We start from the raw sequence: 57,671 nt of genomic DNA, 5'->3' as shown, positions 1-57,671 counted from the left end.
TCCGGTTACCGGCTCTACACTGCAAAGGACGGACTGTGCAGACACTTTGTTATCCTTTGAGGCTGCTTTACAAAAAGCTTCATTAAATTTACCGTTCGTAGGATCGCAAGAAAATCCAGGTTGATACCCAGAAGAGTACATTCCCTCCACGTACCCTCGAATCCACGACTCATCAACTTTAAAGGACTTTTCAACGTTCGCAAACAGAACTTTTCCTTTAGGGAAGTTTAAACGCCTGGCATGAAAAACAGCGTTCTGAGCAATGACTTTTCCTTTCCTGTACCCTGTGGCCTCCGTGAAATTATTATAAATGGCCATAACTTTCGTGCCGCTACTATGCAATCGTTCAATTTCTAAGACAGTTAATCCTTCCGAAACCTCCGGGACCGTTGATAGGTAGCGTCCCCAGTATTTGGGCTTTCCGTATTTCTTTAGTACACAGTCATATAATTCTTTTGTGGCCTCCTGTGTAGAATCCACACCCCATTGATAAGCCATGTTGTTCTCCTCTCTGTAGCAGAAAAATATTCCAAAATGATCTTTGACCCGCTAATATAGAACCTACATACATACTATTCAAAAGAAGAAAGTAGGTGTTTCACTTGAGTATTTATCTTTTACTATCGTTTCTAGGAGCTGCTGTTATGCTTACGTTGATGCCTGGCCCTGATAATTTATTTGTATTAGCCCAAAGCATGTCTCAAAATAAAAAAGCAGGCATTGCAACAACATTTGGATTATGTACAGGGATACTAGTACACACATTAGCAGCCGCTATTGGAATCACAGCTCTTGTCTATCAGTCTGCGCTTCTGTTCATGATCGTTAAATATGCTGGAGCAGTTTATTTGTTGTATTTAGCATGGCAAGCATTCACAGAAGAAGGAGGGGATCTTGAGGTTGAATCTAAGCAATCACTTGAGTATAAGAAGCTTTATAAAAGAGGTGTGCTTATGAACGTCCTAAACCCAAAAGTTTCTCTCTTCTTCCTTGCTTTATTTCCTCAATTTATTGACCATTCAAAAGGAGCTTGGGAGGTTCCTTATCAAATGGTCGGGCTAGGAGTACTATTTCTAATCCAAGCCTTCATTATCTTCACCACAATCAGTTTCTTTGCTGAGAAGGTAGGAAACTGGATATCAAAAGTCCCTCAAATAGGCAGACGTTTGAATGTTGCAAAAGGAGTATTGCTAGGAATCATCGGAATCAGTCTTGCCCTAGGCGACAAATCCTAGCAAGGTGACTTATTTGAGGCAGTTTGCGCTTTTTGTTTTGGGATGTTCTGATGCTTTGATCGCTAGTCCCGACACTTAGCTCGCTCGTCTGGACGCATGGCGTGAGCGTCCCGTCACTTTGGTGGTGCGTCCTGATGCTTTGATCGCTCGTCCCGACACTTAGCTCGCTCGTCTGGACGCATGGCGTGAGCGTCCCGTCACTTTGGTGGTTCGTCCTGATGCTTCGGTCGCGAGTCCCTACACTTTGGTCGCTAGTCCGGACACATGGCCTGTTCGTCCCGACACATCGGTGGTGCGTCCTGATGCTTTGATCGCTAGTCCCGCCACTTAGCTCGCTCGTCTGGACGCATGGCCTGTTCGTCCCGTCACTTTGGTGGTTCGTCCCGATGCTTCGGTCGCTCGTCCGGACGCATGGCCTGTTCGTCCCGTCACATCGGTGGTTCGTCCTGATGCTTCGGTCGCACGTCCCGACACTTAGCTCGCTCGTCTGGACGCATGGCCTGAGCGTCCCGTCACATCGGTGGTTCGTCCTGATGCTTCGGTCGCGCGTCCCGCCACTTTGGTCGCACGTCCGGACACATGGCCTGTTCGTCCCGACACATCGGTGGTGCGTCCTGATACTTCGGTCGCGCGTCTAGACGCTTGGCCGGTCTTTCCCGACTATAAGAGTCGGGATCTTCAAATCGAGTTCTTCTTATGGTGGGAAGTAGTACAGAGACTTCCTCATAACCTTTTTATTATATGGATGAACAGAGACAAAACCATTTTAAAATAAAAAGAAAACGCTTTCATTTTCTGTCAACATCTCATATGATGTGAATAGAAGGCTTTAGAGGCAAAAAGGGGGACACCATGATGGGGAAGAAAGAACACGGTTTTGAAACGAAAGTGATCCATGGAGGTTATGACTCAAAAGACTTTTTAGGAAGCTTAACGACACCGCTGTTTCAAACGTCGACATTTACATTCGATAGTGCAGAGCAAGGGGAAAATCGGTTCGCTGGCACAGAGGATGGTTATGTCTACTCGAGGTTAGGCAACCCGACTGTAAGGGCACTAGAGGACCGGATTGCTCAGCTTGAAGGGGGAGAAGCGGGACTTGCATTTGGTTCGGGAATGGCGGCTGTCTCGGCTGTTTTAATCGGTCTAACAAAGGCTAACGATCATATCCTTTGTTCTCGTGGGGTGTATGGATGTACATTTGGCTTATTATCCATGATGGAAGACAAATACAATATTACAACTTCTTTTTCTACAATGGATACGGAAGAAGAAATCCGAAATTTAATCCGTCCGGAAACGAGTTGCATTTACGTCGAAACGCCAATTAATCCTACGATGGAATTAATTGATTTAGAGATGGTGGCTAAGGTGGCAAAGGATAAAGGCATCCCAGTTGTAGTCGATAACACGTTTGCCACGCCTTACTTGCAGAAGCCGCTTGAGCTTGGGTGTGACCTTGTTCTTCATAGCGCTACGAAATATATTGGTGGGCATGGCGATGTCGTTGCTGGGCTTCTAATTGGTAAGCAAGACATCATTCAACAATTGGCCATGACGACTCAAAAAGATATTGGGGGCATCATTTCTCCATTCGATGCATGGTTGTTATTAAGAGGGTTGAAGACCCTTCCTGTACGTATGGACCGTCATTGTGCAAATACCGAGAAAGTTGTTGCTCGTTTAAAGGATCATTCCTTAGTGAGTAGTGTCTATTATCCTGGTGACGCTCAACACGAAGACTATGACATTATGAAGAAGCAAATGAAACAAGGAGGAGGACTCATTTCCTTTGAAATAAAAGGGGGGAAAGAAGAAGCCCAAGCATTCTTAAATCACCTTACTTTTATAAAAAAAGCTGTTAGTTTAGGAGATGCCGAATCTCTTATTCAACACCCTGCGACTATGACACATGCTGTCGTACCAGAAGAGATTAGAGAAAAGATGGGCATTACCAACTCTCTAGTCAGACTTTCAGTCGGCCTTGAATCATGGGAAGATATTTGGGAAGACCTTTACCAAGCTCTTAACCAAGTTAGCCAATCCAAAACCATATAAATGATTGAAAAGGACCTTCAATAAAGGTCCTTTTTTAACGTGGTAAAGCGGTGAAGGGTGTCTGGCACGCGTCTTTACGTTAAAGCGACGACGCGTGCCAGACACCCTTTATTGCGTTAAAGTGTATTTCTGGTAATGTTTGGTCTTGCGCTATTTTCTAAAATTGCGTAACATTGGATTTCGTAACCAGGTGTTCAGCGAAAAGAGAGTACATCAGAGAGGGTGGATGCATGTGGTTGCGTCTAGTCACCAGGTAATGGGGATTACTTGGGGGATCGGTGCGATTACGTTATATAATATGTTTGACGTAATCCCTAATAAGATGTTTGCAACAGTTCTGTTCTTTGCAGCTGTTGTAATCGGATCGTTAATTCCAGATATTGATACACCAAAGTCTAAGCTCGGTGGACCGTTTGAAAGATGGGGGTTTATGCTAGTTGTTTGCCTTGTTGGAGTGGAGATCTTAACGCCAGGCTTGAATCAAGCCGTTCAGTTTTTACTGATGATTTTATCTCCGTTGCTGTTCGTATTTTCAGGGCACCGTAAGTTTACCCATTCGATTGCGTTTATAGCCTTAATGGCTTCCTATAGCTATATGCTCCATCTTTACTTAGACATTCCGTTGTTTTACTTAGCTGGATTTTTGACGGGGATTGTATCACATTTATTTGGCGATTTCTTAACGAAAATGGGCATACCGATTCTCTATCCATTTAGTAAACGCTATTATCGGTTCTTTTTAACATTTAAAACAGGGTCGAAAACAGAACAGAGTATTACAGCAGCACTCGTTGTGTTAAATATCATTTTCCTAACGCGTAACGTATTAGGATAAATAAGAGGGTAGCCTTTCTGAAGGCTACCCTCTTTGTCTTAAGCGCGACTCAACATACGATCTAATGCATCCTTGGCATACTCTGCGATATCACGGTCTACCTTGATCAGGTTATGAGGTTCACCTGATTCAATTGCCTCTAGGCACCATGCAAGGTGGGGGAGGTCAATTCGGTTCATCGTTAGGCACGGACACATATTTGGATTAAGGGAAATAATGTTCTTGTCAGGATGCTCCTGAATAATCCTGTTCACCAAATTCATCTCTGTACCAATAGCCCAGGAACTTCCGGATGGAGAGGCTTCAATGGTTTGGATAATATGGTTTGTGGACCCTGCATCATCCGATCTTGCCACAACTTCGCGTCTACACTCTGGGTGAACAATGATCTTCATATCTGGCTTTGTTTCTCTTAGGTGTTCTATGTTTTGAACGGTAAAGTTCTCGTGAACGGAACAATGGCCTTTCCATAATATGACGAGAACGTCTTCTAACTGTCCTTCATATAGTAGTTGTTCTGTAATCGGATCCCATACTGCCATTTGTTCAAGCGGGATTCCTAAGTCAAAGGCGGTATTTCTGCCTAAATGTTGATCAGGTAGAAAGAGGATGCGTTCCTTTTGAGTGAATGCCCATTCCACCATAGATTGTGCATTAGAGGAAGTGACCGTAGCTCCGCCATATTTCCCAACAAACGCTTTAATAGCAGCTGTAGAATTCACGTAGGTAAGAGGTAAGATAGTATCTTTAAACAAATCGCGAAGCTTACTCCAAGCCTTTTCTGTTTGGTTGAGATTAGCCATATCCGCCATTGAGCAGCCAGCCCGCATATCAGGCAGATATACATGTTGATTCGACTCCGTTAAAATATCTGCCGTTTCTGCCATGAAGTGAACTCCACAAAAAACGATCGCTTCTGCATCTTTATTATCAGCTGAAAGTTGAGCCAATTTAAGTGAATCTCCACGCGCATCTGCAAATTGGATCACTTCATCTTTTTGGTAATGGTGCCCCGGTAAATAAAGTCGGTCTCCCATTCGCTTTTTCACATCGCGAACACGGTTCTCAAGCTCTTCTCTTGTCATCTGTTTATACGTATCTGGTAGTAGCGGGTGCTTTTTTTCTACCGCTTCAAAAATATTCATGCTAATGCCTCCTTATGAGTGATTGCATTTACGCTTATATCTAATGAAGAAACAGAATGTGTCAAAAAGCCTAGCGAAATGTAATTAACCCCCGTAGACCGGTAATTAGCCAGATTGTCTAATGTAATGCCTCCTGAAGCTTCGGTTGTGATGGTAGATGGAATGAGCCTTTGTAATTCTCTCACCGAATCAGGGGTCTGGTTATCTAGCATGATGCAATCTACTTGAGCCTTAATGGCTTCTCTTACTTGATCCTCTGTTTCAGCCTCGACTTCGATCTTAATCATATGACCGAGTTGTTGCCTGATTTGCTTTACAGCTGCCGTTATCGAACCTGCAAACGCAATATGATTATCCTTAATCATGACAGCATCATACAAGCCGTTCCGGTGGTTGAAGCCGCCGCCTGTTCGAACTGCATATTTCTCTAGCATTCTAAGTCCAGGTGTCGTTTTGCGTGTGTCGCATATACGAGTGTGAGGGCTATTTAACGTATCGACAGCTAGTGTAGTAAGGGTTGCGATTCCACTCATACGCTGAATAAGATTCAAGATAACACGCTCGCCTTTTAATAAAGCCGCCATATTGCCGCGTGCCGTAGCTAAGGTCTGCCCCTCATGAATCCGCTCTCCATCCTTACAATGAATAGTAACCTCAATAGATGGATCGATTATTTGATAGCCTTCTAGAACAATAGACTGCCCACAAAATACGCCGTTCCCTTTCGATGTAAATTGCACTTCACCAGTAGAATGGCTCCCAAAGAGTGTATCGCTCGTCAAATCTCCGTCCCCGATATCCTCTATGAAAAATTGTTCAAGTAATGGCCGTAGCTTTACTGTATTCATCTGGGTCACCCTTTCTTATTTGCATGTGATGATCGATATGGATTGATTCCCAAGCTTTTTTCTCAAATGGAAAGTCACTTCGATAATGACCACCACGACTCTCTTCTCGTTGAAGCGCCGCGGTGGTAATAAGCCAAGCTGTAGTAAGCATAAACAATCGAGTGATTTGTTCCTTGTTGCAGGAATCTACAGTGTGCTCGAGATGGACCTCAAATCGGAATTCCTCAAGCCACTGCAATAAATCTAGTAACGTTTCTTTCGTTCGAACAATACCTGCTCCTCGCATCATCCGTTGCTGAATGTCTGCAATGGAAGGTAGATCAACAGGTAATACTGGTTGTGGTGTTTTTATTACTGGTTTTCGGATGGGGGAGAGTGGAGTATTCGATAAATGGAAGGCTAACCGTTTCCCGTATACCAGTCCTTCCAACAACGAATTGCTAGCCAAACGATTAGCTCCGTGTACTCCTGTACAAGCCACTTCTCCAATGGCGTATAAACCTTCAACAGATGTAGCACCTACTTCATCGGTACAAATACCGCCCATTAAAAAATGACAGCCAGGAGCCACAGGAATTTTTCCGTCCTCGATTTGTATCCCATGTTTATCACAGAGACTAGTCACCGCAGGAAAACGCTCAGAAAATTGAGGGATGCCGCTAATATCGACATACACATTATGCCCATTCTCAATTTGCTTGTATATCGTCTGGGCCACAATGTGGCGTGGCGCTAAGTCCTTCAAAGGGTGGACATTTTCCATAATCTTTTCCCCGGATTCGTTGATTAAGAGCCCTCCTTCGCCTCGCACGGCTTCTGAGACAAGACCTTTTGTCTCTTCATCCTTGTAAAGGAGGGTGGGGTGAAATTGAACAAACTCCATGTCTGTAAGTTTTGCTCCTGCTTGATAAGCAAGTGCCAGGCCGTCTCCTGTCGCAGAAGCTGCGTTTGATGTGAAAGAATAAAGCTGACCGCATCCCCCTGTTGCAAGAACGGTATGGGAGGCAAGAAATGTATGCGTCGTTCCGTCTGAACCGCGTCCTTTTGCACCACAGCAAGCTCCGTCCTGATCAAGAAGAAGGGAGTAGGCCAACGTATCTTCCTTTATGTTGATATGATCGCCAACATGCTGGCGCAGGCAATCCACAATGGCTTTTCCTGTTTGATCACCTCCACCATGCACGATCCGCTTATGACTGTGAGAGCCTTCCATGCCGAGTAGAAGGTTGTCGTTTTGATCCACATCAAAGTCACAACCTCGATCTACTAAATCTCTTATGATTTCTGGTGCCTCTTTCGTAAGTTTTAAAACAGCATCTGTTCGATTGATAAACCGCCCAGCTTCTAAGGTGTCTGTATAATGAAGAAACGGCGAGTCTTCAGGTGCTAGGGAAGCGGCGATTCCACCTTGGGCATAAGGGGAGTTTCCTTCACCAATGGACGACTTTGTGAGAACAATCACATTCATATCCCTGCTCAAATATGTAGCTAGTTGTAGGGCAGCAATTCCGCTGCCAATAATTAATACATCAGCATATTTCATCGTTTGAGTCCCTCCTGTTTTAACAGGTGTCTTGACACTTATATTTACACAGATTTAAACTAATGACAAGAGTTTTATACGGATTTTGGGAAGGGTGAGAACATTGAAGCGCTATTTTGACTATGCGGCATCTTGTCCAATCGATGAAGAAGCTCTTGAGACTTACATGAGAGCTTCGAGAGAGTATTTCGCAAATAGCACAAGTTTGCACGATGAAGGGACAAAAGCGAGCCAGCTTTTGGAGCACTGCCGAGAAACGCTGGCTCATCTAATAAGGGGAGAAGCAAAAGGATTATATTTTACAAGCGGAGGAAGCGAAGGGAATTTCTTAGCCTTCCAAGCGCTTTTGTCAGCACATCCAGGAAAGCATATCATTCTATCAGAAGGAGAGCATTCCTCTGTCAGAAACACAGCCATGAAATATGAAGCGGAAGGCTATAGGGTTACAAAGCTCCCTCTTAAAGAGTCGGGGGTTGTTGATTTAGAAGTCTTAAAATCCCTTATTACACCCGATACGGCACTTGTTTCCGTTCACCATGTGAATAGTGAAATTGGCACTATTCAACCTTTAAGAGAGATCTCTCGCATTTGTCTGGAGTCAGGGACTTTCCTTCATAGTGACTGTGTCCAGTCATTCGGAAAGATTGATGTGCAACAGATAACTCCTTATGTAGATAGTCTTACAATTTCAAGCCACAAAGTATTTGGACCAAAAGGGGTAGGAGGCCTTTACTTATCAACGGCACATACGTACCGTCCTTTTTTACCAAACGGTGTTCATGAGTCTGGTATGCGTGCCGGTACACTAAACGTACCAGGTATTGCAGCGTTTGCCGTAGCGGCAGAGAAAAGTGTTAAGAATCTTTCTGAGAAGCAGAACAGGATTGAAGAGTGGAAGCGTCTCTTCATGGAGGAGCTTTCAAGCGTATCAGATCGATTGGATTTCGTTAGATCTAATGTAGGAGTGCCTATAGTAGGCATGCTGATCCACCATGTAGAAGGCCAATGGCTCATGTTAGAAGGCAACAGGAATGGATTCCATTTTTCAACGGGTAGTGCTTGTCAGGTTGGGGTACAAGAGCCCTCTTTGACTCTATTATCTATGGGCAAAACAGAAGAAGAGGCAAAAACTTTTATTCGTATCTCATTTGGGCGTGATCATACTACTGAAGACGTGAGGGAGTTAGCCGGGTGGTTGCGTTGTGTCATCGAAGAGAGAACGGCTGCTGTGGTACAATAACGTCAAAGTGAAAAGAAGGAGTAAGCAGATGAGCGAACAACGAAAGATTTTAGGCGAAGAAAGAAGACACCTTCTATTAGATATATTGAGAGAGACAGGGACTCCTATTAAAGGAGGAGAATTGGCAAAGCGTGCCAATGTAAGTCGTCAGGTCATTGTCGGTGATATTTCCCTTTTAAAAGCGAAAAACGAACCGATTATTGCCACGAGCCAAGGGTATCTGTACATGAAAGACGCACCAAGTGAAGTGTTTGAAAGAACGGTAGCGTGCGTGCACTCACCTGAAGAAACGAAAGAAGAGCTAAACATTCTTGTTGACCACGGTGTTGTGATTAAAGATGTTTCGGTTGAGCATCCTGTGTATGGTGATTTGACAGCTACCCTTAGAATCTCCAACCGAAAAGAAGTAGAAGATTTCGTACAAAAAGTAGCTTCAAAAAAAGCTTCTTATTTGTTGGAGTTAACCGGAGGAATCCATATGCACACGATTACCTCCAAAAATGAAGCTCACCTTCAAGAAGCCATTGATGCTCTTGAAGCAAGAGGTTTCTTAGCGCAGTAAGGAAGAGCTGGGCTTTCGTAGATTGGATGGTAATTAAAGTGAGTTGATTTGCTGTTTTATGAGAACTTTAATAGGCAATTACTGGTCGTTGATCGCCTTATTTAACCACAAGCGTACAAAACAGCCGCGTTGCTTTTTTGTGAAGAGCTTGTTACGCTTAAATACTGAATATGTAGTTATGAACGAAATAAAAGGACGTGAACAGTAATGCAGCAAACAGTTGGATTTATTGGTTCCGGTAAGATGGCTCAGGCGATGATTGGCGGTATGGTTGGGTCAGAAGTGATCCCTAAAGATCAGATTATTGCAAGCGCGCTCACTCCCGCTACCCTTGATCATGTCTTTGAGATGTTCGGAATTCAAACGAACAACGATAACCGAGCAATTGCAGAAGTGGCAGATATTCTTATACTTGCTGTGAAGCCGTACTCATACGAGGCTGTTATTCATGAAGTGCGCCATTCTGTGAAAGAGGAAGCGATTGTCATTACCATTGCTCCTGGAATCTCTTCAAGTGATATTGAAGAAGCGTTTGGCCGAGAAGTAAAGGTCATTCAGGCGATGCCAAATACGCCATCTCTTGTTCAAGCAGGAATGACAGCCATCTCCCCTAACAAACAAGTAACGCAAGAAGAACTCTCTATTGTTGTTCAACTTTTAGAAAGCTTTGGAGAGGTGGAGATTTTAAACGAGGGTCAGATGAAAGCTGTTCCTTCTATTAGTGGCTCCTCACCAGCTTATGTATATATGATTATTGAAGCCATGGCAGACGGCGGGGTTCGTCAAGGATTAACCCGTGAGCAGTCATATCGAATGGCATCACAAGCCGTTCTTGGTGCTGCTAAAATGGTACAAGAAACAGGAAAACACCCTGGAGAATTGAAAGATGAAGTCTGTTCACCTGGTGGTTCTACAATAGAAGCGGTTGCTCGTTTAGAAGATGAAGGGTTAAGGGGCGTTCTCCTGGCCGGAATGGAAGCTTGTACGGATAAAGTGAATAAAATGAGTGAATAAGAGCTGCCTTTGGGTAGCTCTTTTTTTATATGAAAAGGGCCGTGGAGATAACAAATATTTGATTAATCTGGTTCTCAATAAAGGTGAGAGTGCCAATTGTATAAATGTGGGATTTTTATCTTGCAAAAGCCTTTACAAATTTCGAGTCTCGAAATATAATTAGAAAATACTTAGGAGGCTAAGTAATGAAACGAGATATTGAGAATTTACTTGGTTATCACATTAATGTTGTCTCACATTTTATACAAAACCAATATAATCAAAAGCTCAGGGAGCATGACCTTACTATGGCTCAATCAAAGGTCTTGTACTTCTTATCTGAACACGGGGAACAAGCACAAGGAGACATGCAGAAACGGCTATATATCAAAGGGTCTTCAATGAATGGTTTAGTGGACTCGTTGTTAAAGAAAGAGTTAATTCATAAGCGTCAAAGTCCGGAAGACCGTCGCACAAAGCTTATTTCTTTAACAGACAAAGGCAGTGAAATAGAAGGTCAATTATGGAGTTTAATTGATGGGATTGAAAAGCAGCTCGGAGAAGGTTTTACAATGGAAGAACAACAAGTCATCATTTCCTGGCTTAAGAAGATGAAACAAAATGTAGAGTCATTTAGTTCAGAGTAGCTTAAAGGAGGAATGGGGGATGAAACAGCAAAGTCAACGTCTTGGCACGGAGCCAATTCCGAAGCTGCTTCTTAATTTGTCAGTACCCGCCATGATCGGTATGTTTGTTATGGCGCTATATAACGTTGTTGATACGTTGTTTATAGCGCGTGGAGTAGGGATTAACGGTATTGCAGGGGTAAGTATTAGTTTTCCGATCATGATGATCATCATGGCCATTGCAGCTGCTGTTGGAATTGGCGGCGCTTCTGTTATATCTAGACGCCTCGGTGAAGACAGGAAAGAAGATGCGAACGAAGTGCTTGGCAACCTCGTAATCATGATCTCTGTTGTAAGTATTATTTCGTTTGTTGGCGCGTTTACGTTCATGGAACCATTGCTTGCTTTATTCGGAGCAACACCAGATATCATGCCGTATGCCAAAGAGTACCTATTCCCCATAATGCTTGGGTCGATCTTTTTTGGATTTGCTTTTGCGTCTAACAATATTATTCGCTCAGAAGGAAATTCAAGGTTTGCGATGATTACGATGATTATTCCAGCTGTTTTAAATACAATTCTCGATCCGATATTTATTTTTGGATTAGACATGGGGGTTCGGGGGGCTTCTATTGCAACGGTTATTTCTCAAGCTTCGGTAACGCTTGTCGTGCTCCGCTATTTCACCTCAGGGAAGAGCTCGCTTGATGTTGGAATAGAATACTTTAAAGCACGATTTGATTTAATGAAAGAAGTCCTAGTAATCGGTTTTCCGGCCTTTATTCGCCAAGTGGGCGGAAGTGCGATGATGATTGCCATTAATGTTATGCTGATTCGTTACGGTGGCTCATTTGAGGTAGGGGTCTTTGGAATTGTCCAAAAGGTTACGATGCTTGCCATTATGCCTATGATCGGAGTTCTTCAAGGCATGCAACCGATTATTGGCTATAACTATGGAGCTAAACAATTCGGGCGTCTCAGGGAAATTATATGGATCGGTTTAAAGGTTTCTACAGGGATCTCCCTCATTGTCTTTGTAGTCATGATGGCGTTCCCTGAAATGTTAATGAAGATCTTTACAGGGGATCCGGCTGTAATTGAATCAGGAGCATTATCGATACGAATTATTTTCGCTCTAGCCATTTTAATTGGAGCTCAAGTGGTCAGTGGAGGGCTTTATCAGGCTCTTGGTATGGCAAAGCCTGCCTTTATCCTATCTGTTGCCCGTCAAGTTATGTTCCTCATTCCGCTTGTGCTTCTATTGCCTAATCTATTTAACCTGGGTGTAATAGGCGTTTGGCTCGCATTTCCTCTTTCAGATTTGCTGGCGTTTGTTCTCTCTATATTCTTCCTTTATAAAGATCGTGAACTCTTCTTCAAGCCAAAAGACGGAGAAGACACAGAGCTATATGAAACAGCACAACCATCCACAACCACCTAAAAAGCGCCCCTCAAGGGCGCTTTTTTGCTTTAAACAAATGAAGGGTGCCAGACACGCTTTAGACAAGTAAAGGGTGTCTGGCACGTCTAGTTGCTTTAAAGCGGTGAAAGGTTAATTTAATAAGGGTTGCTTTCTGAGTTTTTTGACTCTAATTTTCTTCGGACTGTGGCAGGGTTTGTGTTGCTGTATTGCTTCGTATTTTGGCCACCTGTCGTTTGGGCGAGGTATTCTTCAACTTCTTTGTAACTCATCCCCGAATTTGCGTTTTTGGATTTCACATCATTTACATTGGTAGGCTGACTACGTCTTTTAGCCAATTTGCTTCACCTCCTTTAAGGATTAACATAAACAGATACCAGAAGATTTATCCGATGGGCCGATATGTGTGAAGTGGTTCATAATAACTCATAAAATGGGGTATAAGGGCAGTAGAAGAGATATTGGAGGGTTCACATGAGAGATGCTCAAGTAACAATCATAGGTGCAGGACTATCAGGTATTATGGCCGCTAGAACATTGATGGAGAGAGGTGTAGAGGATGTTCAGCTTACTGATAAAGGAAGAAGTGTTGGAGGTCGCCTGGCTACACGAAGGATAGAAGGCGGCAAAGCTGATCATGGGGCTCAATTCTTTACTGTACGCTCGAACGAACTTCAACAGTATGTTGATGACTGGTTAGAAAAAGGGTGGGTCAAACATTGGTTTGGTGATACTTATCCTAGATATACAAGCATAGACGGGATGAACACATTAGCCAAAAGACTCGCAGAAGGTCTCGATCCCGTGCTCGAAACACGTATAACCTCAATAAAAGAATCCATCGGTGGGTTCAAGCTTACTTCAGAGGCTGGTGAAACGTGTACAACTGGAGCTCTTATTATCACCTCCCCTCTGCCTCAAACGATTGCTTTACTTGAAGAAAGTACGGTGTCTGTGAATTCTAATGCCTTCAATCAAGTCAAACAAATAAACGTCGATCCTTCTTTCGTGGGATTATTCGAAATCACATCAAATACCTCTCTACCCCCATCAGGACACAAGGATGAAAACCTCCCACTTGGAGTAGAAAGAATCGTCGACCACTTTAAGAAGGGGATATCAAAAAAGCGGATTATAAGCATGTACATGGATGGAGAGTGGAGTAAGGAACATTTTGAACAAGATGAAAGTGAAATCATTCATCAGATGAAAGAAAAAATAAAGGATCATGTTTCTATAAGCAGCATCCGTTCAGCCCAGGTGAAGAGGTGGCGGTATGCTCAATCAACAAACATTATTCATAAACCATTTTTGAACTTACATGAAGCACTTCCTTTATATATAGCGGGGGATACGTTCTTACATGAAGAGGACGAAGCAAGCCGTACTCGATTTGAAAGTGCATTTCGCTCCGGAATAGCCGCCGGACGACATGTAAGTAGCTTGGTAAAACAGCTATAAGACTTGGGTTCCAAGTCTTTTTTTATGGATTCATCAAGGATAGGGCAGGATTTGTCGGAGTTGAGAAAATGTTTCCGTTTGCTTTAATTAAGTGTAAGGTGGACGTGGAAACCGCTCGCTTTCCTGTAGGGAGCTGGTGAGCCTCTTTACCCGGTAAAACCGGGATCTCACCTAGATTGAAGAGTGCGGGCGTGGTGTCCACGCCCACCTTTCCCTTATTAGGGTGACCGGAAACAAGCCATGTGAGAAGAAACAAAATTACTTGGAGTAATCGCGGGACCACTCATCAAACATAACGGTCCCTTTCAGTTTAGAGTCTAAAATGAAAGCGCTAACAATTTTTGGTGTTTCAAATTGTAAACAAAAGGAAATACAGCTGTAAATAGGGTGGTGATTATATGGAATAAAGAAGAAGTGCTCAATTCTTTTTAAACTATTTCTTCTGAAGAGCTTGCTCAGTATAATGAAAAGATAGAATAAACCGAAAGAACTTTACAGAAATACTTAATTTGGAGTGAAAACCTATGTTAATGGATTTTTTAGGTAACATCAGCACGGCCTTGTGGGGCTATATTTTAATTGCTGTCTTACTTGGGGTTGGACTCTATTTCACAGTCATCACGCGCTTTATTCAGTTTCGCTTGTTCGGTGAGATGTTTCGTGTTTTGTTTGAGAAAGAGTCAATAAAAAATGATGGTCGTGGAACATCTGCCTTTCAATCTTTCACGATCAGTACAGCTTCTCGTGTTGGTACCGGGAACTTAGGTGGTGTAGCCTTAGCGGTATCTGTTGGTGGACCTGGTGCTGTTTTTTGGATGTGGATCATCGCTTTATTAGGATCTGCTACTAGCTTTGTAGAAAGTACTCTTGCTCAAGTTTACAAAGTAAAAGATGAAGAAGGTTATCGCGGTGGCCCGGCTTATTATATGGAGAAAGGGCTAAATAACCGAAAACTTGGTGTTGCTTTTGCCATTATTATTACATTTACGTATGGTCTTGTATTTAGTGCCGTGCAGTCAAATACGATTCGTTTAGCATTTGAAGAGTCATTCTCAGTAAATAAAGTGCTAATAGGTGCTGTTCTGGTAATAGGGGCAGCTGCTGTTATTTTCGGCGGTATTCAACGAATTGCAAAAGTTACACAGATCTTTATTCCAGTTATGGCTATTTTATATTTGATTTTAGCAGGGTATGTGTTAATCACAAATATTGGTGCTATACCAGATATGTTCGTCCTTATTTTCAAGAACGCATTTGGTATTGAAGAAGTCGCAGGGGGTGCCTTTGGTGCTGCCATTCTAAATGGTATTAAGCGTGGTTTATTCTCGAACGAAGCCGGTATGGGTAGTGCACCAAACGCAGCAGCTGCTGCAGAGGTATCTCACCCAGCCAAACAGGGACTTATTCAAACGCTTGGCGTATTTGTTGATACGATTCTAATTTGTTCAGCTACAGCCTTTATTATTATATCTTCAGGAGATCCAGCTTCTTACATGAATCAAGAAAATGCAGTAGGTATTCAAATTACTCAACAGGCATTTGAAACTCATATTGGTTCCTGGGCGAATACATTCGTTGCTATTGCCATCTTGTTCTTTGCCTTTAGCTCGATTATTGGAAACTATTATTACGGCGAGACAAACATGCAATTTATTAAGAACAGTCCAAAACGAATCTTCTGGTATCGCCTTGCAGCTCTAGCGATGGTCTTCTTTGGGGCCATGGCCAAGCTTGACCTTGTATGGCTTCTAGCAGACATCACAATGGGAATTATGGCGCTTATCAACTTATATGCAATTGTCCGACTCTCTGGGGTTGCCAAGGAAGTTCTCCTTGATTACCGTAGCGATCGGAAAAAAGAACATAAAACGAAGTTCTCCAAAGACCAAATTAAAAACAAAGAAGGCATCAGCCTTTGGGAATAATCACACGTGCCAGAAACTCTTTAGTAGGATAAAGGGTGTCTGGCACGCTTTTTTGCTTTAAAGCATAATAAGAGGCTGCTTAGTATTGAATAAGCAGCCTCAAAGGGGGGGGGCGTTCTAGAATCTATTTATGATAAACCAGTCGCTCTATTGAATCTATGTGAAAAGGGGGAGGGCAAGCTTCCCCTTTTATTGGTTTTAGAATGAGATCTTCTCTTTAAGGTCTTTGTTGTTAATGTTAATTTCAGCGTTATTCATAATGTCTGATAGCTCTTCTGGATTTGCTTGTCTGTTTAGAAGCTCCGTTTTTAATTGATCTTTCATCTCATCAAACGTACCAAGAGAAGAGTTGTCTTCTTTCTCACGCTTATCCGTTACTTTAATAATGTGGTAGCCATAATCGGATTGAACAGGCTTACTAATGTTTCCGACTTCAAGATTATAGGCAGCTTGTTCAAATGGATAGACCATGTCACCTGTTGAGAAATAATCAAGTTTGCCACCATTTTCAGCTGAAGAAGAATCGGTGGAATATTCTTTTGCGAGGTTAGCGAAATCTCCGCCATTATTTAGCTTCTCGATTACTTCATTGGCCGTTTCTTCATCTTCCACCAAAATATGCTGAGCTTGTACTTCTTGTTTCATATTCTCGTAGTATTCTTTCACTTCCTCATCGGTAACTTCTACCCCTTGAGTAGTGGCTTTCTCTTTTTGCAGTTGCGTTTTTAGAAAGTCTTTAAATTGAGCTTCATCTTTAAATCCATTTTGCTGTAGAGCAGATTCAAACTGATCACCGTAAGACTCTTTCACTTTATCAATCTCAGCTTGAACTTCCTCCTCAGAAACAGGGTACTCTTCTGAAAGAACAGTATCATAAAGCATTTCCTTTAATACTGCGTCGCCGTATTGGTCGACAAGTTTATTGTAAAATTCGTCTTTAGTAATGTCTCCGTTTGCTGTTTCAGCAACTACATCACCGTCGGCTGAAGCATTGCTGCAGGCCGAGAGCGTGAAAGCTCCCAGCGCAGCTACACAAAATGTGAGTACTTTCTTTTTCATCATCGTAAAACCCCTTTATTATTTAGATAAGGTAATTGTGACCGACTGTTTCGCTCCATCACGATAGAAGGAAAGTTCCATAGAATCGCCAACATCTTTCTCTTCATACATATATTTGCGTAAATCAACTAGATTTGAAATCTCTTCACCATCGGCGCCGACAATCACATCATATTGTTGTAAGTTAGCCTGAGCCGCAGGGGAACCTTGTTCAACATCCGCTACAAGTACGCCGCCCTTAATATCACTAGGAAGCTTTAACGTATTCTCGATGTGATAAGCGGATACAGATGAAAGGTCCATTGTAGATACACCAATGAATGGGCGAGATACTTCACCGTTCTTCTCTAAATCTTCGATAATTGGCTTCGCCGTTTCAGAAGGAATCGCAAAGCCTAAACCTTCTACCTCCTGCTGAGCAATCTTCATAGAGTTAATCCCAATAACTTGGCCAGCACTGTTAATCAATGCCCCGCCACTGTTACCAGGGTTGATCGCTGCATCGGTTTGAAGAACCTCTGTCTGATAATCAGCGCGTCCGTCTTTGTTCAAATCAACTGGCATCGTACGCTCAAGACCACTAATAATTCCTTTTGTCACAGAACCTGCAAATTCTAGGCCCAGTGGGTTACCGATCGCAATCGCTGTTTCCCCAACCTGTAGATTACTAGAAGAACCAAATTCAGCAACTTGCTTTACATGTTCAGCGTCGATCTTCAGTACAGCTAAATCTGTTAAAGAATCACTTCCTAAAAGCTTAGCTTCCACCTTCTCACCATCACTTAATGTCACATCAATAGACTGTGCATTCTCTATAACGTGATGATTCGTTACCACATACGCTTCACCGTTCTCTTTCTTATAAATAACCCCAGAACCAGTACCAGCTTTATTATTCTCAGCAAACAATTGGGACTGTTCATACTTCGTTACACCAACCACAGCATCAGAGGCTTTACTCACCGCCTGGACGACATCTGAAGTATCCCCCTCAGACTTAGACTCCTCAATAGAAATACTCTCCTCGGTACTCTTAGCAGAATCCTGCGCTGCAACATTCGACTCTAGTGGCAACACGTTCAACTTAAACAAAGAAAAAGCCCCACCTACAAGTAAAACCGTCACAATAAAAGCAGTAGAAGCAAATTGAATTAACCAACCATAATAACTACGCTGATCACCCTTACGCCTCTCAACCTGCTCATTATTAAACTGCTCACTCATGCAAGTAACCACCTTTCTATATTGTAAAATGATTTCTTTAAATATCTTGTACTTCATATTCTAACCAACACCTTTGGCAAATCTTCGGAACAAATGTGTAAAAAGTATGTAAGACAAAGAAAAGCGGAGGCGGGGTGCCCAGGGCCGTACGGATAAGCAAGCTACTGTAAGTCTGCATAGCAGACTGAAAGTAGATTGCTTATCGCGCTAGGCCCTCCCCGCCGCAGCTGGACACAAAGAAAAGCGGAGGGCCGCCGCTTAGACCCCACGAAAAGTAAAGGACAAGCCGCCCAGAAAAAGAGGAAGATCCCCTAAAACCGCCACATCAATAACCAACATCCAACGCCCCTACGTCTCTTGGGCTAAATAGCAATATTACAAATAAGGTTAACCTTTTTAAAGAAGCCTAACGCACTCCCCAGTCGCCTCCACTTCTCTAATGTGGCACAATAAAGGGAAAGAGTAGACTGAAGGAGGAATGGGAATGAAGGACGCTATCATTGGAATTGTCGAAGATGACCCTCATATCCGGGAAATTGTGGAAGCCTATTTACACAAGGAAGGATATAAGACCAACAGTGTAGATACAGCCGAGAAGGCCTGGGACTTGTGGCAGGAATCGCCTCCTGATCTGTGGGTGCTGGATATTATGCTTCCCGGGATGAATGGATATGACTTTTGTAGCCGAATTCGCCAAGAATCAGATATTCCAATCATTATCATTTCAGCCAGAGACGAAGAAGTTGATAAGGTGCTTGGTTTAGAGCTTGGAAGTGATGACTACTTAACGAAACCATTCAGCCCTCGTGAACTTGTGGCACGTGTGAATCGAATGGTAAAGCGATGGGAGAAGTATCATGATAAAGATAGTCAGGCAGAGGAAAGCGAGCCTTCATTAAAGAACGGGGATCTCACTCTTTCTATTGAAGAACGGAGGGTGTTTTGGCAGGGTGAAGAAGTAGAGGTGACCGCTAAAGAATTCAGCTTACTACAAATACTAGTTTCTCAAACGAATCGAGCCTTTTCCCGTGAGGAACTTCTTCATAAAGTATGGGGTGACGATTACTTTGGAAGTGATCGCGCTGTTGATGATTTAGTGAAACGGCTTCGTAAAAAGTTCAGTGATGTGCCTATTGAAACCGTTTGGGGTTATGGGTACCGCTTGCGGGAACGCGAGGCGTAAACGATGAAGCTGCTATATCAATTAAATGCTGCCTTTACGGCGCTGTTGATTATTATTATGTCTGTTACGGCCTTTTTCATCTATTCTTTATTGCTTGATATCCTTATTCAAGACCAGCAGGATGAGCTCCAAACCAACGGGAACTTAATTTTAAATTTTTTGTATGAAGACCCATCCGGAAGAGGCAAGCTGAGTCGACTAATCGAAAGTAACGACTATAAGATCTTGATTATGGATCCTGATCAAAACTCTCCGCTGGCAACGAACCTTCCAGAAACAACGGCTAGGAGTTGGGCATCTGAATTTGAGACAAAAGACGAGCAAAAGGGTCTTCGTAAAATGAACGGGGAAAACTATGTAGTGTCAAAGCTCGGCTATCGTTTCCAAGGACAAGAATACTTGCTAATCTTAGCTACTCCTGTAGAAGAGCTGCAAGCTATTCAGTCTATCTTTGCTGTACGCATGATGATAGTCTTCGTAATTGGAATTGCCATAGCTATATTATTTAGTTACTTATTAACGAAGCGACTTGTTACTCCTCTAAGTCGATTGAAGAGGGAAGTAAAAAAGATTGAGAATCGTCAATTCAATGAAATTAAGCCAGTCAACGCAAGTGGTGAAATTGGAGAAGTCGAACAGAGCGTCATGGATATGGCTAAAGAATTGGATCAATACATTCGCTCTCAGAAGCACTTCTTCCAAAATGCTTCTCATGAATTGAAAACACCTCTTATGACCATTCAAGGGTATGCAGAAGGAGTGAAAGACGGGGTTTTTGAAGGGGAAGCGGCAGACCGTAGTTTAGATCTGATAGTTAAAGAAAGTGACCGGTTAAAGAAAATTGTTAATGAAATAATCCTTTTAGCCAAACTCGATAGTGAAGATGGAATTTATAACCCAGTTTATACATCTGTCCCAAAACTCTTTGAAGACACAAAGGAACGAATGTATTTCCTTGCTTCAGAAAAAGGGGTCTCGTTGAACGTTACAGTTAAGGAAGATAGACAGCTCTACGTTGACGAAGAAAAGATGCTTCAGGCACTGATTAATATTGTAGGGAATGGAATTAGACACGCAGCATCAGAGGTAAACTTACGTGCGTATGAAGCAAATGGGCAACTGGTCTTAGAAATTGAAGATGATGGAGACGGGGTTCCTGAGGAGCTGCTCCCACAACTGTTCCATCGATTTGTTAAAGGAAAAGAAGGAGAGACTGGGCTAGGTCTCGCTATTTCAAGAGCCATTGTAGAACGAAGTCAAGGTACAATCCACGTGAGTAACAAGGACCAAGGTGGTGCGGTATTCCGGATTGTCTTCCCATCTTCCGCTAGCCAAGCGAATCTATAGGAAACGTGAATAGTGTGTGATAGGTTTAGGGCACGTTAGAAAAGAAAGAGAGTGATGACTATGGATAAGATTTCAATTACCGCCATTTTTACACCTAAAGAAGGTGCGGAAGAACAATTGTTGCAGGAGTTAAAGAAAGCTCAACAAGCTTCAAGGCAAGAAGAAGGCTGTTTGCAATATGATCTTCATAAGTCGATTGAAGATGAGACGCTTGTGTTACATGAGCAATATAAGAACATGGATGCTTTAAACCACCATATTGAATCAGATCATTACAAAACGTATCGGGAAAATACGGCGGATTTAGTAGCAACACGTGAAGTATACAAAGTAAAAGAAATTTAATTCATAAAAAGCGCAGCTCTTACATAGAGCTGCGCTTTTTTATAGGCAATAGGCTTAGGAGTGTTCGTTTAGTGCTTCAACCATTTTCTCTGCAGCACTTTCACTAGACATTGGGTTTTGACCAGTAACAAGGTTCCCATCACGTACAGCGTGAACGGACCAATCTTCTCCTTTAGAGAAATTAGCACCTTTGTTACGCAATTCTGTTTCAAGCATGAATGGCATATGCTGATCTAAATTCATGCCGATTTCTTCAGAATCTGTGAAACCAGTGACTTTCTTACCTTTTACAATCGGTTGTCCATTTTCGTAAGTAGCATTGACAAGTCCGCTTGGACCGTGACACACAGAACCAATTACATTGCCTTGTTCAGCGTGTTGTTGTAAGACATATTGAAGAGTTTCGTTTTGTGGGAAGTCAAACATCGTGCCATGACCCCCTGGAAGGAAGATTCCGATAAAGCCGTTTGCATCCTCTTTTGATAGTTGTGCTGTATCTTTTAGTTGTTCTTGTGCTTCTGCCCATTCGCTCACTTCTTCTTCCGGAATGCTGTTAGGGTCTAGAGGAACTTCGCCGCCCTGGATGCTTGTTACTTTCACGTCGTATCCAGCTTCTTTAAAGGCATTATAAGGAACAGCATATTCTTCAAGCCATAAGCCTGTTTTATGATCATCAGTGATTTTTGTATGGTTTGTTACGACCATTAGAACTTTTTTATTACTCATATAGTAACCTCCTTGAATTACATGCATCTTAGTTTTAGTTACTCTCATTTATTTATGCGAGTATCGGGAACGTTAAACCGTGAGTATAGTTATACCACCATCGTGATTAGTTCTAAAGAAAAGTGCTTACCTAAGTATCTGAATGGCTCTTTGTGTTTTTTATCCCTAAAATCCTTTATAATAGGTAGTACTAAAAAGATATGGGAGTTGCAAATGATGAACGGACAGAATCGAAAAGACATTCAACCAGGTAAAGAAGTTGATATCGTATTAAAGCAAGACCAACGTACAGGAAAGCTAACACATGGAATCGTGAAGGATTTATTGACTAAATCAAGTTCTCATCCTCATGGTATTAAAGTAAGGCTTGAAGACGGACAAGTAGGCCGTGTCAAAAAGGTTTATTAATCGGAAACGTCTAGATAAAGGAAGGGCTACATATGAGCATTTTATCAGTGGAAAATTTATATAAGACGTATGGAGACAAAGATCTCTTTAACGAAATATCCTTTACGATCGGAGAGCGAGAGCGTATAGGATTAATTGGTGTGAACGGAACGGGTAAATCAACGCTTTTAAAAGTGTTGGCTGGCGTAGACTCTGCTGAAAAAGGGACTATGGATCATGCCAATGACTTTCATATCGAGTACTTGCCTCAGGAACCACAGCTAAATCACGATCTTACCGTGCTTGAGCAAATTTACTACGGTGAATCCACAATTATGAAAACGATGCGTCACTATGAACAAGCGTTGCGTGAGTTGGAAGGGGAACCTACGAATGAAAGGAAGCAAGAACACCTCTACAAAGCACAGCAAAAAATGGACGAGCATGATGCATGGGAGGCGAACACGGTTGCGAAAACCATTCTAACAAAGCTTGGTATTCGTAACTTTGATCAATCTGTTAGTGCCTTATCAGGTGGACAGAAGAAGCGCGTAGCCATTGCCAAAGCGCTTATTCAACCAGCTGATTTACTTATTCTCGATGAGCCGACCAACCATCTGGACAATGAAACAATTGAATGGATGGAAAGTTTCTTGGGTCAATATAAAGGGTCTCTTTTAGTTGTTACACACGATCGTTATTTCTTGAATCGTGTAACGAATCGTATTTACGAATTGGATAAAGGAAACCTTTATATTTACGACGGAAACTATGAAGTGTTTTTAGAAAAGAAGGCAGAGCGCGAAGAACAAGAAAGAGCAAATGAACAGAAACGCCAAAACACGCTTCGTAGGGAACTTGAGTGGTTGCGACGTGGTCCTAAAGCGCGCGGTACAAAGCAAAAAGCTAGGAAAGACCGTGCAGAAGCCCTTCGTGATCAAAAGCTTGAACGAGCAGATGGAGAGGTCGATATTGCCATCGGTTCAACCAGGTTAGGGAATGATGTGTTTGAACTTGAAGGTGTTACTAAATCCTATGAAGGCCGTACCGTTGTCGGTGATTTTAGTTACCTGGTGGTACCAGGAGAGCGTCTTGGTATTATTGGGCCAAACGGCAGCGGGAAGACAACATTGCTGAATATGATTGCTGGAAAGATCACACCAGACACCGGCGTGATCTCGACGGGGCAAACCGTCAAAGTCGGCTATTACACACAGGATCATCAGGAAATGGATGAATCTCTACGCGTAGTTGAGTATATCAAGGAAGAGGCAGAAGTCGTTCAAACCATTGAAGGGGATACGATTACGGCTGAACAGATGCTTGAGCGTTTTATGTTCCCTCGCTATATGCAGTGGACATATATATCTAAGCTCTCAGGTGGAGAGCGACGTCGTTTGTATCTCTTACGCGTGTTGATGCAAGAACCAAACGTCTTGCTACTAGATGAGCCTACAAATGATCTTGATACTCAAACGTTGACCATACTTGAGGAATATCTTGATGCGTTCCCTGGCGTAGTCATCACGGTATCCCACGATCGGTACTTCCTTGATCGAGTGGTCGATCATTTAATCGCCTTTGAAGATACACGAATTCGAAGATTTCAAGGGAACTATACAGAATATCTTGATATTCGTAAACAAGAAGAAGGCGAAGCATTAGCGGTGGAACGTCAAAAGGCAAAAGAGGAAAAGAAAGCCTCTCCGCATCAGCGTCAGAAACGCCGCAAGCTTTCGTATCATGAACAGCAAGAATGGAATAGCATTGAAGATCGTATTGAACAATTAGAGCTTCGTTATGAAGAAGTTCAAAATGAAATTACCGAAACCGGTAGTGACGCGGTTCGGGCACAAGAATTGATGAATGAAATGCAAAAGCTTGAAGAAAAAATTGAGCAAGCGATGGAACGATGGGAAGAACTGTCGACAATTATTGAAGAATCGAAGCAATAAACGGAAAAGCATGGATTTTCGATATGAAAATCCATGCTTTTTTATCGCCTGCGCTTTTCTTCGATCTAGCTCCGGGGGCTAGGGGCTAGCGAGATAAGCAAACTACCTGCAGTGGCTAATCGCCACTTCCGGCATTTTGCTTATCCGTACGCCCCTGGGCGAGCCCCCTGCGCTTTTCTAGATCTAGCTCCGGCGGGGAGGGCCTAGCGAGATAAGCAATCTACTTCCAGTCTGCTACGCAGACTTGCAGCAGCTTGCTTATCCGGCCCCACACGAAGTGGGGTCGTTCGACGTTGCCACAGGACGTGGCGGTTTTAGTCGAGCCTCCTAATTCACCTGACCACCCCGCCTGCGCTTTTCTTATAACACCCACCGATCCTTCATAAATAGCACCCTCGCTATAGCGAATAGGATGAGGATATAGATTGCGGTGCTTCCTAGGGTTAGGGCGATGTTTGTGATGTCGATGATGCCGTACAGGAGTTGTTTTAAGATGGCGTATAGGTTCATGAACGGCAAGATGAAGTCCATGAACGTGAATTCTTTTACCCCCATGCTTGTAATGAAGAACATTGGTGCGATGGTTAACAATGATACTGGTGTGCTGTAGCTTTGGGATTCTTTAATCGTTTTAGCCACAATACTTATAAGCATGAGAAGGGCTGCTATGAACAAGGCAAAAAGAAGGGTCATGGCTAGTGTGGTGATGATTACAATAGTCATACCTTCATTAACCGAGAAGGCTTCCTTCATCTTCTCTGTAAAGAAAAGCGTTTCTATTATAATGAGGACGACGGCAAGGATGCCCGTCATGGCTCCAATTGTTGAGATTGTTAGCCATTTAGAAATCAGTATTTTATTGCGATCGACTGGCGTCATAAGTAAAGACTCCATTGTCTTCCTCTCTTTCTCACCTGCAAAAAGATCCATCGCCGCAGAAGTAGAACCTGAAGCAATGGCAATGGAGAAGACCATGGGGAGAAGCATCGAGATTAAAGCCAGTGAGTCCCCATTCTCATCATTATAGCTAGGTTCAACGCGCTCTACGGTAAAAGCTTCTAATATAGATTCGTCGATATTCTTTTCCTCTAGTCTGGAATTTACAATACTTTGTTCCACTTGAGCGAATTTCGATTCAATCATGTTCATTACATATGAGACGTTTTGGCTCATGGAGTCGCCATATAACGTGACTCCTGACATTTCTTCTTCTCCAAGCGATGTAAAGAACCCATCCTCAGCTAGTAGGGCGACACTTGCTTCCCCTTCGTCCACGATATCCTTAGGTTGCGCAAAAACCTCCAACTCCACATTAGACATATCACTAAAGAATACCTTTCCTTCTTCACTTAATTCATGTGGAATGGCTACTGTATAGGTTTCTTCTTTGTCATCGCTCATTAAGCTCTCGTAAAAGAATACAAGCCCGCTTAGTAGAATGAGGGGGAGGAAAACAACCATCAGGAGCGTGCGTCGATCTCGAAACACATCTTTCATCTCTTTTACATACATATTCCAGATCATGCTGTTTCACCTCGCGCTAGTTTAGACATGAATATAAAATTAAGATCTTCTGTATCTTCCTCGTTATATAAGGATTCAAGCTTTCCTTGATAAACGAGTTGTCCTTTATGAATCATGGCCACAGAATCACATAGGGCTTGAACTTCTTCCATGATATGACTTGAGAACAGGATGGTCTTCCCTTGTTGCTTGAGTTGAAGGATCATTTGCCTAAACACATTGGAAGACGTAATATCAAGTCCTGTCGTTGGTTCATCGAGAAGAATGATATCTGGATTGTGTATGAGGGTCCTTGATATGGCTACTTTTTGTCGCATTCCTTTTGAAAACGCTCCTACACGGCGATCGAGGTATTCACGCATCCCAAACTTCACCGCCAGCTCCTCTATAGCCACTTTTGTTTCATGTTTAGATAACCCATACAAATTAGCGAAGTATTTGAGATTCTCACGTGCTGTTAGTCTGTCGTAAAGACCTGTCTCGCCTCCGAACAAAACTCCGATTCTTCGTTTAACCTGATTGGGTTCTGTAGCTGTAGAGAAACCATCCACAGTAATCGTTCCAGTAGTAGGGGAGAATAACGTAGCGATGCAGCGCAGTAATGTCGTTTTTCCTGCTCCGTTCTCACCTAACAACCCAACGACTTTGCCGGCTGGTACCGTGAAAGAGACATGGTTTAAAGCGGTGACGCTCGATTTCTTTGTCGTAAACTTTTTCGTTACATCGTTCATTTCAATCATAATCGTCCTCCTCGTCATTAATCGTTATACCTATCATAAAAGATAGAGAGGACCTTTTCTGTCATCATGTCGTGAAAGTGCCGTTTTCAGTCGTGAAACGTTCTATATGGTATGGGAAGATGTTACAATTAAGTTGTTATTTTCTTAAAGGAGAACATCCACATGATACGTATTGGCATAGTAGATGATCGGGCGATCGATTTAGAAAAAATACATAGCATTGTTGAACAAGTGGACGGCACGGAAATCGTATTCTCTGTTACATCGGCTGAAGAAGCGTATCTTCAGGTAAAGAAAGAAACGATTGACTTGCTTATTGCAGATATAGAGATGCCAGAATTATCTGGGTACGAGCTTGCAGACTTAATTCATACACACGCTCTTGATATTGATGTGATTTTTGTAACGGCCAATAGTGTATATGCCGTACATGCGTTTGAGTTGAACGTTCATGATTACATCATGAAACCGTATAGGAAGGATCGGTTAGTGCAGTCTTTAGAACGTTATATTCAGAAGACGCGCTCTACAGAGATGAAGGGACGTCTCTTTATCAAGCAAAAGTCCGAGATTCATATTTTGCCAAAAAAAGAGATTATATTTATAGAACGGACTGGGCGCTCTTCAACGATTCATACGAAGAGTCAAAAGGTCCTGACCTACCAAACGCTAGGGGATTTAGAAGGGGAACTAAGAGAAAGAGATTTTATTCGTTCTCATCGATCTTTTATCATCAATATTCATTACGTGACGAACTTCTCTTTGTATGCCAAGAATTCATATACGGTTTCGTTTGATGGGACAGGTGAAAAGGCAATGATTACAAAGGATCAATTAGACTATATACAAAACTATTATTTTTAGGTGTGAAATGCGTGAAGATATCTACAAACAGCCTGCTCGCTATTTGTTTAGCGATGGTTCATATGACAGCATTCTTTCAACAATTCCAGTACATATGGCTCGCCCCACTTATTCTTTTGGCGGCTATTCTATATGTCTCTTACCAAAAGCCTCGCTGGTTTCGTATTTATATAGAGAAGAGAGAGCCTAATGGGACGTGGGGGCTCACCATGCTTTCTGTCATCCTATTACTCTCATACCGCTTTTCTTCGCCTTGGTATGAGCTTTTGGTGTCATTTGTAAGCTTATGGGTTATAGAGTACTGCCGCTTTGCTTGGAAGAAGAGTCACCTGGATTGGTATGATAAGCTAAGAACAAAACATACAACAGTGGAGCAGACAGATCAGGTGCTTCTTGATTTGCGGCGCGAACGTCATGATTACTTGAAGCATATTACAAGCTTACAGTATATGTTAGAACAAGGTGAGTATCAGGAAGCAACTCAATATATGGGGCGACTTGTTGGGGAATTTGAAAGGTTCAGTGCATCACTATCTGGTGAAAAGAGCGCGATAGCAGGCTTGTTGCACTGGCATAGTCGTGAGGCTGAGAAAGCGAATATTGAACTCATATATGAATTTGAAGTCCCTGTTTCCACACTTCCAATGCCTCAAGAAGAAATCGTTGTGCTTCTAGGGAACGCTTTATCAAATGCGTTAGAGGCAGCGGAACGTTACAAAGAGGAAGAGGGCGAAGCGGGGCATGTAATGGTTAAATTACAAAAGAAAAGTGCTTTTTATATATTGATCATACGTAATGACACAACACCCGTCCCCGATGATGTATTAGATAAGCTTTATAGGGTTCCTTCTACCACAACAAAAACCGGAGAACGTGGTTTTGGAGCTACCTCTATACAATCAATCGTTCAAAAAAGGCACGGACATTTAGATTTTACTTACAAGCAGAAGCACTATACTCTTAAAATAAAGTGGCCAAGCATCCAAATAGATTGAATAGCTTAATTGACAGCGTTTTCACAAATCGATTAGGCTTATTATAGAGGGGAAAGGGAGATGGTTACATGGATACGTCAAAGGAATATGCAAAAAGCTTAGATCAGCAGGATCCTTTATCACATTTTCGCGATGAATTTTACATACAAGATGGCACGCTTTATATGGACGGAAATTCTCTTGGTCTATTATCAAAGCGTGCTGAAACGTCCGTATTTCGTATACTAGATTCATGGAAACAACTAGGCATAGACGGGTGGACAGGAGGAGAACACCCTTGGTATTACCTTTCTGAACAGCTTGGCGAACAATCAGCTGATCTTGTTGGAGGGAAGAAGGAAGAAGTCATTGTGACAGGCTCTACGACAGTAAACTTGCATCAGCTTGTTGCAACTTTTTATAAACCAGAAGACGGTCGTACAAAAATACTGGCAGATGAATTGAATTTCCCGTCTGACATATATGCACTTAAGAGTCAGCTTGAGTTAAAAGGATATGACCCTGACGAACACCTCGTTCAAGTGAAAAGTCGTGACGGACGAGAAATTAAAGAAGATGATGTCATCGAAGCGATGACAGATGATATTGCTCTCATCGTCTTGCCAACAGTCCTGTATAGAAGTGGTCAGCTCCTGGATATTAAGCGCTTAACAGAAGAAGCACATAAAAGAGGGATCTTGATTGGCTTTGATGGGTGTCATTCTGTTGGTGTTGTTCCCCATCACTTTCATGAATGGGGAGTGGATTTCGCATATTGGTGTCACTACAAGTACGTAAACAGCGGTCCAGGAGGAGTGGGCGGTTTGTTCGTGCATGAGCGCCATTTGAACGAAACACCTGGGTTAAGTGGGTGGTTCGGCTCTGATAAAGATAAGCAATTCGATATGGATCACACCTTTCAGCCAGCTCAGACAGCAGGAGCTTATCAAATCGGGACCCCGCATTTATTAAGCGTTGCTCCTCTCATCGGTTCTCTTGAGCTATTTAATGAAGCGGGCATTGAAGCGATTCGTCGAAAATCTTTAAAATCTACGCAATACATGATGGACTTACTCCAGCGTGAACTACAAGGATATGGGTTTAGAATTGGAAATCCTCTAGAAGACGACAGACGTGGTGGGCATGTATGTCTTGAACATAAAGAAGCAGCGCGTATTTGTAAGGCTTTAAAAGATAAAGGGGTGATCCCTGATTTTCGTTCCCCAAACGTCATTCGATTAGCGCCAATTGCATTTTATACTTCGTATGTAGAAGTTTGGGAGACGATGCAAGTGTTGAAGGATATTATGGAACAAAAGCTTTATGAACAATACGAGAATAAACGAGGTGTCATCGCTTAATAAACATTATGATCTTTCTAAATGAAGAGAGGGGATACATGTATGAGTGATTCAAAGGGGAAAGTGGTAACAGATTATGAGAAGTACATTCGCACAGAAGAATTGTTAAGTCTTCAGAAGTCAGAAGATGAATTAGCTTGTCATGATGAATTAACATTCCAAATGATTCATCAAATTGCAGAACTCCACTTTAAATTGATGATTCAGTATATACACTTAGCAGATGCTCATATGAAGCACAATGAAATTGAAGAAGCGACTAGCCAGCTAAGACGAGTGAATATGCATCTCGATCACCTCCCGAATGTATTTGACATGGTAAAAGTCATTAGTCCAAAAGATTACCACACCATTCGTTTAGCTCTAGGACAGGGGAGTGGTCAGGATTCACCGGGCTTTAATGAAGTGCTTCGTTTAGGTCCAACACTTTGGGAACCTTGTGAGAAACTGTTAACCAAGAGAGGCCTTTCACCACTTGATATCCATAAAGACCCGCATGAACACCGGGCATTATTTGACCTCTTGCAAGCGCTTATCCGATTTGATGAGAACTTTCAAACCTTCAGGCATTCTCATATCCAACTCGTACGTCGCATGATTGGATTAAATACGCAAAGCTTAAAAGGAATTCCTGCTCAAGCGCTTGAACGCGGGGTGAAATATGAATTCTATCCAAAATTGTGGCAGACCATTTCGGACCTCACAGACTGGACGGGATCGAGTTATGATGCAAAACCGCTTGAGTAACATCCACACCTAATAAAGATTACATGAATAGCTAAAGTACCACGCTTAGAGTTAAATGCTCTAAGCGTTTTTTGGTTAGGGAAGCTTTTGCTACGTATCCCTTTTTCGATAATTGGAAGCGCTTTATAACGAAAAAGGAGTGTGAAGATGAGTCCTTGAGGGAACGTTCTCATATAAGTTATCTTCTTTCCCTTTTTAAAACACGTAAACATAGAAGGAAATATTGTTGGTATACTATGAATGGAGATTTAGAGGAGGCAGTAGATATGGATAAAAAACCTTGTATTGAATCATTAGTAGTCAAAAATTCTCACGTATTACCTACAGATACGAACAATCACGGAACGCTGTTTGGTGGTCAATTAATGGCTTATATCGATGACGTGGCTGCAATCGCAGCTACCCGTCATGCTCGCTGTAATGTTGTGACCGCTTCAACAGATTCGGTTGATTTCTTATACCCTGTGAATGCAGGCGACGCCATTTGTTTAGAAGCTTTTGTAACATGGACGAAAAACACATCTATGGAAGTGTTCGTAAAAGCTGTGAAAGAAGAGCTTTTATCAGGTGAGCGCAAAGTATGTGCGACGTCATTCTTAACGATGGTCGCTGTTGATGAAACTAATACCCCTTCTCAAGTACCTCAGGTTTACCCGGAAACGGAACAAGAGAAGTGGCTACACGACGGTGCAGCAGATCGCGCTACACAGCGTAAAGCACGTCGCAGTGTATCGAAAGAATTTGCAAATAAATTTGGCACAGACTTCCCTTGGGACCGAAGATAAGCAAGACAATTGCGCTTAGAGTTGATCAACTCTAAGCGCTTTTATTCGTTCTACATAAGCTCGCCCCCTTATGTGGAAGACTTGAAGTTGAGGTGGTTTTGCTATGCGATAAATGGAGAGACGTTTCCGTCAGCCTCAATGGAGCGTAAGGTGGGCCTGGAAATCACTCGCTTTCCGCGGCCCCACACGACGTGGGGTCGTTCGACGTTGTCACAGGACGTGACGGCCTTAGTCGACCTTCCCCTTTCTTTTTTAGCCTCCTCGGGAAACCCACCCTGCGGGGTCTCGTCGACCTCTTTCTCCCGCAGGAGTCTCGCAATTTCTCCAGGCCCACCTTTGCCAAATGGAGAGCAACGGAAACGCGCTATATATAGGAGGTGGGGATTGAGAGGAACTACATAAAGTGGGGGCGTTTATTATACATCGTCAGGGCAGGCTTGGGGACTGCGAGACTCCCGCGGGAAGAGGAGCCTAGGGGAGACCCCGGAAGACGGCTTGCCGGCTGAGGAGGCTTCCCAGCTCCCCGCAGGAAAGCGAGTTGTCCCCAAGCCTGCCCTTGCACTTATAAACGTAACGGACCCCAAACACAATAAAGTGTAGAAGAAGAGCCTTTTTTTAAAGATGAAGAATTGTTAGAATAATCGGAGTATCTATAACAAACTAATTGCAGTTATCGCAGAAAAAGGGGAAAGGTTTAATGAGTAAACAAATAAACTACGTATGGTATGCCAGTTTCGGCTCGAATCTATTTGAGGATCGTTTTCGTTGTTATATTGAAGGGGGCCAGCCTCCTGGTTCGAATAGAAGAGAGGTAGGGAGTCGAGATTGCACACTTCCGGTTAAGAACAGTCCAGTCAGCTTACCGTATAAGCTCTATTTCTCAGGATGGTCAGACCGCTGGGATGGGGCGGGTGCGTTTATTGATACTGTTAAAGATGAACACACTGAAACATGGGGCAGAATGTACTTGATTACTGAGGAGCAGTTCGAGGACGTTGTTCGTCAGGAAAATGGTGTTGAGGATATGACGGTAGATATTGAAGAAGTGAAGAAGAAAGGTTCTCTTGTTATTGATGAAGGGTCATATTACGGCAATCTTCTTCACGCAGGTGACGAAGAAGGGTATCCGATCTTCACTTTTACTAACCCAAAACCATTAAGCGAGATGACGATAACAAGACCATCAACACCTTACCTGGCCATGTTAATTCGCGGATTTATGGAAGCCTACACTCAAGACGTGGAACGTATTACAAACTACTTATACGAAAAACCAGGAGTCCCAGAGCATTATTCTAGAAAAGAAATTCACGACTTTGTCCAAGAAGTAGCAGAACAGGCATAACCCCATCCGCACTCCGATTCTCTAGCAGAATCGGAGTTTTTTAATTTCTTGGCTCTGTTGAAGTTTAATGTTGTTATTCTTTATAAAAAGCTTGTTCAAGAATAGGGTGGGATTGGATAAGGGTCGTAGCTGAGAAGCTAGGGTAAGAGTGCGGCCTTTCTTTCTCTCAAACCAATAAAAACCGTTATACTGAACCGTTTATGAATACTGATGAGTTTCCTCCTGCAGAGCTTCAAGGAAAAGCACTCCGTATTGCTCGAATTTCTTCTCACCCACACCTTTAACCTGTAACATCTCGCTCTTTGTTTTAGGTTTCGCTTGGCACAATTCCTTCAACGTAGCATCAGAGAAGACAACATAAGGAGGGATTTTGTGTTCTTCCGCAAGTCGTTTTCTTAACATACGCAAGTTTTCAAATAGATCTTCGTTTACATCTAATTCTTGATGAGCTTTTGATGCGTTCTCGATAATCATTTGAACAGTTTCTTCCCCTTTAAGAATAGCTAATGATTCCTGAGTAAGGCGAAGGAGGGGGAACTTTCCATCTTCAACAGCTAGATAGCCTTCTGCCACAAGGAATTGAATCATCTGCATGATATCCTTCTCTTTCAGATCAGAAAGGAGTCCGTAAGTAGACAGCTTATGAAATCGAGTCTCCATCACCTTTTGACTTTTAGATCCCTTAACTACTTTAGCCACCATTCCTGAGCCGTAGCGCTCATTCATTCGTTTCACACAAGATAAGATAATTTGAGATTCTCTTGTAATGTCTTTTATCTCTCCTGTGTGTAAGCAATTGCTACACATTCCGCATGGTTCATGCCTGAAGGGGTCTTTAAAATAAGTCAGCATGTATTCTTGTAGACATTTATCTGTGTGGCAGTAGTTCACCATCTGCTGAAGTTTTTGGTATTCCTCTGTTTTCTTTTCTTCCTCCATTAACGATTGCTCGATAAGAAACTTCTGAAGCTGAATGTCTCGGGCGGAGAAGAGCAAGATACAGTCACTTCGCTCCCCGTCACGACCGGCACGACCTGCTTCTTGATAGTAAGATTCAATATTCATTGGGAGGGCATAGTGAATAACGTAACGGACGTTCGATTTATCAATACCCATGCCAAAGGCGTTTGTAGCAACCATGACGGTTACTTCATCCTTGATGAATTGATTTTGAGCAGATTTACGCTCTTGTTCAGATAACCCGGCGTGATATTTGGCAACTTTCACACCTTCTCGACTCAGCCATTGGTGAAGGCGATCAATATCTTTTCTTGTGGCTGCATAAATAATACCCGATTCCTTAGGACGGGTTTTAATATAATCCTGTATGAAATCGTGTTTCTCTTTTCCTTTTACAATTTGAAAATTTAAGTTGTCTCTTGAAAAACCTGTATTTACGACATGGTCATCTTCAATAGAAAGGAGGTGCTGTATATCTTTGGTTACTTCCTCAGTTGCTGTAGCGGTAAGACCCATCACAACAGGGAGGTTTCCAAGCTTTTGTAACTGTCCGACCACAGAGCGATAACTTGGTCTGAAGTCGTGACCCCACTGTGAGATACAGTGCGCCTCATCAAAGGCGATAAGGGATAACTTCGTGCGACGCAGAGAACTGATAAATCCTTCAGAATCAAACCGCTCTGGAGCTACATAAACAAACTGATATCGACCTCGCTGTACGTCAAACATTCGCTGGGACTGCTCTTCATACGAGAGGGAGCTGTTGATATAAGTAGATGCAATACCATGAGAGTTTAAGGAATCAACCTGGTCTTTCATTAGAGATATAAGAGGGGAGATAATAACAGCAGTTCCGTCCAGAAGAAGGCCGGGAATTTGATAACAAAGCGACTTTCCGCCGCCAGTAGGCATAATGCCAAGAGCATTCTTCTTATCTAAAGCATGCCCAATTAATGGCTCCTGTCCAAAACGAAATGATGAGAAGCCGAAGTACTGTTCTAAAACGCGATGTGCGTTTTTCATCATAAGACAACCGTCCTTTATAGGTGTACTAAACGAATGCGAAATAATCTTGTACCATCTTACCATGAGAAAGAAGTTGCGGAAATAGATGAAAGCAGGGTAGGGAGCAGCGATTCAGAAGAAAAAGGAAATGTTCCATAAATTTACGTAAAAAAATGGGATATGAAGAGAATCCGTTTTGAGATTAAGGGTGACGGGGAGAGAAAGATGAATCGTCAATTTGTGTATAGGAGGGGAATGCCTTGCAAATACTATTCTTCAGAATGAACTGAGTTTCCTCCTTTACATGACCTATTTATGTATGAGATAGTATGTCATTGTGTTTGCAAGGTAAAAAAATTCAAAGGAGAATGTACCCTAAATGAGTAAACAAGAGGAAAAAACCTCCAAGATAGACTGGCCCGTCTTTGGTATTAGTGGCGGATTACTAGTCGCATTTGTTATTGCCGGAATTATTAATCTGGATTTTGTGAAAACATTTGTAAACGAAGGATTTGCTTGGTCTGTTAAGTACTTCGGTGCTTTCTGGCAAGTCTTAATGTTATTGAACTTTATTATTGCACTTTATGTAGCTTTTTCTAAATATGGTCAAGTGAAGCTAGGGAATATGGAGAAACCTGAAATGAATACATTTAAGTGGTTATCCATTATTATGGCTACTTTATTAGCTGGTGGGGGCGTATTCTGGGCCGCTGCTGAACCTATGTATCACTTTATGACAGTACCACCAATAAACAGTGGCATTGAAGCCATGACACCTGAAGCGATTATGCCAGCATTGGCTCAAAGCTTCATGCACTGGGGCTTCTTAGCGTGGGCCATCCTTGGTACATTAAGTGCCATTGTGATGATGTATGGGTATTACCATAAAGGTATGCCAATGAAGCCAAGAACGCTTCTTTACCCGTTATTCGGTGAAAAGCTTCGTACTAGCGTTATTGGTACAATTATTGATGCTGCAGCTATTATTGCCGTGGCAGCCGGAACAATTGGTCCAATCGGTTTCCTAGGTCTGCAAGCAAGCTATGGACTTGAAGCACTATTCGGCATTCCGGATACGTACACAACTCAACTTGCCATTATCATTGGTCTAGTGGTTGTGGCAACGATCTCAGCCATTACAGGAATTCATAAAGGTATTCAAGCACTTAGTAGCTTTAACGTTCGCTTAGCAATTGGACTTATATTATTCGTAGTCATTTTTGGGCCTGGTGGATTTATCATCGATAAATTTATCTCGTCCTTCGGTTTCTATGCAGAGAACTTTATCACGATGAGTACCTTCCGAGCAGATACTGGTTGGTTAGGTAGCTGGACAGTATTCTTCTGGGGTTGGTTTATCGGGTATGCGCCAATGATGGCGATTCTTGTAAGTCGTATCTCAAGAGGACGTACAATTCGTGAGATTATTCTAGCTGTTGGTGTCATTGCACCACTTGTAACAACGTTCTGGTTTACAGTTGTCGGAGGCGCTGGAATCTTTTACGAAATGGACGTAGCAGGATCCGTTTCAAAACAGTTAAGTGAAGGCGGAATGCCAGCTGCAATGATAGCTATTACAGAACAGCTGCCACTTGCAAGCATTATCTCTCCGTTATTCTTATTACTAACGATTATCTTCGTTATTACAACAGGAGATTCAATGTCGTATACAATCGCAATGGCCGTTTCCGGTGAAGGAGACCCGAAAGTATCCTTGCGTGTATTCTGGTCTATCCTAATGGGTGCGATTGCAGCAATCCTACTCTTCATCGGTGGCGGTGGAGATGGCGGTATTAACGCACTACAATCGTTCATTGTAGTAACAGCGGTACCAGTATCCATCTTCCTCTTCCCGATCCTTTGGTTAGCACCTAAGGTTGCAAAAGAACTATTTCAAGATGAAAAACTTCGCTAAGTTTTGGAAAAAGATCGCCCTCGGGCGATCTTTTTTTTGAGGTGAAGGCCTGGGGCGGCGGCTCAAGTCTGCGAGAATGGCTCAAGATGGGGAGTGGCGGCTGGAGTTCTGGCGGAGCGGCGCAAGATGGGCAGTGGCGGCTGGAGTTCTGGCGGAGCGGCGCAAGATGGGCAGTGGCGGCTGGAGTTCTGGCGGAGCGGCTCAAGATGGGGAGTGGCGGCGCAAGATCTGGCGGAACGGCTCAAGATGGGGGAAAGCGGCTCAAGATGGGGGAAAGCGGCTCAAGTACATTCAATACCGGCTCAAAATTTCTTCAGAACGGCTCAAGTACAAAAAATAACGACTCAAGATGAGCCAAAACGGCTTAAGTTAAGTTATATGGGCTCAAATACGAGGATAATGGCTCAAGTTAACCGAAAACCGGCTCAAGCCGAGCGCTGTATCACCCTCAATCGACTCCACCAGGGCAAGTGGTGTAAGCTTGGTGACCTTTTAATTCTCTCTTCCATGCGTACATCTGTGAATTTCCGGGTACAGTACAACAGATATTCTTGAAAGGAGCATCACTCATCATGAAAGCAGTTGTTATTGAACAATACGGTGGAAAAGACCAATTAACTGAAAAAGAGGTGCCTACACCTGAAATAAATCAAGAACAAGTCTTAATTGAGATTCATTCAACTTCTATTAATCCAATCGATTGGAAAGTTCGTGAAGGATACTTGAAAGAAATGTTAGATTGGAACTTCCCGATTATTTTAGGCTGGGATGTAGCCGGTACCATTAAAGAAGTCGGTGATCATGTTGAAGGATATCAAGTTGGCGATCGAGTGTTTGCGCGGCCGGCTACGACGCCAAATGGTACTTATGCAGAATATGTAGCTGTTGAACAAGATCTTTTAGCACATATGCCTGAGCGTCTTAGCTTTGAAGACGCTGCTGCAGTTCCGTTAGCAGGTTTAACAGCATGGCAGTGTTTATTTGATGCAGCCAACGTTGAAGAGGGAGATAAAGTCCTGATTCATGCTGGTTCAGGCGGTGTAGGAAGTTATGCCATACAACTTGCTAAGTGGGCCGGTGCTTATGTAGCTACCACCGCAAGTGAAAAAAATGGAGAACTAGTAAAAGCCTTAGGAGCTGATCACTTCATTAATTATAAGGAAGAAAACTTCTACGACGTGTTAGATGAATTTGATGTCGTGCTTGATACCCTTGGAGGGGAGATTCAAGAACAAAGTTATCAAGTGTTACGAAAAGGTGGTAAATTAGTCTCCATTACAGATGTACCGGATGAAGATCAAGCCAAAGAGTACGGAGTAGAAGCAGAACACGTCTTTTTAAATCCTAAAGGCGAGCAACTTCAACAAATCGCTCATTTGATTTCTGAAGGGAAAGTAAAATCAATTGTCGGTCATAAATATCCTTTTAGTAAGGAAGGGTTACAGGACGCACATGAACTAAGTGAATCTCATCATGCGAAAGGCAAAATTATTATACAAATGAAGCCTTCTGCTTGTTAAATAGTAACAAGGCTACTCCCGTTTTCTTTTGAACAAAATGATCAAAAGAAAACGGGTTTTTTTGGTTTATGTAATCTCGGAAAAATCGTTTCTTCGGACTAGAAGCTTCCATTAACTCTTTTCAATATTTATAACGTGTTTCCTTGATCTCACTCCGTTTCAGTCCAGTCTATACCTTGCTACACAGGCACTTACGCTTTTATTCATCTAGCTCCAGCGCCCAGCAACTAGTAGACTTCCCTCACCTCCAGTCGATCAGTCAACATCGAATCGCAAGCTCTTCGTGTTTCCTTGATCTCACTCCGTTTCAGTCCAGTCTATACGTTGCTAGACGGGCACTTACGCTTTTGTTTCATTTTTGTCATAATAATTTTACAAACCAAATCATTTACAGATGGGCGATGCGCGTATAGAATATTTTTATATCTGTGTTTTTTGAATCGTCCGTATGAAAGAATGGGAAAGATAATGAAATCCATACACATACATCAACAAGATCATAAAGGAGCGAACCTATGTTTCACTCGATTTTATTTGACTTTATGCTAATAGGCGCCCTTGGCGTCGGTTCACAGTGGGTAGGTTGGAGATTCCGAATTCCTGCTATTGTGGTTATGTCTATCGTTGGACTGTTAGTGGGCCCGGTATTTGGAGTGCTCCAGCCAGCAGAAGACTTTGGGGAATTATTTAAGCCGATTGTCTCAATAGCAGTTGCAATCATTCTGTTTGAGGGCAGCTTAAGCCTTGATTTCCGAGAAGTAAAAGGACTCCAAAGGCCTGTTTTTCGAATTGTAACGATTGGAGCTTTCTTGGCTTGGTTGTTAGGCTCATTAGCAGCTCACTATGTCGCAGGTCTTTCCTGGGCTGTTGCCTTTGTTATTGGTGGCCTCTTTATCGTGACGGGGCCAACGGTAATTTTGCCACTTCTGAGGCAGGCAAAATTAAAACCTCGTCCAGCAGCGATCCTGAAATGGGAAGGAATTATTGTAGACCCATTTGGAGCTTTGCTAGCTGTATTTGCCTTTGAAATTATTGATTTCCTTATGGCAGATGACGTAACCGGAAACGCGTTACTCATGTTCTTCGCAGCCTCCGCATTTGCTGGTGTTATTGGTTATGTGCTCGGAAAAGGATTAGGATGGATGTTTGAACATGGGCACGTGCCTGAGTTTCTGAAGTCCCCAGTGATGTTCACTGTCGTCATCTTCTGTTTTACGATAGCAGACGAAATAGCTCACGAAACAGGTTTATTAGCTGTAACGGCTATGGGGATGACACTAGCTAATATGCACATCTCTTCAATAGAAGATATGAGGAATTTCAAGGAGAACATTTCCGTTCTTCTCGTATCGGCTATATTTGTAATGTTAACAGCATCACTAACGGTTGAAACGTTAATGGAAATCTTCAATATTCAAATTATTGCATTTGTCCTACTGATGTTGTTTGTGGTTCGACCTATATCTATTTGGCTTTCAACCATTGGGACAGATCTTTCATTTGGTGAACGAGCTCTTGTTGGTTGGATTGCACCAAGAGGTATCGTCGCTCTAACTGTGGCGGGTTACTTCGCAAACGTTCTTTTAGAAGCTGGATTCGAGGATGCTCAAATCCTGACATCTCTCACGTTCGCTTTAGTATTTGCGACTGTTTGTGCTCACGGTTTTTCAATAGGTTGGCTAGCGAAGAAGTTAGACTTATCTATAGATGGAAAGCCTGGAGTGCTTATTGTTGGCGCATCAAGCTTTACTACTGGACTTGCGAAATCTCTTCAAGATCTGAAGGTGCCTGTATTAATTACAGACTCTTCATGGCATCGCCTTGTTACGGCAAGGAAAGAAGGAATTCCGTTTATGAAAGAAGAAATTCTTTCAGAGCAAACCGAATACCATCTTGATATGACGCCATATGAATATATGGTTGCCGCGTCTGAATTAGATTCTTATAACGCACTTGTTTGTAATACATTTGTACCTGAGATTGGACGCAGTAACTTATTCCAATTAACGCTTCATAACAGTCGTGGGGATGACCTTGAGGATATGGGGAACACGATTGGAGGCCGTTTGCTCTTTAACCAAAGAGCTACGTGGGAACGTCTTAATGAAAAGATTGACGGTGGCTTTGTATTTAGGAAAACGAATATCACTGAGCAATATACCTATGCTAAATATAAAGAGGAACTTCATCCTGAGACGTTGCTCCTCTATATTCTTAAGCCATCTGGCAAGATTCTCTTCTACACTCACAAGTCTCAGCCGAAGGGCGAGAATGGAGATGTTTTAGTTAGTCTTATGCCACCAAGTAAAGAATTCAAGCGAATTCAAAGTAAGCTAAGTGAACAACAAAATGAAGGCGACGTTAAAAATTAAATCAGTCTATAGGCACAACTATAGTGAAGAGCATGGAATGGCGAATCTATTCCATGCTCTTTTTTTGCTTCATTTTACGAAGTGCCGTTTGTGGGAAAGGGGAAAGATTCCATCCCGCTCATATAGAAAAGTGGTATTAGATAAGCTCATATATACATATGATAAATGGATATAGAAAGGATGAGGAGGAGAGGCTATGCAGGATCTTGATTTTCATTCAAGGCAGGCTATTATATTTGAACAGCTGGCAAGACAATATCAACATCTGGATCAGCCGTTATTTGATCATTTTTATAAGCTGCTTCAGTACCATAAACAACAGATATGGGCACTCACAAACACAGATATAGACCATGAACAATAAAAAAGAGCCTCAACTCCAGTAGCGGAATTGGGGCTCTTCCTTTTTAAGAAGAAGCTTTATAGCTTGCGTCTTGTATCGTTACGTTACGTTTTTTTTTAGCAGAGACCGCGAAGATTTCAATGATGCCTCCTATAAGGGCACCTACAGCTGCTGGTACAACCCAACCTAAACCTTCAGCGAAGAGAGGTAGGAAGTCTAGAGCGTTTGTAAATGCTTTAACTTTTTCTGCTCCTAAGAAGGCTTTAAGTCCATCATAAATGGCGATCACACTTGTTAGGATAAGGGCACCACGATAAACATGTTTTGAGCCGTTAAATAGTCTGTGGAAGAAGGACAGGGCGATTAATACGATTGCCAGCGGATAAATGAATACCAAAGCGGGTACAGAGTACGCAATAATCTGGCTTAGCCCCATGTTTGTGAACCCAAAACTAATTAAAGTAAATACAATGGCTACGTGCGTGTATTTAACACTCTTAAACGTATTTGAGAAGAACTGAGAGCAAGCAACAGTTAGACCGATACACGTTGTAAAACAAGCTAGAGCCACGATGGTACCTAGTAACAAACCACCAAACGAGCCAAATAGAATGTTAGCTCCATCTGCTAAGATTTCACCACCGTTATTATAGGAGCCCATAGAAGCCATCTTAGCTCCCATCCAACCGATGGATCCATAAACGACAATTAAACCAATGGCTGTTACACTACCAGCTTTAATGGTTTGTTTGATCGTTGTCTTACGATCCGTTACGCCACGTTCTTTCAACGCGGTGACGACAATAATTCCAAAAGCAAGCCCAGCAATAGCATCCATAGTCAGGTACCCATTCAAGAACCCGCTAAAGAATGGAGTTGTGCTGTAATCTCCTGTTGGCTGTTGCATAGGAGCATCAAACGTAAGGAAGCTTGCAATACTTAAAGCGACCATAGCGATTAGAAGAATTGGTGTTAACCATTGACCAATCCGGTCTACAATCTTAGATGGATTTAAACTAATCCAGAATACTAAAGCAAAGAATATAATCGAGAAAATCAGTAATGCAGAAGATCCTTGTCCTGCAGTGCCGATTACCGGCTTAATCCCAGTTTCAAAAGCCACGTTAGCGGCACGAGGGATTGCGAAGAACGGACCTATTGCTAAATAAATCAAGGAAGTAAACAATAATCCAAACCATGGATGTACGCGACTTCCTAGAGCTTTTGCATCATCATTTACAAATGCAATGGCTGTAACTGCTAATATCGGAAGGCCTACGCCTGTAATAATAAATCCTGCGATGGCGGACCAGTAAGAAGATCCGGCTTCTGTACCAAGCTGCGGGGGATAAATGAGATTCCCTGCACCAAAGAAAAGAGCAAAGAGCATAAAACCTATGGTTACGGTATCTTTTTTCGTCATATATGGTTCTCCTCTCATGTAGGTGTCGATCGTGATCTCGTTGAGACGTCCAACGAGTAAGAAAACCGTTACAGTTTCCATATGACAAAATTTTTCGAAAATTTAGACCAATTTGTAGAAGTAAGCATTTTGCTTAAGGTAACGGCAAAAACATTACAAAGTGTACTACATATATGTTGCGGGATGCAACAGGTAACATGAAAGTTTCGACAAATTTTTAAGAATCGTCACAACAATCTACAAAATCTGATGTTATCGTAACAACACCAAAGCAACCTGTCAATTTCTTAATTGTTAAAAAATTTAGAAATAAAAGATAAAAAGTAGCTGAAAGGAAAGTGTTTACGTTTGTTCACTTTCCCATTCCACATCTTTATTCTTCTGGTAATCTAAAAAGGTTAAAATCAATACAATGACAAAAGAAGCACTAGAGATTTTAAAAAGGGTGGCTGTTTCAACGTAATTTGAGATTGCTCCAAGAAGAAGGGCGCTTAAGCCGATTCCAAGGTCAATTGTTGAATAGTACATGCCATTTGCGATGCCGCTTCGCTCTTGTGTGGTTTTAGAAATAACCCAGGCTTGAAAGGCGGGCATCATAGAACCAAACCCAGCACCAAACAGGATTCCTGCTGCAATAATGTAATAGAAATTGTCTGCAAGGGCAATCGTCCACATGCCAGCGAAGGCCAGAACAGAACAAGCCATAATAAGTAGCCAAGGTCCTTTACGATCAAACCATTTACCAGTAATGGGACGCATAATTGTAGCTAAAGCCGCATTAAAAAGGTAAAACAAATAGATTTGTTCAATCCCTTGCTCCTGACCAAATATAACAATAAACGTAACAATAGATCCGTATCCAAAGGTATTAAAGAACGAGATCATGGCTGGGTACCAGCTTCGTTTCTCTATCATTGATCCCCAAAATGTAAAGGGTTCATCTTTAAGCGTTTTGTTTTTAATATTGTCTGGAGTTCTGAACTTCGTTAGTGAAAATAAAACAAACGCAATCGTCCCTAAACTAACAGAAGTATAGATAAGTACCGAGAATGAAAAATTTTGATAGAGATAAATACCAAGACTCGGGGCTATAATCATACCAATTGTGACACTCAGCCCGAAATACCCCATGCCTTCCCCAATACGTTTCTTAGGTACTAAATCAACAGCGGCTGTTCCGTTTGTCGTAGACGACCACCCCCAGGCTAAACCGTGAATAAACCGGAAGGCCAAGAAGATAAGTACTGCTGTAGTGAAGGAATAGAGTAACGTAATAACTAATAAGGAAACGGACCCTAAAAGAACGAGTCGTTTTCTTGATTGCGTCTGCAATAAATGTCCAATAAACGGTCTGCTAAGGATTGCTCCAATGGAGAAGAGTGTTGTCACAAGACCAACTTGAAACTTTGAACCGCCAAGCTCTTCCATATAAGGAGGTAAAGTCGGGATGAGCATTTGAAAGCTCATAAAAGTAAACCAATTGGCTAGAATTAAAAAGATAAACGATGAGTTCCATAACTTCTCAGGCTGATTCGTCATTTAACCCCTTCTTTCCTCGGTCAGTAGTATGTGTAAATATTTCTATTTTAACAAAGGCAAATGAAAAGAGCTCATAAAAAACCCTAACACCATTTTGAAGGTGTTAGGGTTTTTCAATAAGCTCATATTCGGTGGGTTTTAAATTTCTCTGCCATCAAAGGCCTCTTCATAAAAGTGACCAATAATCGTTTTAACAACAGCGTAAAACGGGATCACGAATAATAGGCCAAGGAATCCTGCTATGCTTCCGGCAGCTAATATGAGGGTGATAATCGTAAGCGGGTGAATACTCAGGGCTTTCCCCATAACATTTGGTGAGATTAAATTCCCTTCGATTTGCTGAGCTACAACCATAATAATAATCACATACCAAATCATGAATGGATCTTGGAAAAAGGCAGCTAATATTGCCGGTATGACCGCTAAATATGGACCTGCAAATGGAATGACGTTTGTAGCCATCCCGAATAACGCTAGTGATAATGAATAGTGGAGTCCAATGATGGTATACCCGATAAATAGCAATACACCCACGCAGAAACTCACCGTTAACTGTCCTTGAATGAAGGAGGAAAGGGTGTGATCAATTCGCTTAAACAAGCGAGTCAAACTGGCCGCCCGCTTATCCTTGAAGAATTTTGCCAGGAAAGGCTGAAGTTTCTCTCCATCTTTCAACATGTAAAAAAGGAAAAACGGAACAAGGATGAGTAAGAATAAGAATTGTACAAGGGATGTGACCATTCCTATTACAAAGGTTGTAAGAGCTCCGGTGATTTCCTGCGCTCTCGAGAATAGTTCATTTTGAGCATCTGTAATCGCTGCAGAGAACTGGTCTGGAATAATTTCCTGGTTACTTTGCCAATAGTTAATAATGCTTTCTACCTCACGAATCATGGCAGGTAAATTATCAACAAAGCGTGTAAATTGTTCTTGTGCAATTGGAGCGATAAACGTCACAATTAAATAGACAGTAATGACGAATAAAATAAACACGCAAAAAATCGCCAAGATTCTATGTACCCGGTACCTTTCTAGAAGGTGAACAATGGGTCTTGAAATATAATAAAGAACCCCTGCTGTAATAAGGGGGAAGGCGATTGCCCCTAAATATGTAAAGATGGGTTGGTATACATATTCAATGTGCTTTAAAATCCAAAAAAGCAAACAAACCAAAATGATTCCCACTAAGGTTTGAAACCACTTCTTATGGTACATTCGTGACCACTACTTTCTTATTTTGAGTCTTATCCTAATTATAGAATGTTCGATACAAAATGGAAATTCCCTTTTTTGCATTTACGTATTCGTATAAATCCTTTTGATACTGAATAGAGACGTTTCCGTCAGCTTAATGGAGCTTAAGGTGGGCCTGGAAATCACTCGCTTTCCGCGGGCGAGCTGACGAGCCTCCTCGGGAAAACCACCCTGCGGGGTCTCGTCTACCTCTCTCTCCCGCAGGAGTCTCGCAATTTCCAGGCCCACCTTTGCCAAATGTGCAAAGACGGAAACGAGCCATATATGGGATGTGAGGGTGGGGGGAGAACTTACAATAAGCGGTCCGTTCACCCAATTAACATTAGGGCTTGCTGTGGGACTGCGAGACTCCCGCGGGATAAGGAGCCTAGGCAAGACCCCGCAGAGAGCGATAGCGAACGAGGAGGCTTGCCAGCTCCCCGCAGGAAAGCGAGTTGTCCCACAGCAAGCCCTAGCCTTACATACGCTAACGGACCCATCCTTACCTGGTGTTATCTCAGTTTCAGCTCTTCTTGCTAAAATGAAAGCAATTCTTTTTATATGGTTCCTATTTTGTAAATTATGGGATATATTTGAGTGTATAGTATGGAAGAAGAGGGTGCTTCTGTGGAAGTATATGTAGCGCGACAGCCTATATTTAATAATGAATGTAATGTAATGGCTTATGAACTCTTATACAGAGGTTCTAAGCATGATCAAAGCTTTGCTGGGATTGATGGGGATCGGGCCACTGCTGAGGTTGTTATGAATAGTTTCTATAATATGGGGTTTAAACACATATCTGGTCAGAAGAAGTGTTTTGTGAATTTTACTGAGAATCTATTAAAAAGTGAACTCGCTTTTTGCTTTCCTCAGCATCAACTTGTCATTGAATTACTAGAAAACATTCCGCTGACAAAAGAACTTGTTAACACGTGCAGAATGTTGAAGAGTAAAGGGTATCAAATTGCTCTGGATGATTATGTTTTCCAAATGCATAATCCATACACAGAAGATTTACTCCGCTATGCAGATATAGTGAAAGTTGATATTCGTCAGTATTCTTCAGAAGAAATAAAGGCACTTAAAGAACAAGTAGCTCCCTATACGCTTGAACTTTTAGCGGAAAAGGTAGAGACATATGAAGAATTTATACAATGCAGATCATTAGGGTTTGAATACTATCAAGGATACTTTTTTAGCAAACCGGTCATTATGACGTCTTATGATACATCCTTCCAACCCTTTCAACATATTGAGTTAATGAAAGAACTAGCTCGTCCTCAACCAGATGTGACAAATGTGGCTAAAAAAATAGAGAATGATCTTTCTCTATCTTATAAATTATTGAAATTAATAAACTCGGTAGCGTACCGACGTATTGAGCCTATAAAATCAATAGTCCAAGCCATTATGCTACTGGGATTTGATGAGGTGAAAAAGTGGTCCTATGTACTAATGCTGAAGGAGATGGGGGCCAAAGCCGATTCTGCTCCTTATGAAATAATGAAGTTATGTTACATACGGGCAAGGTTATGTGAGAGGGTTTCCTTTTTAGTAGGAGAGGATCGTGAGTCTTCTAGTTTTTTCTTAACAGGGATGCTATCGTTTATTGATGTATTCTTGCAGCGACCGATGGAGGAAAGCATAGAGGATTTGCCCTTGCACAGTGACATTAAGGATGCTCTTACTGAAGGTACTAATCGTTATGGACATGCACTGCAATTATGTAAATCGATTGAGGTCGCGGACTGGGAAGGCATTGGTGATCTTTGTCTTTTACTCAGTGTAGACCAAGGGGACTTGTTTACGGAGTATCGTCAAGCTATTGAGTGGGCTCAGAATTTATTAGAGATCTATGAGCAGTATAGCCATACATAATGGTATAAGGAAACATCGATGTCTTAGCTTTTTTGTCGTGATCTGTCACCAAGATACCCGCCATTACTTATCTGAATTATGTTATAATTTAACACGAATGTCCGCAGAGGAGCCAGAATATGAAGACACCAGTTGATTTATTTACAGACAAAGTACATTTGCTTACACATGCTGAGCGTCACGTTCTAGCCTATATTGAATCCCACTTACCAAATGCAAAGCGTATGTCTTTGACAGAAATGGCGGAAGAAAACAATGTAAGTACGACTACGGTTGTAAGGATGTGCCACCATCTTGGTTTGAACGGATTTGCTGAGCTAAAGTATGTACTCAGAGATCATCATTCTTCTTCTGTTCGAAGAGCTGATAATATAGTAGACCAATATAAGTATGTTTTAGAACACGCGTTAGGTTCAATTGATGCTAAAGCAATTGAAGAAGTCACTGATGCTATGAAGAATGCTGTAAGAATTGTGGTCGTGGCCATTGGGTTAACAAAACCGCTTGGAGAGTACGTAAGTAAGAAACTTATGCAGATGAATAAGACAAGTACGTATTTGTACGAGCTACATATGATTCATCTTTTGCCAAGCTGGATTGAAGAAGATGATTTAGTGTTATGTATCTCTTCGAGTGGTGAAGTGGAGCTACTGCTTGATTTGATCGAACAGTTGAATGCTCGTCGGATCCATTCTGTGGCTATTACCAATGCAAATTCTAGCTCACTAGCACAGCTTACTTCCCAATCCCTGAATGCCAGGGTGCCTAAGACCTCATATGCAGGCTTTGACATAACGACAAGATCAACGTTAACACTCCTTTTAGATATGATATTTGAATCCTACATTCGTAAGACATTAAAACCATGAGGGGGAATCCATGTGACTTGGAAAACAACATTTGAACAGTGGAAGCAATATGAGGATTTAGAAACAGATCTCAAAACGAAGCTTGAGGAGCTAGAAGAAAATTCTTCAGAACTAGAAGATGCTTTCTATAAAACGCTTGAGTTTGGAACAGGTGGAATGCGAGGTCTGCTAGGTCCTGGTACGAACCGAATGAACACATATACCATCCGAAAAGCTGTAGAAGGACTTGCTTTATACATGCTTGACCATGTCGAGGGAGCTCGTGAAAAGGGAGTAGCGATCGCATATGATTCTCGCTATAAGTCAAAAGAATTTAGTATTGAAGCGGCTAGAGTTTTAGGAGCCCATGGTATTAAAGCGTATGTATATGAGTCGCTTCGTCCTACTCCTTATCTTTCTTTTGCTGTTCGTCACCTTCAAACAGCAGCGGGAATTATGATTACGGCTAGTCACAACCCACCAGAATATAATGGATTTAAAGTATATAATGATCAAGGGGCACAAATGCCTCCTAATGAAGCAAATAAATTAGTATCGTACGTCAATGACGTGGAGAGCGAATTGACTGTTCAGGTACGAGAGCAGGATGAGATCGAACAATCCGACTTGCTTACTTGGATTGGAGAAGATGTAGACAAAGCATACACGGAACGCTTGCTTGGAATTATTCGCAATCCACAAATGATAAAAGAACAATCGGATATTTCAATCGTCTTCACTCCTCTTCATGGAACAGCGTATCAACCTGTGTTAGATGGACTAGAGCAAGCTGGTTTTAAGAACGTACATGTTGTTGAAGAGCAAGCTAAACCAGACCCAGAATTCTCTACAGTCTCTTCTCCAAATCCTGAAGAACACCAAGCCTTTGCTAAAGCCATTGAACTAGGAAAAGAAAAAGGGGCAGACCTTCTGATTGCTACAGACCCAGATGCCGACCGTTTAGGAGTAGCCGTTCAGAATGAAGAAGGGGAGTATGTAGTGCTAACGGGTAATCAACTCGGGACATTAACGATTGACTACCTCCTTTCAGAGACGAAGCCTCTCCCTGAAGATGCTACGGTTATTAAGACGATTGTTACGACCGAAATGGGCCGTAAAGTTGCTGAGCATTATAATGCTCGTATGATCGAAACATTAACAGGCTTTAAATTTATTGCAGAACAAATTGAATCCTTTAACGAAAACGGAACCGGAACGTTCTTGTATGGTTTTGAAGAAAGTTATGGGTACTTAGTGGACGAGTATGTTCGCGATAAAGATGCGGTTCAAGCAGCGATTACAGCAAGTGAGTTAGCTGCACACTGGCGTGGGCAAGGTAAGACACTTTATGAAGCACTAACAGGGCTATATGAGCAGCACGGCTATTACTTAGAAGGCTTGCATTCTCTTACGTTAAAAGGGAAAGAGGGCACAGAGAAGATCCAGCAGATTATGGACCGTTTCCGTCAAGACCAACCCACTCAGTTCGGTTCATATCGTGTAATCGCTGTGGAAGATTATTCAGATCAAACCCGTACATTTTTAGACGGAAGCGAATCTGAAACGATTCAACTACCTCAGGAGAATGTAGTAAAATACGTTTTAGAAGAAGATGCATGGTGTTGTTTACGCCCATCTGGAACAGAACCGAAGATCAAGTGTTACTTCGGGGTGAAAACAGATGCTTACGAAACAAGCTTGGAACGGTTGGATGAATTAAAAGAAGCAATGGTTTCTAAAATGGAAGGTGTCATTGAAGGCTCAGTAAAATAATAGTTAAGACGCCTGTTTTCTTGTGTAGAAAACAGGCGTCTTTTTTTATGTCTGTTTTTAGGATACCTGCTTCTGAGTCGGGAAAACTGATATTTATAATGAACTCTTTTTTTTAAGGGGTAATGGATGCGTAGTACAAATAAGTAAGGTGTAAACGTTATGATTGGGCTTTTCTTTACACGACGAGTGAACCATCATAGCTGATTGTAAAGGTGTATGCTAACAAACAACAAGTGAAGACTATTATTTTATTGACAAATCTGCGAGGACAGATTATGATAAAGGTAATTAAATAGTCGTTTCCTTCCTAAAGGGGAGTAGCTGTACAATAAAGTCGTCATTGCGAGAGAGATCTCCGGCTTTATTGGCAACGTTCACGTTGTTAGCAAGACCTTTACACAATCCTGTGTAAAGGTCTTTTTTGATGGCCTTTACCACATGTGGTAAAGGCTATTTTTTATACTGTTAGATAAAGGAGAAAAGACATGGAACTTCAGTTGTTATTTGAGTATGGATGGGTGTTGCTTGTATTAGTACTATTAGAGGGCATTTTGGCAGCGGATAATGCTCTTGTGCTAGCAGTAATGGTAAAGCATTTACCTGAAGAGCAGCGAAAGAAGGCATTATTTTACGGGTTAGCAGGAGCATTTATTTTACGAACTGGGTCGTTATTTATTATTTCGTTTCTTATTGATGTATGGCAAGTTCAAGCGATTGGAGCAGCGTACTTAATCTTCATCTCGATCAATCATCTGTGGAAACAGAAGGTGAAGCGGAAGAAGTTAGATGAGGGCGCTGAGGAACCAGAAGGAAAGAAGAGTGGTTTTTGGATGACGGTTTTCAAAGTAGAGTTAGCAGATATGGCCTTCGCGGTCGATTCTATATTAGCAGCTGTTGCTCTTGCGGTTTCCTTACCTGAAACACCTCTTCCGGTTATCGGCAGTCTTGATGGTGGTAAGTTTCTTGTTGTCTTAGCAGGTGGAATAATCGGGATTATCATTATGCGATTTGCAGCGAACAAGTTTGTAGACTTACTGAAGCGTAAGCCGGGGTTAGAAACAGCTGCCTTCATCATTGTTGGTTGGGTTGGTGTAAAGCTTGTCGTGACCGTCCTAGCTCATCCATCCTTACACGTTCTTTCGCATGATTTTGCCCACTCTGTACTGTGGAAGTCCATATTCTATAGCGTGTTGGTTCTAATTGCAGTAGGTGGATGGTTCTTATCAAGTTCTGAAAAAGAGGGATCCTCAACTCAACATTCATAGGCGCTTTAAAAGAGAAGTTCGTTTTAGAACTTCTCTTTTCCTTTTGTAAGTTCGTCTCATGCGTAAACTATGCTTGCTTTATGGAATTAGTGGAACTATTCCACATTGTTCAAATATGTAATAAACTTTAAATGAATAAGATCAGGGATATTAGTTGGGGCTAAGCTTTAGTAAAAGGTTTACTCTGATCGCGATTAGAGAAAAGAATAGGGAGGAGGGATTCTATGGGCAAATCAGTACAAGATAAAGCATCACAGCTTCAATATTTAACAAACCGATTCCAAATATTGTCTCAAGTCGTTGAAGCGATAGACTCAACGGATGCAGAAGCCGAAGATTTGGATCGTCTTTTACAAATGATGAAAGATCTTGAAGGGAAAGTCGAACGGTTTAAGAAAGACTGGGAGGCTGAAGGCTAATGAGGCAACTAAAATCAATTATGTTAGCGATCTGGCTTCTTTTTATTGTTTATGCCTTTTTCTTAGCCCCTATAAAAGACGGGGGGATGAACTATCTCAAGCAAATCATTACAATGGACTCACCTGACCCGCTACTAGTAGCCGTATTTAGTCTGTTAGGAGTCTGGCCTATGGTGTTTGGGATTCTTCTACTCTCAAAAGACAAAGCAACCATACCAGCGTGGCCGTTTGTACTTGGTTCATTCGCTTTAGGAGCTTTTGCTCTATTTCCATATTTCATATTTCACTACGAGAAGCGAAATCGAACGAATCGAACATCACAAAGGCTTTATCACATTGTAACCAATCCGTCTTTTGCATTAACCCTTTTGATTATAACTATATTATTACTGCTATATGGACTAGTTTATGGAAACTTTACAGACTATCAACAAGCCTTTTGGGAATCGCGTTTTGTACATACAATGACCATTGATTTTATAATGCTGACGCTCCTTTCTCTACTCGGTATCTCCCATCATGCGTATTATCAAAATGATCACTCATTAAGAAGCTACTGGCCCTTAGGGTTTATTCCGTTGTTAGGACCGCTTTTCTATATTTTAATGGCTGGGAGAAGAAAAGTAGAAACAGAATAACCAATGTAAAAGCAGTACTAGTTCAGGTGTGGCCACCTGCACTAGTACTGCTTTTTAGCTAATCTTGCTTTAAATATCGTTTATCTTTCAGGAACAACTTCCAGTGGAGAATGAAAGCAGGAACCAGAATGCAAAGGCCGATGATATAGGCGATCAGTAGCTGATTAAACATCGTTGGATTTGTGAATCCTTCCTCAATGGTTAGGTGTGGATATACCATATAAGGCAAGTGGGCAGATCCATATGCATAAATAGCAAACCCATATTGAAGCACCACGAATACGACAGCTAAGCGTGAATATCCAAGTTGCCCATTTGGTCGCCTCACAAACAGTAACACGTACCCGATTAAAAATAGTGTAACAGACATGCCGAAGCCATAAAGGTTATCGCGGAAATTCTCAACGATCCAGGATGCTTCTGGTGGCATGGTGAAGATGGTTAAAACAGCAATGATTAATGACAAAGGACCAAGCCAAATGGCGTGCCGTCTGTACGTTTGATAGGCCGAGGCATCTCCTGCCTCACTTGCGTAATCGGCAAGAAATAACGCTGACAGAAACAAGGCTGTACTGAGTCCAAAGGCAATATGCATATATACCGTTACGCTTGATAAGAGCTTTCCGTATAAGAGCTGAGGATACCCTTCTTCAAAAGCAATAAATCCTCCGAGTGTAATCGGCAAGATACTTACAAGTAAAGAAGGAAGTAACACTCCTGTGACTCCAGATGTAATACGTAAAAGGTCTTTAAATCGCTCTGTTTTTCCTTCGAAGACCATAAACGTCGTACGAATGGTCAGTAAAATAAGTCCCAAACCAACTGGAAGCAAAAGAACAGTTGCTAACATTCCGGCTGCAAAGGGGAAGAAAGCAACCAGAGTAACAACAAATAAGACGAGAAATACATTGGTTACTTCCCATGTCGGGGATAGGAAGCGGTTGGCGATTTTAGAAGCCGTGGAATCTTTCTTCTTTCCATAAACCATCCCCCAAAAACCAGCTCCAAAGTCCATGGATCCCGTTATGGAGTAAAGGAAAAGAATGCTCCAAAGAATGGCGACTGCAAGTAAGGATTCTTCCATTTCTTATACCCCTTTCTCGACAAGTTCTGTTTCAACAGGATGACGCTTAAAATAGGAGACCATTACAGCTACAGTAACGACAAGGAGAATCGCATATAAGATTACGAATAAAGCGAAAAGGATTCCGACATTGTTAGCTTGTGTGGCTGCGTCACTAGTCTTTAAGACGTTGACAATCGTGTATGGCTGTCTGCCAATACAGCTGAAACACCACCCAGCCTCAATGCCAATAATCGCTAGTGGTCCTCCGCCTACAAATAGCGCAAGCATCCATCCAGGGAGCTCTTTTTTTAAAATCCATCTCCAGAAGATTGCCAGGAAGGATAGGCCGATTAGCATGGTACCAATCCCGACCATGACGTTAAATAACGTATGGACGAATAGAGGGGGCCACAGTTCTTCAGGATACTCATTAAGTCCTTTCACTTCGGTGTCGAATCGATCTCCGGCGAGGAAGCTTAAGGCGTAAGGAATCTCGATCGCATACTTTACTTCCTGATCTTCACGCGACGTCCAGCCTCCAACAGAGAGGGGGGCGTGTGTTGTAGTTTCAAATAACCCCTCAGCCGCCGCTAATTTTCTAGGGTTGTATTCATGAAGCATTTGGGCTGTTTCATGTCCATTAATTGCAGTAGAAAGGGACATGATTGCGCCGATATAAATCGCAAGTGTAATGCTTTTCTTATGATAATGGCGTTCCTGGTCTGAAATGTTGCTCTTTAAAAGACGAGCTGCAGCAATAGATCCAACCAAGAAGGCAACCGTCATATAAGCAGAAACCGTGACGTGGATAGCGGTCACGACAAAGCTTGGGTTGAAAAAGGCTCTCCAAGGATCAACGTTGATCACTTCTCCATTGGCATTCATTTCAAATCCAGTTGGTGTGTTCATCCACGCGTGCGCATCTGTAATTAAAATAGCTGACGCAGCAGCGCCAATCGCAACGGAAGTAATACTAATTAAACGTAGCCATGTTGGCAGACGATCCGCTGCATAAAGGTAAATAGACATAAACACAGCTTCAATTAAGAAGGCAAAGATTTCAATTTGGAAAGGCAGAGCAATAACCTGGCCAACAATTTGCATAAAACCAGGGAATAATAGCGAAATTAAAACCCCGACAATCGTACCTGATGCAATGGAAACGGCTAAGAGGATGGCAAAGCCCTTCGTCCATCGTTTCGACATAATTTTGTAGTCTTCATCTTTGGTTATAACATACATGATTTCAGCCACAATGATCATCAGGGGAACGCCAACCCCGATGGTGGCATAAATAATGTGAAAGCCCATCGACGTGCCAAATAAAGCACGTGCAAGCATAACTGTATCCACCACTACTCACCTCTTCATTCGTTTCATATCTGTTTTAGTTATGCCGTGCCCTATTGGAAATTATGCATGGATTTGGGGATGGTCCCAATATAGTTTCCGGGTCGTTTGTGGGTTAGGTTAATTGGGAATGTAAGATGGCAGGAGGGATAAAACGATGGCAAAAATTTTGGTCATGTACCCACAACCAACGGATAAACAGAAATTTAAAGATCAACACGAAGAAGTCCACCTGCCTTTAGTTAATTCTGTAGAGGGTGTAAAGGATATCGTTATTCATTCTGTTAGCCAAACCGTTAACGTAAAGGAAGATGTTTATTTAGTCGTAGAGATTGAATTTGATAATCAGGAAATATTGCAACAAGCACTCTCTTCCGAACAGTGGCAAAAGGTTCAAGCGGATGTAGACAATCTTATGGAATACCTTACGGAAGCCCCAAGCATGATTATTACACAATAAAACAAAACCCGGTCTCGCCACGAAGGCGAAACCGGGTTTTGTCACTTCTTTTCAAAAAACTAGTGTTGATTTGGGGCTGTTATCTTCAAGAGAATCATAAACGGAAACCTTATTCGTTTGAAAGTCGTTCAAAACGTTTCAGAGCACTAAGGGTGCCTTCTGTAAGAATACAGCTCCAGTCTTGTTTAGCTTTCTCCCATGCCTCAGGATAGTCATTCCACTCCCATGTTGGAGTGAGCTTCCCATGTTCTTCGATCTTTTCTACAAAGAAATCTAAATTGTCTTCAATTTTAAATTCAGGAATCCCAAAGCTAGGCGAATCCGGTGATGGAATGAATTTAAGTGGGAAAGGTACATATTTTTCCCAATTCTCCCTATCTAACTTAACAAGAGATTGTACGGCTTTTGTTAATTGTCGTTCTACTTTCTCTGTACGCTGCGACGGAATCATGGCGAATAGTCTTAAGTAACAGTAGATCTCGTGCTCTGATTTAAACGATTCTAATTGTAGGAAATGTTGCATGGCCTGGTCGATGAGTTTTGGAATATGTAAGGCCGTTACGTACTCTTCGAATAAATATAAGTACCCAATCAATTCCGCGCTCGGGTTCCCCCAATTTTCATCAATCCAAGACATACCGTTTTCGTGAACAGTCCACCAAAAAGCATGAGGATAGTCGTTACTCTTCATCGGTACGGCTAGCCATCCCTGTCTTTCTTCTAGGAACGAATATTCTAAATATCTGATTGCTTCACGGATCATCGTGTCTGCTTTAGGTTCATCTGCAAATCGAACTAAGTGTTGCAGGGCAACAGAAGTGGCGATAGGAGATGAATCCTTAAGCTGGATATCTGGTTCAAGTCCTTGCCCAAAGCCTCCGTCCACATTTTGATAGGCGTGCAAAGCGTTTAAGACCTCATCCGCTGTTCCGTTTTCAAATTCGTATGCGAAAAGCGCCTGCTCAAGAGGTCGCCCCTTCATCAAGATCCAGTTACGAGCTCTTTTAAATGCATCGTGTGATAATTGTTTCAAGCAAATCCTCTCCTTTTTCTCCATTGTATCATCTCTTTGTCTGTTCGCCTTGTGAATAGCGTTATATCGAAGTATGAACTTCCAATAAATGATGGGTATTGAACCTAATGTCTATTACACAAATTAGCTGTAAGAACAATTTCTTAATAGTAGGAGTAATGTGTATGAAGGACAAACGGTGGGACTTACTGGCTCTGGCATCGATTCCACTTATGATGACCCTTGGAAATTCCATGTTAATTCCTGTTCTGCCTCTCATGGAACGAGAGATGAATATTACTTCGTTTCAGTCTAGCTTAGTAATCACGATTTATTCAGTTATTGCAATTCCGCTCATTCCTGTGTTCGGATATTTTTCTGATAAATGGGGGAGGAAAAAAGTTATTATTCCGAGTCTTATCACCGTAGCGATAGGAGGGGGGATTGCAACATTTGCGGCATGGTCGTTACCAAATCCGTATTGGCTGATCTTAGTAGGCAGGTTTATACAAGGTATTGGAGCATCTGGTGCGTTTCCTGTCGTCATCCCGACAGTTGGAGACATGTTCAAGGACCAAAAAGAAATAAGTAAAGGACTCGGGATCATTGAAACGGCAAACACATTTGGAAAAGTGCTTAGCCCTGTGTTGGGAGCTTTTTTAGCTGTTGTTGTGTGGTACCTTCCATTTTTGTTTATACCCATTCTGTCTTTGGTCTCCATACTATTGGTGATCTTCCTTGTTAAGGTGCCAAAAGAAGAGGAAAAAGAAGTGGAGTTAACACTGCGTAAGTTTATAAAGAATACGAAAGATTTAATTATGGAAAATATGCACTGGATCTTTTCCGTTTTTGTAACGGGCGGCGTGCTCATGTTTATATTATTTGGTTTTTTGTTTCATTTCTCTAATGTATTGGAAGATGATTTTAAGAAGCTGGGTTATGCAAAAGGTTTATACTTAGCCGTTCCTCTCCTATTCCTCTGCATCGCATCCTACACGTCAGGATGTAAAATTGGGGAAAATAAAGTCATGATGAAGTGGTTGATTGTAGCGGGTAATAGCATCGCTGCACTAAGTTTCTTATTCATCAACGACAACACAGGATTAGCTCTGTTTTTAGTTATTTTATCAGTGGCGGGGGCGGGGATCGGAACTGCTTTACCTTGTATGGATGCTTATATTACAGAAGGTGTCCCTAAGGAGGAAAGAGGAACGATTACCTCAATCTATAGTAGCATTCGCTTTGTTGGTGTAGCTGCTGGTCCTCCTGTAATTGCTGTTATGATGAAAGAAATGCCAGGATTTATTTATTATAGTTTTTCAGTTCTATGTATTCTCCTAGTTCTCGTGAACTGGTTATCCTTAGATACAAGAAAAGAGGGCTAACACTTGTTTTTCCTACAAGTGTTAGCCTTTTTGAATTTCTTCAGCTACCATCCACCCAGACAGTGAGGTTCCAAGCGTGCCTGCCCCTGGGAAAACAGTATCCCCGCAGGCATAAACACCATCAAGGCCCGTATAAACAGATTGATGATGCAACCAACTGAACCTTCCATTTGGGATGTATCCCCCCACACGACCTTTATCTCGTTTAACAAACCGTTCGAATGTAACCGGTGTCCCTGGCATTAAGACATCAATGGTTGATCTAAAGTCGGGGAAATGTTTTTCAATGCCATTTAGTATTCGTTCGGTATACTTATCTTTTAAATCTTCATAGTCATCCCGCTTCCACCACTGCGCGACCTCTGTGTGAGTAGAGATCGTGATTGCTCTTTTATTAGGAGGAGCCATTTGGGTGTCACCCTTACCAGACAAGGAGAGAAGAAACTGGTTTCCTTCTGAAAGTGGTTTCGCTTTATCTTGAATGATTTGGTGATATAACACGTCCTCTGAAAAGGCGTCTTCTACTCCTATATAAAGCATAAACGCTCCCCAGGAAGAGGTGAGGTTGTCTTTTTGGATTGCGGATTGCTTATGAACTTCTTGGTCGAACAGTTGGTGAAAGTTATGAAGAGAGTTATTCAGTACGACTTTAGAGGCTTCGTATTGGCGTTCTCTGCGGCTTTTGACAACCCAGCGTCCATCTTTTGGAGTAATATGGAGGGCTGGTCTTCTGAGTACAACCTCTCCGCCATTCGCCTTGATGGATTCCGCCAACTTCTCAGCTATAGTGGCAAGTCCTCCTTTTAC

At 42.1% G+C, this 57,671-nt stretch carries 50 protein-coding genes and 1 pseudogene (2 of these 51 running past the window's edge); 33 read left to right on the top strand and 18 right to left on the bottom strand.

The window, feature by feature from the left end:
* Nucleotides 1-498 carry the 5' portion of a glycoside hydrolase domain-containing protein gene (locus N780_RS03925; RefSeq protein WP_036780291.1) on the bottom strand. 150 nt of this gene lie to the left of the window's left edge, so only the first 498 of its 648 coding nucleotides appear in the window; it begins with the start codon at nucleotides 496-498; the stop codon falls past the left edge of the window.
* Between the two features lie 104 nt (nucleotides 499-602).
* Here N780_RS03925 and N780_RS03920 point away from each other — a divergent pair, with 104 nt between their 5' ends.
* From N780_RS03920 to N780_RS03910, 3 genes are all read left to right on the top strand, one after another.
* A complete protein-coding gene (locus N780_RS03920; RefSeq protein WP_036780290.1) occupies nucleotides 603-1,235 on the top strand; it encodes a LysE family translocator in 633 nt (210 codons plus the stop codon).
* An 855-nt stretch (nucleotides 1,236-2,090) separates the two neighbouring features.
* Complete coding sequence (gene megL / locus N780_RS03915) at nucleotides 2,091-3,293, top strand: methionine gamma-lyase (RefSeq protein WP_036780289.1); 1,203 nt, start codon at nucleotides 2,091-2,093, stop codon at nucleotides 3,291-3,293.
* A gap of 232 nt (nucleotides 3,294-3,525) precedes the next feature.
* Nucleotides 3,526-4,128 (top strand): metal-dependent hydrolase, encoded by a 603-nt coding sequence (locus tag N780_RS03910; protein ID WP_036780287.1) that lies wholly within the window; start codon nucleotides 3,526-3,528, stop codon nucleotides 4,126-4,128.
* 38 nt (nucleotides 4,129-4,166) lie between these two features.
* On the opposite strand, the gene nadA is transcribed toward N780_RS03910, so the two are convergent.
* The 3 genes from nadA to nadB are packed head-to-tail and all read right to left on the bottom strand — an operon-like array spanning nucleotide 4,167 to nucleotide 7,664.
* Nucleotides 4,167-5,273, bottom strand: coding sequence for a quinolinate synthase NadA (nadA, locus tag N780_RS03905; RefSeq protein ID WP_036780285.1), 1,107 nt, complete (start codon nucleotides 5,271-5,273; stop codon nucleotides 4,167-4,169).
* Entirely contained in the window at nucleotides 5,270-6,121 is an 852-nt protein-coding gene (gene nadC / locus N780_RS03900; RefSeq protein WP_036780282.1) for a carboxylating nicotinate-nucleotide diphosphorylase, read from the bottom strand. Before nadC ends, nadA begins: the two co-directional genes overlap by 4 nt.
* Entirely contained in the window at nucleotides 6,090-7,664 is a 1,575-nt protein-coding gene (gene nadB, locus N780_RS03895; protein WP_036780280.1) for an L-aspartate oxidase, read from the bottom strand. Before nadB ends, nadC begins: the two co-directional genes overlap by 32 nt.
* A gap of 103 nt (nucleotides 7,665-7,767) precedes the next feature.
* Here nadB and N780_RS03890 point away from each other — a divergent pair, with 103 nt between their 5' ends.
* From N780_RS03890 to N780_RS03870, 5 genes are all read left to right on the top strand, one after another.
* Nucleotides 7,768-8,904 (top strand): IscS subfamily cysteine desulfurase, encoded by a 1,137-nt coding sequence (locus tag N780_RS03890; RefSeq protein WP_036780278.1) that lies wholly within the window; start codon nucleotides 7,768-7,770, stop codon nucleotides 8,902-8,904.
* A gap of 28 nt (nucleotides 8,905-8,932) precedes the next feature.
* Nucleotides 8,933-9,466, top strand: coding sequence for a transcription repressor NadR (locus N780_RS03885; RefSeq protein WP_036780276.1), 534 nt, complete (start codon nucleotides 8,933-8,935; stop codon nucleotides 9,464-9,466).
* A gap of 207 nt (nucleotides 9,467-9,673) precedes the next feature.
* Nucleotides 9,674-10,480 (top strand): pyrroline-5-carboxylate reductase, encoded by an 807-nt coding sequence (gene proC, locus N780_RS03880; RefSeq protein WP_036780273.1) that lies wholly within the window; start codon nucleotides 9,674-9,676, stop codon nucleotides 10,478-10,480.
* A gap of 185 nt (nucleotides 10,481-10,665) precedes the next feature.
* On the top strand, nucleotides 10,666-11,106 hold the full coding sequence (locus tag N780_RS03875; RefSeq protein WP_036780272.1) for a MarR family winged helix-turn-helix transcriptional regulator: 441 nt from the start codon (nucleotides 10,666-10,668) through the stop codon (nucleotides 11,104-11,106).
* Nucleotides 11,107-11,125: 19 nt separating this feature from the next.
* A complete protein-coding gene (locus N780_RS03870) occupies nucleotides 11,126-12,526 on the top strand; it encodes an MATE family efflux transporter (protein ID WP_036780269.1) in 1,401 nt (466 codons plus the stop codon).
* Nucleotides 12,527-12,642: 116 nt separating this feature from the next.
* Here the strand turns inward: N780_RS03870 and N780_RS03865 are convergent, their stop codons facing one another.
* Nucleotides 12,643-12,843, bottom strand: coding sequence for a hypothetical protein (locus N780_RS03865; protein WP_036780267.1), 201 nt, complete (start codon nucleotides 12,841-12,843; stop codon nucleotides 12,643-12,645).
* Between the two features lie 136 nt (nucleotides 12,844-12,979).
* On the opposite strand from N780_RS03865, the gene N780_RS03860 reads away from it, so the two are divergent.
* Both N780_RS03860 and N780_RS03855 read left to right on the top strand, forming a co-directional pair.
* The gene (locus tag N780_RS03860; protein ID WP_036780266.1) at nucleotides 12,980-13,966 is read left to right on the top strand and encodes an NAD(P)/FAD-dependent oxidoreductase; all 987 of its coding nucleotides are present in this window, start codon (nucleotides 12,980-12,982) and stop codon (nucleotides 13,964-13,966) included.
* A gap of 530 nt (nucleotides 13,967-14,496) precedes the next feature.
* A complete protein-coding gene (locus N780_RS03855; protein WP_036780752.1) occupies nucleotides 14,497-15,891 on the top strand; it encodes an alanine/glycine:cation symporter family protein in 1,395 nt (464 codons plus the stop codon).
* A 198-nt stretch (nucleotides 15,892-16,089) separates the two neighbouring features.
* On the opposite strand, the gene N780_RS03850 is transcribed toward N780_RS03855, so the two are convergent.
* On the bottom strand, nucleotides 16,090-16,953 hold the full coding sequence (locus tag N780_RS03850; RefSeq protein WP_052114874.1) for a peptidylprolyl isomerase: 864 nt from the start codon (nucleotides 16,951-16,953) through the stop codon (nucleotides 16,090-16,092).
* Nucleotides 16,954-16,968: 15 nt separating this feature from the next.
* On the bottom strand, nucleotides 16,969-18,174 hold the full coding sequence (locus N780_RS03845) for a S1C family serine protease (RefSeq protein ID WP_036780264.1): 1,206 nt from the start codon (nucleotides 18,172-18,174) through the stop codon (nucleotides 16,969-16,971).
* Between the two features lie 484 nt (nucleotides 18,175-18,658).
* Between N780_RS03845 and N780_RS03840 the strand changes: the two genes are divergently transcribed.
* Genes N780_RS03840 through N780_RS03830 form a run of 3 tightly spaced genes read left to right on the top strand, consistent with a single transcriptional unit; the run spans nucleotide 18,659 to nucleotide 21,049 of the window.
* Entirely contained in the window at nucleotides 18,659-19,357 is a 699-nt protein-coding gene (locus N780_RS03840; RefSeq protein ID WP_036780262.1) for a response regulator transcription factor, read from the top strand.
* Between the two features lie 3 nt (nucleotides 19,358-19,360).
* Nucleotides 19,361-20,704 carry a sensor histidine kinase gene (locus tag N780_RS03835; RefSeq protein ID WP_036780260.1) on the top strand — a complete coding sequence of 448 codons (1,344 nt, stop codon included), beginning with the start codon at nucleotides 19,361-19,363 and terminating at the stop codon, nucleotides 20,702-20,704.
* Between the two features lie 60 nt (nucleotides 20,705-20,764).
* On the top strand, nucleotides 20,765-21,049 hold the full coding sequence (locus N780_RS03830) for a putative quinol monooxygenase (protein ID WP_036780258.1): 285 nt from the start codon (nucleotides 20,765-20,767) through the stop codon (nucleotides 21,047-21,049).
* A 54-nt stretch (nucleotides 21,050-21,103) separates the two neighbouring features.
* Here the strand turns inward: N780_RS03830 and N780_RS03825 are convergent, their stop codons facing one another.
* A complete protein-coding gene (locus tag N780_RS03825) occupies nucleotides 21,104-21,775 on the bottom strand; it encodes a type 1 glutamine amidotransferase domain-containing protein (protein ID WP_036780256.1) in 672 nt (223 codons plus the stop codon).
* 216 nt (nucleotides 21,776-21,991) lie between these two features.
* Here N780_RS03825 and N780_RS03820 point away from each other — a divergent pair, with 216 nt between their 5' ends.
* Both N780_RS03820 and N780_RS03815 read left to right on the top strand, forming a co-directional pair.
* A complete protein-coding gene (locus tag N780_RS03820) occupies nucleotides 21,992-22,183 on the top strand; it encodes a YwbE family protein (protein ID WP_036780253.1) in 192 nt (63 codons plus the stop codon).
* A 32-nt stretch (nucleotides 22,184-22,215) separates the two neighbouring features.
* Entirely contained in the window at nucleotides 22,216-24,117 is a 1,902-nt protein-coding gene (locus N780_RS03815; RefSeq protein WP_036780251.1) for an ABC-F family ATP-binding cassette domain-containing protein, read from the top strand.
* Between the two features lie 360 nt (nucleotides 24,118-24,477).
* Here N780_RS03815 and N780_RS03810 read toward each other — a convergent pair whose 3' ends face one another.
* Nucleotides 24,478-25,641 (bottom strand): ABC transporter permease, encoded by a 1,164-nt coding sequence (locus N780_RS03810; protein ID WP_036780248.1) that lies wholly within the window; start codon nucleotides 25,639-25,641, stop codon nucleotides 24,478-24,480.
* Nucleotides 25,638-26,381, bottom strand: coding sequence for an ABC transporter ATP-binding protein (locus N780_RS03805; protein WP_036780246.1), 744 nt, complete (start codon nucleotides 26,379-26,381; stop codon nucleotides 25,638-25,640). Before N780_RS03805 ends, N780_RS03810 begins: the two co-directional genes overlap by 4 nt.
* 162 nt (nucleotides 26,382-26,543) lie before the next feature.
* Between N780_RS03805 and N780_RS03800 the strand changes: the two genes are divergently transcribed.
* The 6 genes from N780_RS03800 to N780_RS03775 all read left to right on the top strand — a co-directional run bounded on the left by N780_RS03800 (nucleotide 26,544) and on the right by N780_RS03775 (nucleotide 32,457).
* Complete coding sequence (locus tag N780_RS03800; protein ID WP_036780243.1) at nucleotides 26,544-27,245, top strand: LytR/AlgR family response regulator transcription factor; 702 nt, start codon at nucleotides 26,544-26,546, stop codon at nucleotides 27,243-27,245.
* 11 nt (nucleotides 27,246-27,256) lie between these two features.
* Nucleotides 27,257-28,240 carry a GHKL domain-containing protein gene (locus tag N780_RS19155; protein ID WP_052114873.1) on the top strand — a complete coding sequence of 328 codons (984 nt, stop codon included), beginning with the start codon at nucleotides 27,257-27,259 and terminating at the stop codon, nucleotides 28,238-28,240.
* Nucleotides 28,241-28,308: 68 nt separating this feature from the next.
* On the top strand, nucleotides 28,309-29,580 hold the full coding sequence (gene kynU / locus N780_RS03790; protein ID WP_036780241.1) for a kynureninase: 1,272 nt from the start codon (nucleotides 28,309-28,311) through the stop codon (nucleotides 29,578-29,580).
* A gap of 42 nt (nucleotides 29,581-29,622) precedes the next feature.
* Nucleotides 29,623-30,327, top strand: coding sequence for a tryptophan 2,3-dioxygenase family protein (locus N780_RS03785; RefSeq protein ID WP_036780238.1), 705 nt, complete (start codon nucleotides 29,623-29,625; stop codon nucleotides 30,325-30,327).
* A gap of 266 nt (nucleotides 30,328-30,593) precedes the next feature.
* On the top strand, nucleotides 30,594-31,112 hold the full coding sequence (locus N780_RS03780; RefSeq protein WP_036780236.1) for an acyl-CoA thioesterase: 519 nt from the start codon (nucleotides 30,594-30,596) through the stop codon (nucleotides 31,110-31,112).
* A gap of 697 nt (nucleotides 31,113-31,809) precedes the next feature.
* The gene (locus N780_RS03775; RefSeq protein ID WP_036780233.1) at nucleotides 31,810-32,457 is read left to right on the top strand and encodes a hypothetical protein; all 648 of its coding nucleotides are present in this window, start codon (nucleotides 31,810-31,812) and stop codon (nucleotides 32,455-32,457) included.
* Between the two features lie 198 nt (nucleotides 32,458-32,655).
* Here N780_RS03775 and recQ read toward each other — a convergent pair whose 3' ends face one another.
* Nucleotides 32,656-34,443, bottom strand: coding sequence for a DNA helicase RecQ (gene recQ / locus N780_RS03770; RefSeq protein WP_036780231.1), 1,788 nt, complete (start codon nucleotides 34,441-34,443; stop codon nucleotides 32,656-32,658).
* Between the two features lie 358 nt (nucleotides 34,444-34,801).
* Here recQ and N780_RS03765 point away from each other — a divergent pair.
* The 4 genes and pseudogenes from N780_RS03765 to N780_RS19680 all read left to right on the top strand — a co-directional run.
* Nucleotides 34,802-36,313, top strand: a pseudogene (locus N780_RS03765) (BCCT family transporter); the annotation flags it as partial.
* Between the two features lie 596 nt (nucleotides 36,314-36,909).
* Nucleotides 36,910-37,857 carry an NADP-dependent oxidoreductase gene (locus N780_RS03755; RefSeq protein ID WP_036780227.1) on the top strand — a complete coding sequence of 316 codons (948 nt, stop codon included), beginning with the start codon at nucleotides 36,910-36,912 and terminating at the stop codon, nucleotides 37,855-37,857.
* Between the two features lie 515 nt (nucleotides 37,858-38,372).
* Nucleotides 38,373-40,229 carry a cation:proton antiporter gene (locus N780_RS03750; protein ID WP_036780225.1) on the top strand — a complete coding sequence of 619 codons (1,857 nt, stop codon included), beginning with the start codon at nucleotides 38,373-38,375 and terminating at the stop codon, nucleotides 40,227-40,229.
* Between the two features lie 196 nt (nucleotides 40,230-40,425).
* The gene (locus N780_RS19680; RefSeq protein WP_156969072.1) at nucleotides 40,426-40,593 is read left to right on the top strand and encodes a hypothetical protein; all 168 of its coding nucleotides are present in this window, start codon (nucleotides 40,426-40,428) and stop codon (nucleotides 40,591-40,593) included.
* 43 nt (nucleotides 40,594-40,636) lie between these two features.
* On the opposite strand, the gene brnQ is transcribed toward N780_RS19680, so the two are convergent.
* The 3 genes from brnQ to N780_RS03735 all read right to left on the bottom strand — a co-directional run bounded on the left by brnQ (nucleotide 40,637) and on the right by N780_RS03735 (nucleotide 44,749).
* Nucleotides 40,637-41,995 carry a branched-chain amino acid transport system II carrier protein gene (gene brnQ / locus N780_RS03745; RefSeq protein WP_052114871.1) on the bottom strand — a complete coding sequence of 453 codons (1,359 nt, stop codon included), beginning with the start codon at nucleotides 41,993-41,995 and terminating at the stop codon, nucleotides 40,637-40,639.
* Between the two features lie 342 nt (nucleotides 41,996-42,337).
* The gene (locus N780_RS03740; protein WP_036780223.1) at nucleotides 42,338-43,534 is read right to left on the bottom strand and encodes an MFS transporter; all 1,197 of its coding nucleotides are present in this window, start codon (nucleotides 43,532-43,534) and stop codon (nucleotides 42,338-42,340) included.
* 138 nt (nucleotides 43,535-43,672) lie between these two features.
* Nucleotides 43,673-44,749: an AI-2E family transporter gene (locus tag N780_RS03735; protein WP_036780221.1), complete on the bottom strand. Its 1,077-nt coding sequence runs from the start codon at nucleotides 44,747-44,749 to the stop codon at nucleotides 43,673-43,675.
* Between the two features lie 645 nt (nucleotides 44,750-45,394).
* Between N780_RS03735 and N780_RS03725 the strand changes: the two genes are divergently transcribed.
* The 6 genes from N780_RS03725 (at nucleotide 45,395) to N780_RS03700 (ending at nucleotide 51,591) form a co-directional block, all read left to right on the top strand.
* On the top strand, nucleotides 45,395-46,648 hold the full coding sequence (locus N780_RS03725) for an EAL and HDOD domain-containing protein (protein ID WP_036780216.1): 1,254 nt from the start codon (nucleotides 45,395-45,397) through the stop codon (nucleotides 46,646-46,648).
* 119 nt (nucleotides 46,649-46,767) lie between these two features.
* On the top strand, nucleotides 46,768-47,517 hold the full coding sequence (locus tag N780_RS03720) for a MurR/RpiR family transcriptional regulator (protein ID WP_036780214.1): 750 nt from the start codon (nucleotides 46,768-46,770) through the stop codon (nucleotides 47,515-47,517).
* A 12-nt stretch (nucleotides 47,518-47,529) separates the two neighbouring features.
* Complete coding sequence (locus N780_RS03715) at nucleotides 47,530-49,269, top strand: phospho-sugar mutase (protein WP_036780212.1); 1,740 nt, start codon at nucleotides 47,530-47,532, stop codon at nucleotides 49,267-49,269.
* Between the two features lie 485 nt (nucleotides 49,270-49,754).
* A complete protein-coding gene (locus N780_RS03710) occupies nucleotides 49,755-50,534 on the top strand; it encodes a TerC family protein (RefSeq protein ID WP_036780210.1) in 780 nt (259 codons plus the stop codon).
* A 224-nt stretch (nucleotides 50,535-50,758) separates the two neighbouring features.
* Nucleotides 50,759-50,953: an SE1561 family protein gene (locus tag N780_RS03705; protein WP_036780208.1), complete on the top strand. Its 195-nt coding sequence runs from the start codon at nucleotides 50,759-50,761 to the stop codon at nucleotides 50,951-50,953.
* Nucleotides 50,953-51,591: a hypothetical protein gene (locus tag N780_RS03700; protein ID WP_036780206.1), complete on the top strand. Its 639-nt coding sequence runs from the start codon at nucleotides 50,953-50,955 to the stop codon at nucleotides 51,589-51,591. The genes N780_RS03705 and N780_RS03700 overlap by 1 nt, the downstream gene beginning before the upstream one ends.
* A 58-nt stretch (nucleotides 51,592-51,649) precedes the next feature.
* Here N780_RS03700 and N780_RS03695 read toward each other — a convergent pair whose 3' ends face one another.
* The gene (locus N780_RS03695) at nucleotides 51,650-52,675 is read right to left on the bottom strand and encodes a cytochrome d ubiquinol oxidase subunit II (protein ID WP_036780203.1); all 1,026 of its coding nucleotides are present in this window, start codon (nucleotides 52,673-52,675) and stop codon (nucleotides 51,650-51,652) included.
* Nucleotides 52,676-52,678: 3 nt separating this feature from the next.
* The gene (locus tag N780_RS03690; protein WP_036780747.1) at nucleotides 52,679-54,010 is read right to left on the bottom strand and encodes a cytochrome ubiquinol oxidase subunit I; all 1,332 of its coding nucleotides are present in this window, start codon (nucleotides 54,008-54,010) and stop codon (nucleotides 52,679-52,681) included.
* Nucleotides 54,011-54,164: 154 nt separating this feature from the next.
* Here N780_RS03690 and N780_RS03685 point away from each other — a divergent pair, with 154 nt between their 5' ends.
* Nucleotides 54,165-54,467 carry an EthD family reductase gene (locus tag N780_RS03685; RefSeq protein ID WP_052114870.1) on the top strand — a complete coding sequence of 101 codons (303 nt, stop codon included), beginning with the start codon at nucleotides 54,165-54,167 and terminating at the stop codon, nucleotides 54,465-54,467.
* Nucleotides 54,468-54,576: 109 nt separating this feature from the next.
* On the opposite strand, the gene N780_RS03680 is transcribed toward N780_RS03685, so the two are convergent.
* Nucleotides 54,577-55,500: a hypothetical protein gene (locus N780_RS03680; protein WP_036780200.1), complete on the bottom strand. Its 924-nt coding sequence runs from the start codon at nucleotides 55,498-55,500 to the stop codon at nucleotides 54,577-54,579.
* Between the two features lie 164 nt (nucleotides 55,501-55,664).
* On the opposite strand from N780_RS03680, the gene N780_RS03675 reads away from it, so the two are divergent.
* Nucleotides 55,665-56,864 (top strand): MFS transporter, encoded by a 1,200-nt coding sequence (locus tag N780_RS03675; protein ID WP_036780197.1) that lies wholly within the window; start codon nucleotides 55,665-55,667, stop codon nucleotides 56,862-56,864.
* 21 nt (nucleotides 56,865-56,885) lie between these two features.
* Here N780_RS03675 and N780_RS03670 read toward each other — a convergent pair whose 3' ends face one another.
* Nucleotides 56,886-57,671, bottom strand: partial view of a phytoene desaturase family protein gene (locus tag N780_RS03670; RefSeq protein ID WP_232299485.1) — the 3' portion only. 684 nt of this gene lie beyond the right edge of the window; the window shows 786 of its 1,470 coding nt (coding positions 685-1,470); its start codon lies beyond the right edge, outside the window; it ends in the stop codon at nucleotides 56,886-56,888.

The organism is Pontibacillus chungwhensis BH030062 (assembly GCF_000770675.1).
GTDB lineage: Bacteria > Bacillota > Bacilli > Bacillales > BH030062 > Pontibacillus > Pontibacillus chungwhensis.
The sequence above is the reverse complement of the archived record's forward strand: the minus strand, read 5'-3'. Positions and strand labels throughout refer to the sequence as shown.

Coding starts and splice junctions, on each gene's coding strand:
- megL (WP_036780289.1), top strand. CDS start 2,091: ATGGGGAAGAAAGAACACGGTTTTGAAACGAAAGTGATCCATGGAGGT.
- nadA (WP_036780285.1), bottom strand. CDS start 5,273: ATGAATATTTTTGAAGCGGTAGAAAAAAAGCACCCGCTACTACCAGAT.
- nadC (WP_036780282.1), bottom strand. CDS start 6,121: ATGAATACAGTAAAGCTACGGCCATTACTTGAACAATTTTTCATAGAG.
- nadB (WP_036780280.1), bottom strand. CDS start 7,664: ATGAAATATGCTGATGTATTAATTATTGGCAGCGGAATTGCTGCCCTA.
- N780_RS03885 (WP_036780276.1), top strand. CDS start 8,933: ATGAGCGAACAACGAAAGATTTTAGGCGAAGAAAGAAGACACCTTCTA.
- proC (WP_036780273.1), top strand. CDS start 9,674: ATGCAGCAAACAGTTGGATTTATTGGTTCCGGTAAGATGGCTCAGGCG.
- N780_RS03875 (WP_036780272.1), top strand. CDS start 10,666: ATGAAACGAGATATTGAGAATTTACTTGGTTATCACATTAATGTTGTC.
- N780_RS03870 (WP_036780269.1), top strand. CDS start 11,126: ATGAAACAGCAAAGTCAACGTCTTGGCACGGAGCCAATTCCGAAGCTG.
- N780_RS03860 (WP_036780266.1), top strand. CDS start 12,980: ATGAGAGATGCTCAAGTAACAATCATAGGTGCAGGACTATCAGGTATT.
- N780_RS03855 (WP_036780752.1), top strand. CDS start 14,497: ATGGATTTTTTAGGTAACATCAGCACGGCCTTGTGGGGCTATATTTTA.
- N780_RS03850 (WP_052114874.1), bottom strand. CDS start 16,953: ATGATGAAAAAGAAAGTACTCACATTTTGTGTAGCTGCGCTGGGAGCT.
- N780_RS03845 (WP_036780264.1), bottom strand. CDS start 18,174: ATGAGTGAGCAGTTTAATAATGAGCAGGTTGAGAGGCGTAAGGGTGAT.
- N780_RS03840 (WP_036780262.1), top strand. CDS start 18,659: ATGAAGGACGCTATCATTGGAATTGTCGAAGATGACCCTCATATCCGG.
- N780_RS03835 (WP_036780260.1), top strand. CDS start 19,361: ATGAAGCTGCTATATCAATTAAATGCTGCCTTTACGGCGCTGTTGATT.
- N780_RS03830 (WP_036780258.1), top strand. CDS start 20,765: ATGGATAAGATTTCAATTACCGCCATTTTTACACCTAAAGAAGGTGCG.
- N780_RS03825 (WP_036780256.1), bottom strand. CDS start 21,775: ATGAGTAATAAAAAAGTTCTAATGGTCGTAACAAACCATACAAAAATC.
- N780_RS03820 (WP_036780253.1), top strand. CDS start 21,992: ATGAACGGACAGAATCGAAAAGACATTCAACCAGGTAAAGAAGTTGAT.
- N780_RS03815 (WP_036780251.1), top strand. CDS start 22,216: ATGAGCATTTTATCAGTGGAAAATTTATATAAGACGTATGGAGACAAA.
- N780_RS03810 (WP_036780248.1), bottom strand. CDS start 25,641: ATGATCTGGAATATGTATGTAAAAGAGATGAAAGATGTGTTTCGAGAT.
- N780_RS03805 (WP_036780246.1), bottom strand. CDS start 26,381: ATGATTGAAATGAACGATGTAACGAAAAAGTTTACGACAAAGAAATCG.
- N780_RS03800 (WP_036780243.1), top strand. CDS start 26,544: ATGATACGTATTGGCATAGTAGATGATCGGGCGATCGATTTAGAAAAA.
- kynU (WP_036780241.1), top strand. CDS start 28,309: ATGGATACGTCAAAGGAATATGCAAAAAGCTTAGATCAGCAGGATCCT.
- N780_RS03785 (WP_036780238.1), top strand. CDS start 29,623: ATGAGTGATTCAAAGGGGAAAGTGGTAACAGATTATGAGAAGTACATT.
- N780_RS03780 (WP_036780236.1), top strand. CDS start 30,594: ATGGATAAAAAACCTTGTATTGAATCATTAGTAGTCAAAAATTCTCAC.
- N780_RS03775 (WP_036780233.1), top strand. CDS start 31,810: ATGAGTAAACAAATAAACTACGTATGGTATGCCAGTTTCGGCTCGAAT.
- recQ (WP_036780231.1), bottom strand. CDS start 34,443: ATGATGAAAAACGCACATCGCGTTTTAGAACAGTACTTCGGCTTCTCA.
- N780_RS03755 (WP_036780227.1), top strand. CDS start 36,910: ATGAAAGCAGTTGTTATTGAACAATACGGTGGAAAAGACCAATTAACT.
- N780_RS03750 (WP_036780225.1), top strand. CDS start 38,373: ATGTTTCACTCGATTTTATTTGACTTTATGCTAATAGGCGCCCTTGGC.
- N780_RS19680 (WP_156969072.1), top strand. CDS start 40,426: ATGCAGGATCTTGATTTTCATTCAAGGCAGGCTATTATATTTGAACAG.
- brnQ (WP_052114871.1), bottom strand. CDS start 41,995: ATGACGAAAAAAGATACCGTAACCATAGGTTTTATGCTCTTTGCTCTT.
- N780_RS03740 (WP_036780223.1), bottom strand. CDS start 43,534: ATGACGAATCAGCCTGAGAAGTTATGGAACTCATCGTTTATCTTTTTA.
- N780_RS03735 (WP_036780221.1), bottom strand. CDS start 44,749: ATGTACCATAAGAAGTGGTTTCAAACCTTAGTGGGAATCATTTTGGTT.
- N780_RS03720 (WP_036780214.1), top strand. CDS start 46,768: ATGAAGACACCAGTTGATTTATTTACAGACAAAGTACATTTGCTTACA.
- N780_RS03710 (WP_036780210.1), top strand. CDS start 49,755: ATGGAACTTCAGTTGTTATTTGAGTATGGATGGGTGTTGCTTGTATTA.
- N780_RS03705 (WP_036780208.1), top strand. CDS start 50,759: ATGGGCAAATCAGTACAAGATAAAGCATCACAGCTTCAATATTTAACA.
- N780_RS03700 (WP_036780206.1), top strand. CDS start 50,953: ATGAGGCAACTAAAATCAATTATGTTAGCGATCTGGCTTCTTTTTATT.
- N780_RS03695 (WP_036780203.1), bottom strand. CDS start 52,675: ATGGAAGAATCCTTACTTGCAGTCGCCATTCTTTGGAGCATTCTTTTC.
- N780_RS03685 (WP_052114870.1), top strand. CDS start 54,165: ATGGCAAAAATTTTGGTCATGTACCCACAACCAACGGATAAACAGAAA.
- N780_RS03675 (WP_036780197.1), top strand. CDS start 55,665: ATGAAGGACAAACGGTGGGACTTACTGGCTCTGGCATCGATTCCACTT.